Annotated in this window: 38 protein-coding genes; 29 read left to right on the top strand and 9 right to left on the bottom strand. The window is 54.6% G+C overall.

The genetic code is table 11. From position 1 onward, the window contains the following. From MPRO_RS26190 to MPRO_RS14950, 13 genes are all read left to right on the top strand, one after another. The coding region (locus MPRO_RS26190) for a hypothetical protein (protein ID WP_216821313.1) at positions 1-186 on the top strand (186 nt) is incomplete at its 5' end. Positions 187-220: 34 nt separating this feature from the next. Beyond that, positions 221-1,114 carry a LysR family transcriptional regulator gene (locus MPRO_RS14895; RefSeq protein WP_067294242.1) on the top strand — a complete coding sequence of 298 codons (894 nt, stop codon included), beginning with the start codon at positions 221-223 and terminating at the stop codon, positions 1,112-1,114. 259 nt (positions 1,115-1,373) lie between these two features. After that, positions 1,374-2,819, top strand: a complete 1,446-nt coding sequence (locus MPRO_RS14900; protein ID WP_082708827.1) for a sulfatase family protein — start codon at positions 1,374-1,376, stop codon at positions 2,817-2,819. A gap of 137 nt (positions 2,820-2,956) precedes the next feature. Beyond that, entirely contained in the window at positions 2,957-4,288 is a 1,332-nt protein-coding gene (locus MPRO_RS14905; protein ID WP_067294244.1) for an ABC transporter substrate-binding protein, read from the top strand. Between the two features lie 149 nt (positions 4,289-4,437). Then, positions 4,438-5,394, top strand: a complete 957-nt coding sequence (locus tag MPRO_RS14910) for a carbohydrate ABC transporter permease (protein WP_102136316.1) — start codon at positions 4,438-4,440, stop codon at positions 5,392-5,394. Beyond that, entirely contained in the window at positions 5,391-6,227 is an 837-nt protein-coding gene (locus MPRO_RS14915; RefSeq protein WP_082708829.1) for a carbohydrate ABC transporter permease, read from the top strand. Before MPRO_RS14910 ends, MPRO_RS14915 begins: the two co-directional genes overlap by 4 nt. Before the next feature lie 18 nt (positions 6,228-6,245). Next, positions 6,246-7,355, top strand: coding sequence for an ABC transporter ATP-binding protein (locus tag MPRO_RS14920; RefSeq protein ID WP_067294246.1), 1,110 nt, complete (start codon positions 6,246-6,248; stop codon positions 7,353-7,355). Positions 7,356-7,426: 71 nt separating this feature from the next. After that, positions 7,427-8,719: an anaerobic sulfatase maturase gene (locus MPRO_RS14925; protein WP_158651834.1), complete on the top strand. Its 1,293-nt coding sequence runs from the start codon at positions 7,427-7,429 to the stop codon at positions 8,717-8,719. A gap of 860 nt (positions 8,720-9,579) precedes the next feature. Continuing rightward, positions 9,580-10,485: a carbohydrate ABC transporter permease gene (locus MPRO_RS14930; RefSeq protein ID WP_082708839.1), complete on the top strand. Its 906-nt coding sequence runs from the start codon at positions 9,580-9,582 to the stop codon at positions 10,483-10,485. A 35-nt stretch (positions 10,486-10,520) separates the two neighbouring features. Beyond that, positions 10,521-11,774: an ABC transporter substrate-binding protein gene (locus MPRO_RS14935; protein WP_067294253.1), complete on the top strand. Its 1,254-nt coding sequence runs from the start codon at positions 10,521-10,523 to the stop codon at positions 11,772-11,774. A gap of 76 nt (positions 11,775-11,850) precedes the next feature. Next, positions 11,851-12,753: a carbohydrate ABC transporter permease gene (locus MPRO_RS14940; RefSeq protein ID WP_158651835.1), complete on the top strand. Its 903-nt coding sequence runs from the start codon at positions 11,851-11,853 to the stop codon at positions 12,751-12,753. A 17-nt stretch (positions 12,754-12,770) separates the two neighbouring features. Next, positions 12,771-13,868 carry an ABC transporter ATP-binding protein gene (locus tag MPRO_RS14945; RefSeq protein ID WP_067294258.1) on the top strand — a complete coding sequence of 366 codons (1,098 nt, stop codon included), beginning with the start codon at positions 12,771-12,773 and terminating at the stop codon, positions 13,866-13,868. Between the two features lie 53 nt (positions 13,869-13,921). Continuing rightward, positions 13,922-15,457, top strand: a complete 1,536-nt coding sequence (locus MPRO_RS14950; RefSeq protein ID WP_067294261.1) for a sulfatase family protein — start codon at positions 13,922-13,924, stop codon at positions 15,455-15,457. A gap of 221 nt (positions 15,458-15,678) precedes the next feature. On the opposite strand, the gene MPRO_RS14955 is transcribed toward MPRO_RS14950, so the two are convergent. Next, the gene (locus tag MPRO_RS14955; RefSeq protein WP_067294264.1) at positions 15,679-16,593 is read right to left on the bottom strand and encodes a GntR family transcriptional regulator; all 915 of its coding nucleotides are present in this window, start codon (positions 16,591-16,593) and stop codon (positions 15,679-15,681) included. A gap of 544 nt (positions 16,594-17,137) precedes the next feature. Here MPRO_RS14955 and MPRO_RS14965 point away from each other — a divergent pair. The 11 genes from MPRO_RS14965 (at position 17,138) to MPRO_RS15020 (ending at position 29,165) form a co-directional block, all read left to right on the top strand. Continuing rightward, positions 17,138-18,154 (top strand): zinc-binding alcohol dehydrogenase family protein, encoded by a 1,017-nt coding sequence (locus tag MPRO_RS14965; protein WP_369406736.1) that lies wholly within the window; start codon positions 17,138-17,140, stop codon positions 18,152-18,154. Then, a complete protein-coding gene (locus MPRO_RS14970; protein WP_082708835.1) occupies positions 18,154-19,344 on the top strand; it encodes a mannitol dehydrogenase family protein in 1,191 nt (396 codons plus the stop codon). Before MPRO_RS14965 ends, MPRO_RS14970 begins: the two co-directional genes overlap by 1 nt. Then, the gene (locus MPRO_RS14975) at positions 19,341-20,987 is read left to right on the top strand and encodes a UxaA family hydrolase (protein ID WP_067294270.1); all 1,647 of its coding nucleotides are present in this window, start codon (positions 19,341-19,343) and stop codon (positions 20,985-20,987) included. Before MPRO_RS14970 ends, MPRO_RS14975 begins: the two co-directional genes overlap by 4 nt. A gap of 56 nt (positions 20,988-21,043) precedes the next feature. Beyond that, positions 21,044-21,385 carry an L-rhamnose mutarotase gene (locus MPRO_RS14980; RefSeq protein WP_067294273.1) on the top strand — a complete coding sequence of 114 codons (342 nt, stop codon included), beginning with the start codon at positions 21,044-21,046 and terminating at the stop codon, positions 21,383-21,385. A gap of 12 nt (positions 21,386-21,397) precedes the next feature. Next, entirely contained in the window at positions 21,398-22,225 is an 828-nt protein-coding gene (locus MPRO_RS14985; RefSeq protein ID WP_067294276.1) for an amidohydrolase family protein, read from the top strand. Positions 22,226-22,257: 32 nt separating this feature from the next. Then, a complete protein-coding gene (locus tag MPRO_RS14990) occupies positions 22,258-23,208 on the top strand; it encodes an aldo/keto reductase (RefSeq protein ID WP_067294279.1) in 951 nt (316 codons plus the stop codon). Next, a complete protein-coding gene (locus MPRO_RS14995; RefSeq protein WP_067294283.1) occupies positions 23,205-24,278 on the top strand; it encodes a sugar kinase in 1,074 nt (357 codons plus the stop codon). Before MPRO_RS14990 ends, MPRO_RS14995 begins: the two co-directional genes overlap by 4 nt. Positions 24,279-25,145: 867 nt before the next feature. Further along, positions 25,146-26,144, top strand: a complete 999-nt coding sequence (locus tag MPRO_RS15000) for an ABC transporter substrate-binding protein (protein ID WP_067294286.1) — start codon at positions 25,146-25,148, stop codon at positions 26,142-26,144. 80 nt (positions 26,145-26,224) lie between these two features. After that, complete coding sequence (locus MPRO_RS15005; protein ID WP_067294289.1) at positions 26,225-27,124, top strand: ABC transporter permease; 900 nt, start codon at positions 26,225-26,227, stop codon at positions 27,122-27,124. Then, positions 27,117-28,295: a quaternary amine ABC transporter ATP-binding protein gene (locus MPRO_RS15010; protein WP_067294292.1), complete on the top strand. Its 1,179-nt coding sequence runs from the start codon at positions 27,117-27,119 to the stop codon at positions 28,293-28,295. Before MPRO_RS15005 ends, MPRO_RS15010 begins: the two co-directional genes overlap by 8 nt. Before the next feature lie 375 nt (positions 28,296-28,670). Beyond that, positions 28,671-29,165 carry a heme-degrading domain-containing protein gene (locus tag MPRO_RS15020; RefSeq protein ID WP_067294297.1) on the top strand — a complete coding sequence of 165 codons (495 nt, stop codon included), beginning with the start codon at positions 28,671-28,673 and terminating at the stop codon, positions 29,163-29,165. Positions 29,166-29,310: 145 nt separating this feature from the next. Here MPRO_RS15020 and MPRO_RS15025 read toward each other — a convergent pair whose 3' ends face one another. Together MPRO_RS15025 and MPRO_RS15030 are read right to left on the bottom strand one after the other, a co-directional pair. Then, a complete protein-coding gene (locus MPRO_RS15025; protein ID WP_067294300.1) occupies positions 29,311-29,697 on the bottom strand; it encodes an ester cyclase in 387 nt (128 codons plus the stop codon). Positions 29,698-29,854: 157 nt separating this feature from the next. Beyond that, positions 29,855-31,003, bottom strand: a complete 1,149-nt coding sequence (locus MPRO_RS15030; protein ID WP_245635108.1) for a mechanosensitive ion channel family protein — start codon at positions 31,001-31,003, stop codon at positions 29,855-29,857. A 354-nt stretch (positions 31,004-31,357) separates the two neighbouring features. On the opposite strand from MPRO_RS15030, the gene katG reads away from it, so the two are divergent. Then, a complete protein-coding gene (gene katG, locus MPRO_RS15035; RefSeq protein ID WP_067294303.1) occupies positions 31,358-33,589 on the top strand; it encodes a catalase/peroxidase HPI in 2,232 nt (743 codons plus the stop codon). A gap of 184 nt (positions 33,590-33,773) precedes the next feature. Next, positions 33,774-34,127: a DUF1428 domain-containing protein gene (locus MPRO_RS15040; protein ID WP_067294306.1), complete on the top strand. Its 354-nt coding sequence runs from the start codon at positions 33,774-33,776 to the stop codon at positions 34,125-34,127. A gap of 901 nt (positions 34,128-35,028) precedes the next feature. On the opposite strand, the gene MPRO_RS15045 is transcribed toward MPRO_RS15040, so the two are convergent. Then, positions 35,029-36,624, bottom strand: coding sequence for an isocitrate lyase (locus MPRO_RS15045; RefSeq protein WP_067294310.1), 1,596 nt, complete (start codon positions 36,622-36,624; stop codon positions 35,029-35,031). A 178-nt stretch (positions 36,625-36,802) separates the two neighbouring features. Here MPRO_RS15045 and MPRO_RS15050 point away from each other — a divergent pair, with 178 nt between their 5' ends. Continuing rightward, on the top strand, positions 36,803-37,744 hold the full coding sequence (locus MPRO_RS15050) for a LysR family transcriptional regulator (protein ID WP_067294314.1): 942 nt from the start codon (positions 36,803-36,805) through the stop codon (positions 37,742-37,744). Positions 37,745-37,806: 62 nt separating this feature from the next. Next, positions 37,807-39,420 (top strand): MFS transporter, encoded by a 1,614-nt coding sequence (locus MPRO_RS15055; protein ID WP_245635109.1) that lies wholly within the window; start codon positions 37,807-37,809, stop codon positions 39,418-39,420. A 49-nt stretch (positions 39,421-39,469) separates the two neighbouring features. On the opposite strand, the gene MPRO_RS15060 is transcribed toward MPRO_RS15055, so the two are convergent. The 4 genes from MPRO_RS15060 to MPRO_RS15075 form a co-directional block, all read right to left on the bottom strand. Beyond that, entirely contained in the window at positions 39,470-40,291 is an 822-nt protein-coding gene (locus tag MPRO_RS15060) for an SDR family NAD(P)-dependent oxidoreductase (RefSeq protein WP_067294322.1), read from the bottom strand. Positions 40,292-40,296: 5 nt separating this feature from the next. Next, positions 40,297-41,274, bottom strand: a complete 978-nt coding sequence (locus MPRO_RS15065; RefSeq protein WP_067294325.1) for an LLM class oxidoreductase — start codon at positions 41,272-41,274, stop codon at positions 40,297-40,299. A 59-nt stretch (positions 41,275-41,333) separates the two neighbouring features. After that, positions 41,334-41,648, bottom strand: a complete 315-nt coding sequence (locus tag MPRO_RS15070) for a DUF1330 domain-containing protein (protein WP_067294328.1) — start codon at positions 41,646-41,648, stop codon at positions 41,334-41,336. Positions 41,649-41,711: 63 nt separating this feature from the next. After that, positions 41,712-42,062: a putative quinol monooxygenase gene (locus tag MPRO_RS15075; RefSeq protein WP_067294332.1), complete on the bottom strand. Its 351-nt coding sequence runs from the start codon at positions 42,060-42,062 to the stop codon at positions 41,712-41,714. Between the two features lie 166 nt (positions 42,063-42,228). On the opposite strand from MPRO_RS15075, the gene MPRO_RS15080 reads away from it, so the two are divergent. Further along, entirely contained in the window at positions 42,229-43,134 is a 906-nt protein-coding gene (locus MPRO_RS15080) for a LysR family transcriptional regulator (protein ID WP_067294335.1), read from the top strand. 130 nt (positions 43,135-43,264) lie between these two features. Here MPRO_RS15080 and tpx read toward each other — a convergent pair whose 3' ends face one another. Further along, on the bottom strand, positions 43,265-43,756 hold the full coding sequence (gene tpx, locus MPRO_RS15085; protein WP_067294338.1) for a thiol peroxidase: 492 nt from the start codon (positions 43,754-43,756) through the stop codon (positions 43,265-43,267). Between the last annotated feature and the right edge of the window lie 191 nt (positions 43,757-43,947).

Raw genomic sequence — 43,947 nt, forward strand, 5'->3', positions numbered from 1 at the left:
TCGGACAGCCTCCTAGTGCATGAAGAGGGTATTACGGCACTGAGTTACGGCGACGACAGGCGATTCGAATTGAGCCCAGAGATGGCGGGGCTGCCTGCGGCTGGGCAGGTGCTTAAGCCATCCAGACAGTTCCACGGGGTTGCCCAAGCTGCAGATGCGGCTGGCAGGGCCTGGCAACTGTGGTAACTTCTGTGGCTACACAGGTCTTTCGAGTACGCCCATGGACAAGTTTCTGCATCACTTTCATATGGTTGCGACCTACAAGAACCTCACCGCTGCCAGTGATGCGCTGCATATCAGTCAGCCGGCCCTGAGCAAAAGCATCAAGAAGCTGGAGGATTATTTTGATGTGAAGCTGTTCGAGCGCCAGCACCGGGGCATGGAGCTGACAGCATACGGCAAGGCCCTGCTGCACCGGGTCGAGCGTATGGACATGGAGTTTCGCTATGCGCGTGACGAGATCAGTTCCCTCAAGACAGGCACCTGCAAGATGCTGCGTATTGGCGCAGGCGCGATCTGGGGCTTGTCGTATATGCCGGATATCATGAATCGGTTGTATCAGGCGTTTCCCGGTATCGAGCTGGTGCTGCAATCCGGCGCCATTCAGGAGCTGCTGCCAAAGCTGCTCAATGGCGAGCTGGATATTGCCCTGGGCGGGCCTGAGTCCGGTGGCAGCGTGCCGGATGAGCTGGTGCATATTCCACTGGTGACGGTGGACTTTGTCGTGATCGCCAGGCCTTCCCATCCGCTGGCCAGTGTGGGCTGCGCCGATGCCCGGGCACTCAACAGCTATCGCTGGGTGGTGTTCCAACAGGCGCAGGAGAATATCCTGCAGCTCAATGGTTATTTTGCGCGTAATCAGCAGCCCGCTGCCTCCATTTGCCTGCAGTCGAGTTTCTGGTCTTCAGCGCTGAGCCTGCTGCACCTGGATGATTACCTGATGGGTATTCCGCGACAACTTTACTGGATGGCCGAAAAAGAAGGCCTGGTGATAGTGCCGATGAATGAATCGATCTGGCAATTCTCCACCGGTATCTGGTATCACCCCAGTGCTGCCAGCCTGCCGGCAATTGCCAAGACCATCGATTTTATCCGTGCCGCGAGCAAGGCATAGGCCCGGCTTTATCCTTGTAAAGCAGCGGCAGCAGCTGCCGGCTGGATCTCGCGCCGAGATGTCAGCCGGCGCATTCCTATCCGTAAAATAGACCTCCCCCGTCTTTCCAATAACCTGTAGATATGGGAAGGGCGCGCTTTTCATTTCACACCCGATCCTGAATGGCTAACTATGTCTCAACAGGCAGCGGCCACCGCAAGAGCGTACAGCTATTTCAATACTGGCTTTTGCGGCCGAAATTTACAGCAAGGGAGCTGATATGAAACAGCCGAATATCGTGTTCTTTTTCACCGACGACCAGCGCTTTGACACCATCAATGCGCTGGGGAACAAGGATATCGTCACCCCGAACATGGATCGGCTGGTTCGCGAAGGGGTTTCCTTTACCCAGGCGCATATTCCCGGCGGAACCGTAGGCGCTGTGTGCATGCCCAGCAGAGCCATGCTGCATACCAGCAAGACCCTGTTCCATTTGCAGGATGATGGCAGCAGGGTGCCAGCAGAACACAAACTGATTGGCGAGTATCTGCAGGAGGCCGGTTACAACTGCTTTGGTACCGGCAAATGGCACAATGGCCATGAATCCTATGCCCGCAGTTTTAACTGCGGCGGTGAAATCTATTTTGGTGGCATGTGGGATCACTGGAATATTCCGGCCTATGACTATGATCCCAGCGGCCAGTATGAAAAGGTCGGCCAGTGGACGGAAAACCCTTTTTATAATCGTGAAACCACTGAGGTCAGGGCCAATCACCTGACGCTGGGCAAACACTCATCGGAGTTGTTTGCGGACGTGACCGTCGATTTTATCCAGCAGTATTCCGATGCCAAGCCGTTTTTTGCCTACGTGGCCTTTATGGCGCCCCATGATCCCAGAACCATGCCGGATAAATACCTGAGTCTTTATGACCCGGCGAGCCTGACGCTGGAGGATAACCAGTATCCGCAGCATCCGTTTGATTACGGGGTCAGCAATATCCGGGATGAGGTTCTGGCCCCCTATCCCAGAACAGAGGAGGACAACCGCGTACAGCTGGCCGAGTACTACGGCATGATCAGCCACCTTGATCATGAGATCGGGCGCATTCTGCAGGCCCTGGAAGAAAAGGGTGAATATGAGAATACGATTTTCGTGTTCGCCGGCGATAACGGCTTGGCGGTGGGGCGTCATGGTCTCTATGGCAAGCAGAGCAACTATGAACACAGCGTGCGCGTGCCACTGATTTTTTCAGGCCCCGGTATTCCCAGGGGACAAACAAGCGACAGCTACTGTTACCTGCTGGATATTTACCCCACGCTTATGGATCTTTTGGGCATGGAGAAACCCGGTTCACTCGAAGGGCGCAGTCTGTATCCCGATATCAGGGGCGAACCCCGGGAGAGTCGCGACGGCCTCTACCTGGTGTATGGCGACCTGGTGCGTGGCGTCAAATGCGACGGCTACAAGCTGATCGAATACAACACGCCGGACAAAAAGGGCAGGACGCAGCTATTCAACTTGCTGGATGACCCGCAGGAAATCCACGACCTGTCCGGGCAGGCGCAGTACCAGCAAAAAGTCGCCGGGTTGCGGCAAAAAATGCTGCTGTTGCGTGACGAGTGGGGCGATCTGGATCATGCCGCGGGTCACTCGTTCTGGCAGGCATTCGCAAACCGCAATGTGCATGAACGCAGCTTGTGTGAGGTTGAGGGGCCAGGGCGTTAGAGCCTTGGGGCAGCCTTGGTCGCGGGAGAGTAAAAGGTACGCGGCACTGGGTCTGTTTTAAGCAGATCGGGCTCCAGACATAACAGAAATATCAGGTTCAGTTTCCGACCAAATCTAAAACAAGAAGGATAAATCACATGAAGTCGAGCACGAAAATCAGAAAGCTGTCTTCTCTGGCGCTCGCCGCCGGTGTTGCAGTCTTGCTAAGCGCTGCCGTTCAGGCGGCGAATCAGCCACCCATTAACATGGTGATCAACCAGTCGCCTTGGTTCGAGGGATTCAGTAAAACCGTCGAGCTGTACGAGCAGGAGACGGGCAACGAGGTCAATCTGGATGTAACGCCCTATGTGGGCGTGCTGGAGAAGATTCGCAACTCTGTAAGGGCGCCCGAGGGTAATTATGATGTGGTGGCAATTACCTCGCACTGGCTGGCGTCCACCTATGCCGATGGGGTGCTGACTCCCATTAACGATATCGACCCTGATTACAGGCTGGACAGCGGTATTCTTGATTACGATGACACCACCTACTGGAACAGTGGAAGCAGTACTTTCGACTCCAGTGGTCAGCTGATGTCCATACCGATCAACGGCAATGTGCAGGTTTTGTACTACCGCGCCGACCTCTATGAAGAGCTCGGACTCAAGGTGCCGCAAACCTGGGATGAGCTGCTGGCTAATGCCAAGGCGCTGCAGAAGCCGCCGCGTCAGTACGGCATGGCTCTGGTGGGGGAGCGCTCAGCGATTGGCTACTATGCAGCGCCCTTTATCTTCAACCACGGCGGTTCCATTTTCAAAGATCCCAAGGTCGGGGACTTCAGCGTCACGCTAAATAGTCCGCAGTCGCTTGAAGGGTTGGAAGCCTTGATAAAGCTGGCTGAAGAGGGCAGCTATCCCAATGCAGGCGCGGTGTCCCAGGGCAAGCTGATTCAGTTGCTAACTACCGGCAAGGCGGCTCAGGGTATCGGTGTTATTGCGGCCTGGAGCAGCATGGATGACCCGGACAAGTCCCTGGTGGTGGGCAAGATTGCCGTCGCGCCCCTGCCCAAATCGCCGACAGGGCGTGAAGGTACCGGCGCAGGACACTGGGTCGCGGGTATCCCGGCCAATGTGCCGGATGCCAACAAGCGGGCGGCACTGGCGTTTCTTGACTGGCTGACGCAGTACAAAAATCAGCTGGTTTATACCGAAAATGGTGCCGTACCGGTGCGCAATGACCTGGGCGATTCGGAACTGGCCAAGCTGCCACAGTTTCGCTTTATTGCACCCCTGATGAAAGCGTCCGAGAGCGCGTTCATCATCACGCCGCTCAAAGAAGGGCCCGAAGTGCACGAAGTACTCAATCTGCGCCTGAATCAGGCGGTGATCGGCGAGCTGAGCGCCCGTGAAGCCCTTAATACCGCGGCCCGCGAGATTCACGAGATCGTTAGCCGTGCCGGCCATAAAACAGCTGAGCTGGCGCCTCTCTAACTTTAAGTGACGGGCTGGTGTGTGCCGCTGTCGGAGTTGTTTGAGGAGCATCAGGTTTGGCCAGTGGTCTGCATCTTTGCAGGAATAGCCCCCACTGGCCTCTGCTCACCGGGTGCTGCTCTTTTTTACACGGGGATAGGACATTTCGCATGTTCAAGAAAATGACGACCCAGCCGGTGCCTGACACCACCGGTCAACTTAAAACACTGCTACGCAGTCTGCGCCGCTATGCCGAATCAGACGGTTGCTGGTACTCCATCTCCCTGGGGCCGCTGGCACTGATTCTGTTGCTGCTGACCATTCTGCCGATTATCTGGCTGGGATGGATGGCGCTGCACGATATTAACTGGCAGGACGGCGTTTCCCACTGGGAATATGTAGGCCTGAATAATGTGGTGCTGTTTTTCGATAACCACTTTTACTGGCCCGGCCTGCTGAACACATTCATTTTCTCGATCAGTGCCGTGTCGGTGCAGATGGTGCTGGGCTTTTTGATGGCCCTGGTGGTGAGTCGCAGCGATCGCAAGTCGCGGCTGTTTCTCACTGTCGTTTTCCTGCTGCCCATTGTACTGCCCCCCATCGTGATCGGGGCTATCTGGAAACTGATGCTCAGCTATGACTTTGGTGTCATCAATGATTTTCTGGGACTGCTGGGTATCGCGCCTGTGGATTGGCTCGGCAATGCCGATATTGCGCTTATGTCGGTTATCGCGGTGGATATCTGGCACTGGACGCCCTTTGTCTTTCTGCTGATGCTGGCAGGTCTCGAGTCCCTGCCGCAGGAAGTGTACGAGGCATCCAGCCTGGACGTGCGCAACGCCTGGCAGGAGTTCTGGTATATCACCCTGCCGCTGATGCAAGGCACCATCCTGATTACTCTGCTGTTTCGCATGGTGCTCTCGTTCAAGGTATTCGATGAAATCTACCTGCTCACCGGCGGCGGGCCTGGCACGGCCACGGAGGTGGTCAGCTTCAGCATCTACCGTACCTTCTTTACCGAAGACAGGGCGGGCCTGGGGGCTGTGATGTCGATCTTTACCTTGCTGGTGGTCGCGGCGCTGGCGGTGTTTGCACAGTTGCTGTTGAAGCGGAGGAAGCAGTCATGAGTCATACCCGGTCCAATCACGGCTTTTACCGCGTTACACAGCTGTTTGTCTGGTGCTATGCCCTGATCATTCTGTTTCCGTTTCTGTGGATCGCCATGGCGGCCTTCAAGCGCCAGATTGATATTCTCACCAGCAGTTTCTTCTTTACTCCGGTGCTGTCCAACTTCGAGGAGCTGATCTTTTCTAAACAGTCGAGTTTTTTCCACGACCTGCTGAACAGCGGCATTATCGCCATCAGCAGCACCGCGATAGTGGTGTTGATCAGCGCCATGGCGAGTTTCACGCTGCTGCGCATGTATGTGCCGCGCTGGCTGAGTGTCGGGCTTTTTGCCTGGGCCATGCTGTTCCACATGTTGCCGCCCATTACCTTTGTCAGTGCCTGGTTCACCATCTTCAGTGAGCTGAATCTGATTAATACTTACTCCGGCATGATACTGGCGCACGTGACCATCAATCTGCCGATGGGGCTTTGGCTGATGTCGAATTTCCTCAAAGAGGTGCCAAGGGACCTCTATGAGGCGGCCGCGATTGATGGTTGCAGCAATGCGGCGACCTTCTTTCGCATCGTCCTGCCGCTGATACGTACCGGCATGATCGCAACGGCGGCGCTGATCTTTATCTTTAGCTGGAGCGATTTCACCATCGCCCTGAACCTGACCGCCAAGGCAACTCAAACCGTGCCCGTATCCATTGCCACCTTTGCCCAAGAGTTTGAGATCAAGTACGGCCAGATGGCCGCCGGCTCCCTGCTGTCGACGTTGCCCGCGTTGCTGCTGATCGTTTTCGGCCAGCGCTATATCGTCAAGGGCTTGCTGTCCGGCTCAGTAAAATAATTATCTGGAGATTTCCCTATGTCATCGGTCACGCTGTCGAATATCAAAAAGAGTTATGGCGACGTTAGTGTTATTCAGGGCATCGATCTGGCCATTAATAATGGCGAGTTTATCGTTCTGGTCGGCCCCTCGGGCTGTGGTAAGTCAACCTTGCTGCGAATGATTGCAGGGCTTGAGAGCATCAGTGGCGGTACCCTGTCGATAGGCGGCGATCCCATGAACGATGTCCATGCACGGGACCGGGATATCGCCATGGTGTTTCAAAGCTATGCGCTCTATCCCCATATGAGTGTGCGGGATAACATCGCCTTCGCCCTGAAGATGCGCGGTGTTGACCCTGCGAGGATTGAACGGGAGGTGGCAAACGCCGCCGAGATTCTAAGCCTTGGGCATCTGCTGGATCGCCTGCCGCGGGAACTCTCCGGCGGGCAGCGACAGCGCGTAGCCATGGGGCGGGCCATAGTGCGTCATCCCAAGGTGTTCCTGTTCGATGAGCCCCTGTCCAACCTGGATGCAAAACTACGGGTGCAGATGCGGGTCGAAATCCGTGAGCTGCACCAGCGCCTGCAGGCCACCTCGGTTTTCGTGACCCACGACCAGGTAGAGGCCATGACCATGGCGGACCGCATTGTGCTGCTCAATGATGGTGTAATTCAGCAGTTCGGTACGCCACTGGAGCTTTACGACTACCCGTGCAACCGCTTTGTCGCCGCCTTTATTGGCTCGCCGGGGATGAACTTTGTCGATGGTACCATCGAGCATGAAGAGGGTATCGCGGCACTGAGTTACGGCGACGGCAGGCGAATCGAACTGAACCCCGAGATGGCGAGGCTGCCTGCGGCCGGGCAGGCGGTCACGCTGGGCTTTCGCCCCGAGCACCTGCAGCCCTGCGCCAAGGGCCAGGGCTTTGAAACGCTGATTACGTCGATCGAAACCACGGGATTTGAAAACTACCTCTACTGCGAAGCCCAGGGTGTGCGCATGTGTGCGCTACAGTTCGAGCGTCTTGATTGCCGGGTGGGTGACAGCATTCACCTGAGGCCTGCTGCGGACAAGCTGCACTTCTTTGACCAGGTGACAGGTCTGCGGCTGGAAAGCGAAGCACCGCTCATGCGTACCGCGTCCTGACGCGAAGACCGCGCCAGCCCTGTTGTACTGCGTGCGCAGGGCCTGGCGTGTACGCCAGGGAAGCACCCTAAGTGCGCAGCCAGACGTCACACAAGAGTACCGATGCCATGCATAACGTACGGGCAGAACATCCGTTTCATCTTCTTATCAAGCCTATAGGTCCGCTGTGTAATCTGGACTGCGAATACTGTTTCTACCTCGAAAAAGAGCAGATGTTTGGCGACAAGCATTCCTTTCGCATGACGCAGGCCACCCTGGAAAGGCTGACGCAACAGTATATTGAGGCTCAGCCGGCCGGTGCACAGGAGGTCAACTTTGCCTGGCAGGGCGGTGAGCCGACCCTGATGGGGGTGGCCTTCTTTCAGCAGGCGATTGATCTGCAGCGCAGGTTTGGGCGCGAGGGCATGCGCATTACCAATTCGATTCAAACCAACGGCACCCTGCTGAACGATGAATGGGGGGCTTTTCTGAAGGAAAATGATTTCCTGGTGGGTATCAGTATCGATGGGCCAGAGGACCTGCACGACCATTACCGCAAGACAAAGAAAGGCGAGGGCAGCTTCCAGCAGGTGCTGGCGGGGCTTGGCATTTTGCAGAAATTTGGCATCGACTATAACGTGCTCTGCGTGATTAATCGGGTGAATGCCGAGCATCCATTAGAGGTGTACGGAGCATTGAAAGCGCTGGGAGCAGAGCATATTCAGTTTATTCCCATCGTGGAGTATTCTGCTGACCCTGCACCGCGCCTCATTCCCCAGACAATCCCTGAACAAGCTGTCCCGGTTAGCCTGACTTTCCAAATTGACGCTGCCGATATCCCAAAGGTGCCCGGTGCCGCCGGGGTCTCCGATCGCAGTGTGCTGCCTGCGCAGTTTGGCGATTTTCTGCTGGCGATCTTCAATGAGTGGCGCCAGGCCGATATTGGCCGGGTTTTTGTGCAGCAGTTTGAAAACCTGCTGGCGACGCTGATGGGGCGCGGCCCTGGTATCTGCGTACATGCGCCGGTCTGTGGCAGGAGCCTGGTGCTGGAACACGACGGCGGGCTTTATAGCTGCGATCATTTTGTGGACCCCCAATACTCTCTGGGAAACATCAGTCAGCACGCGCTTGCAGACATGGTCGAAAGCCCGCAACAGCGCAAGTTTGGTACCGACAAGTTCACGACTCTGAATAGCGAGTGCAAATCCTGCCCCTATCTCAAGCTCTGTTACGGCGGCTGCCCGGCCCATCGCCTTCCCCGTGTCAGCCCGAAGGGTGACACGAGTGCCGACGCAAGTGCGCAAACGCACAACTATCTGTGTGAGGGCTATAAACGCTTTTTTGGCCAGGCATCCCGACCGCTAATCAGCCTCATTGCCCGCTAGATGTTTGCGAGCACTGTCACGTGCCGCAGTGACACGGTACAGAAGCTATCCTCTTGCCCCCCCTCTAAATTTATACAGCATCCTTGTTGTATACAAATTTTTGTGTTGTTTATGAATAAAATACATTCCCGTGTAATCCCCTAAGCTTGAGTTCTTGGGCGCATCACAGGCCTGGTGGTTGCAGCTCGCTACAGGATAGTGGGGGTTTTTTCAGCATGTTTTGCAAGATAATTCCACAATATAATATTATTTTTACTTATATTTCATATAGTTAAAGTTTTATCGCTATATTGTCCCGCACGACTCTTCTGAAAGGTCGCCTACACCTGTACCGCTAAGCATCGGTGCAGGCAGGTCATGTCATTACTGCGAAATGCGTTAGTTCTTCGGACAAAAATAACACTCGACTTTGGGTTGTATCTATAGCTGAAATATTATTAAGTTGTTGATTTTAAATAATATTAAGTAATGTTTTGTATTGTTCAGGCTTGCTTCCTGTTCTGCGAGAACGAGCTGTACCCTCCAACCACTTAAAAGCAATCCGAGCCATGTGAGAGCTCACATGTTGACATTTATTAATAAAAGACATATTTTGTGTGAAATCGTTATGCGCATGTTGTGAGAGTAGCGCGGCACTCGGAGGTAACAGGTTGTGCATGAGTTGTTAGGAAACGCAGTCGAAATAAGCTGGTCATTATGTTGAAACCCTCAATAGATGAGCGAGGTCGTGCAGGATTGATGGCCGAGTACTGCCGGTGAGGGGCGCTAAAAGTTATTGCGGCAGCGTTTTTATGGCCATTAATGACTATTTTTAGGGCTTGTATGAAAGAATATACAATAATAATTGTAGGGTGTTGATGATGAGCGCAAATCAAGTAGTAGCAGGTGACGTCACCTCTATAAAGAAGAGTACTGGAAGGTCTATCATTTCTCTTTCTACAAGGGAAAGGATTAATAGAGCATTTATCTACCTGGGTTTGATTATATCTTCAGCTGTTGTTGGCTTTCCAGTTTACTGGATGATATCTGTTTCCTTACGGCCAAATCATGAAACCTTCGCGCTACCACCAAAACTTATACCTGACAATATTAGTTTTGATGCCTATTTCAAGGTTTTTCGTGATGATGCATTTATAACTTATTTCGTTAACAGCTATATGCTGGGAATAATCGTAACGATTTTGTCGGTTATTCTAGGCACACTTGTCGCTTACAGCTTTACCAGGTATCGTTTTTTTGGTGATGGTATTGCTAAAACCTTTGTAATAACAACTCAAATGGTCCCTGCGATAACGTTACTTATTCCTTATTTTGGGGTAATAGTGCTACTAGGGCTCTATGATACGACGGCAGGCCTTATACTGACGTATCTTTCTTTTTCTTTACCGTACTGTATCGTGATGATGACAGGGTATTTGAAAACAATACCTAAAGATTTTGATGAGGCTGCAATAATAGATGGCTGCTCAAGAATTAAAGTTTTATATAAAATAATAATGCCTCTTGCTCTTCCTGGTATGGCTTCTACTGCAATATATACATTTTTGCTTTCGTGGAATGAGTTTTTGTTCGCCTTGGCTCTGACACGAAGTGAAGATATGCGAACGCTTCCAGTAGGCATATCGATGTTCATTGGTGAGCATAGTTTGAAGTGGGATGAAATGATGGCCTTATCTGCGCTTGGGAGTATTCCAGTAATTATAATGTTTATTGTACTTCAGCGATACTTTGTATCCGGTTTGTCCACGGGGGGAGTAAAAGGGTAATTTTTAACCAAAATTAACATATGGTAGGTGAAGTAATGAAAAGAATCATAAAAACTAAAAGCATCTTTCTATCTACTGTTTTAGCAGTGGCGTCTATATACATGAGTCCACTCAAGGCTGCAGAAGAGATTGAGTGGTTACAGTGGTATGCGAGTGAAAGTGGAAAAGAGTATTACGAGGCGCTGGTAGATGACTTCGAATCAAGAAACCCAGATATTAAAGTGAAGCTTGTAACAGTACCTTTTGGAAAAATGCGGGAGAGTCTTATAGCTGATCACTCGGTAGGGATTGGATCAGATGTAATTGCGGTCAATATGCCATGGACCCGCGAACTACTGGACATTGGGGTGCTTGAGCCACTGGATAATTATATTGAAAACGATAAGAAAATTTCTCTACAGGATTTAGTACAAGCTCCATTGGGTAAAATTGATGGAAAAAGGTGGATGGTTCCGGTTAGCGCATTTCCATTCGTGCTTTTCTATAATAAAGATCTTATGGAAAAAGCAGGTGTTACTGAAGTGCCGAAAACGTGGGATGACCTAATGGCCTCTTCAAAGAAAATAAATGACCCAGAAAATGGCGTTTATGGTATTGGTTTAGCCTATTCTACACAGCCACCTAGCAATGGTCCTATAATATCAATGTTACCTTTGCTTTACACCGCCGGGGGCAGAATTACAAAGGAGGGGAAACCTAACTTTGATAATCCGGAAGTGATTGAGACGCTTAAATACATTAAAAGCTTAAACGATGAGGGTGTTGTTGCACCTGGTTATGCATCGAAAACTGATGGCGTAAATATGGAAGAGTTCTCAGCCGGCAGACTTGGTTTTGTCATCGATCCTGCTGTGCATATTTCTACTTTCTCTAAAAATGAAAGGCTAAATTTTGGTGTTGCGCCCGTTCCTGCTGCCGAAAAAAGTGCTTACCGTGTACATGGCTGGGAGTTGGCTATTTCGTCCAAAAGCAAGCATAAGGATGAAGCCTGGAAATTTATTTCTTACTTGCTGAGTCCGGAAGTGAATGCTGAATTTGCCATGAAAACAGGATCTTTTCCTGGAAACTTGAATTCCTTAGAGTTGTTTGAAGTTGAAGATGAGCGTCAAACAGCGGTTTTTGATATTCTAAAAAATAGTGAGGCTGTTGAAGAGTTACGAGAATCCCCGAAAGCAGTTTCCAGCTGGCAGATTATGACAGAGGAAATACAGGCGATGTTGGGTGGGCAGCAATCAGCTGAGGATACAGCGAAAAACTCTCAAGCTCGCTGGAAGGCTATTTCCGAATAGCAATAGTTATCATATTGTAGGGGTGAGGCTGGCTAGGCCTCACTTAAAATACTATAAAAACTATAGGTGACTCTCTGTGAAATGGCTTGACTCATGTGGTTTTGTAAAATCAGGCCGGTTGACTCCGTACTTCTTTATGGCACCTGCCTTATTGATTTTAGGGTCTTTGATGATATTCCCGATTTTACAGGTAATTGAATATAGCTTCTATGATAACGTTATTGTAACGAGTGACTCTACTTTTGTAGGTTTTGATAATTACAAAGAACTTGCGTTTGATCCTATTTTTTGGACTAGTATATTTAATACCATAATTTTTACTGTCGGTTCAGTAGTAGGTCATTTAGTCGTTGGTATATTCTTGGCTCTTCTTATTAATAGCCCTATTCATCCTGTTCCAAGGGCAATATTCAGAACGCTTCTGGTTTTACCATGGCTTTTTACTGCGGTTGTGGTTGCGCTTAATTGGCAGCTATTGTTGCACCCATTCGGGATAATAAATTACGCTTTAAAAGATTTCGGAATAATTGATAGCCATGTTGATTGGCTGGGTGACGAAAGTGTTGCGATGGCTACACTACTTGTCATTAGCATATGGCGTGGCTATCCGTTCTTGATGATTAGCTTTTTGAGTGGTCTTCAAAGTATTGACAAATCAATGTACGAGGCTGCAAAGATTGATGGGGCAGGATGGTTTAGAATCTTCTTCTCAATAACAATCCCTCAGCTTAAACCTATCATTTATGGTGTTGCGTTACTTGATTTGATATGGACATTTCAACTATTCCCGCTCGTTTGGTTGACGACAGGTGGTGGGCCTGGCAGAGCAACAGAAGTTCTTTCAACCTATACGTACCGCTTTGCCTTTGTAGATTTTGAATTTTCTAAAGCTTCAACCGTCGCTGTCATATTGCTAACTTTTACCGCAGTTTTGACGATATTATATTTGCGTAAAGGTAAAGGTAAAAGTGAAATTTAAAATAAGAGGAAGTAGTAATGTCTGGAATTGCGCTAAGTAATCTTAAAAAGTCCTATGGTGATACAGATATATTGCATGGGATTGACTTAGAGATAAAAAATGGTGAGTTTGCGGTATTCGTGGGGCCATCAGGGTGCGGCAAGTCGACGACGCTTAGAATGATCGCCGGTTTGGAGACCGTTACGAGTGGAGAGATTTTTATCGGCGATCAATTGGTTAACGATGTACAGCCAAAAAATCGCGGTATAGCAATGGTTTTTCAAAGTTATGCTCTTTATCCTCATATGTCTGTGTATGACAATATGGCGTTTTCTTTGAAACTTCGAAAAATGCCTCCTGGAGAGGTTCAGAAGCGTGTTAGATCTGCAGCGGATACTCTTGAGCTGACCAAGATGCTCGATAGAAAGCCCAGTGCATTATCGGGTGGTCAGCGTCAGAGGGTTGCAATGGGGCGAGCGATTGTTCGGGATCCTGAAGTGTTTTTATTTGATGAGCCTTTGTCCAACCTGGACGCGACGCTTCGAACACAAATGCGTGCAGAGATTAAGGAACTTCATCAGAGGCTAAAGTCAACGATTGTCTATGTGACGCATGACCAGGTTGAAGCAATGACGCTTGCTGACCGAATCGTCATTATGCGGGGAGGAAAAATAGAGCAATCTGGCACTCCAGAGGATGTATTTCATAATCCAGCTAGTATGTTTGTTGCATCGTTTATGGGTAGCCCGCCAATGAATCTGGCTGAGTCAACGGTTTATGATAATGGTGCGGAGAAGGGTGTTAATATAAATGGCACGGTTTCTATCATAAGCTCTGAAGACTCTCCGTTGAGCTCGAAAGCTGGCGATAGAGTGGTGTTTGGTATTCGGCCTGAAGATATTGTCCCTGACTTCGAATCTGATATAAATAATAAAAATTGGACCGCAAGTGTTAAAGTTGATCTAATCGAGCTTTTGGGCTCGACTAAATTATTTCACTTTCATATAGGTACGAATAAATTTATAGGGAAGGCGGGTGGTAGATCAAATATTGAACCGGGACAGGTGATTTCAGTTGTTATGGACATGCGGCATGCTCGATACTTTGATCCAGAAACTGAACTTATCATTCGTTAATAAGAGTCTTGGTCGTCTACCTGACCTTGTTAAAACTTTGAACGGTGAATTTTATGAGAGATAGTAGACCAAACATACTTTTTATTATGTCAGATGATCATGGAGCAAATGCAATTAGTTTGTACGGATCAAGGCTGTCCACTGTTTTTAAAACGCCTAACCTGGATCGTATAGGCCTGGATGGCGCAATATTTAAGAATTGTTACTGCACTAATTCAATTTGTACACCAAGTCGTGCCAGTATACTGACTGGCCAATATCCGCATGTTACAGGTGTAAGGACATTACAGGATCGGTTAGACGAGAGCATAAATACCTTCCCTAAAATCCTGAAGAAAAGTGGCTATAATACAGCTGTTATCGGTAAGTGGCACTTACATAGTAGACCACAAGGGTTTGATCATTTTGATATTTTGCCTGAGCAAGGAGAGTATTTTAACCCTTACTTTGTTAATAAGAATACAGACTGGGTTCAAGTGGAGAATTATTTGAGTCAACAGGCGGATTGGTCAAAGGTCGGAAATTATGGAGATATTGGTGATCAGCACGAAGGGTATGTCACTGATATTATTACTGATAAATGTTTGAAGTGGCTTGGAGAGCGAGATCAGGCCAAGCCTTTTTTGTTAATGTGTCACCATAAAGCGCCGCATGATAATTTTGAGTATCATCCACGTGATGAGCATTTACTGGACGGAGTCGATATCCCTGAGCCGGATAGCTTGTGGGAGGATAAAGGGCATCGATCAGAGGGCTCTAGAAACTACGGTTCTTCGTTGTCAGAAAGAAACCCTATTCGAAATGCGGTACAAACGATGAGTCAGCCTGACTATCCTACTGGACCCATTGATTTAACGGGGCTGGATGAGGCTGGCCGGACAAAGGCGGTATATCAGAAGTATTTGAAGGATTATTTACGTACAGTCAAAGCCGTTGATGACAATGTAGGGCGGGTTTTAGATTTATTGGAGAGCGAGGGAACTTTAGATAATACCTTGGTTATTTATACATCAGACCAAGGGATGTTTTTGGGCGAACATGACTACATTGATAAAAGATGGAGTTTTGAAGAGTCCCTCCAAATGCCCATGATGATGAGATACCCAGAGAAAATTCCCTCCGGAACAGTCGTCGACCTGGTGGTTAGTAACGTCGATTTTGCACCAACAATTTTGGATTTTTTGGGCATTCCTCAACCTGAAAGTATGCAGGGGCTTAGCTTCAAACCGATAGCTCAAGGGGTTGAGATGAATGAATGGTCAGATGAGGTTTATTTTCGATACTGGATGCATCTAGCTCATCATGATACTCCAGCACACTATGGAGTGCGTACAGCTGAATATAAATTGACATTTTTTTACGGTCTACCACTGGATGCTAAAGGAGCAATGAAAAAGAAGACACCATCGACATGGGAGTTATATGATTTGCGTCGAGATCCATTTGAGGTTAATAATGTTTACTCTAACCCGGAGTACAAAGATATTGTCGCTAGCCTTAAAGAACGACTTCGCCTGCTGAAAGAGAAAGTCGGTGACGCTGATAGTGATTATCAAGAGTTGTGTGATCTGTTAGTCGAGACGGAATAGGGCGGCATAAAACGTAGAGTATTATTAATGCTCTACGTTTTATGTAATTATATTGTATTTTAAGTGGTTTTTTTGTTTTTTTGGATTGATTTAAAATATAGAAGGTTCGTTGGCTTGATTCGGATTGAAAGTATACCTTTCGGTTGGTAGTCAGGCGAGTTTAACGTTGAGCCTGGCTTTAAGTATATTTCTGTAATAATAAACCCGAAAAATTATGTTGGTTAACTTGATTTTTCATGAATCAAGTGGGTGCTGCGCTTAAGCGAAGTTTTAGCCGTGTTTAAGTGGCGCTCCATGCTAAGTGTGGCTTTCGTCAAGTCCTTCATCAGCATGTGGCTGATAATATCTATGTGTTCATCAACTGCAACGCTGTTGCGTTCCTTTTCATCACTCTTGTCCCACTGATAGTGGTAATGGAACACAAAACTGATGATGTCGTAGAACTGGCGGATGAACTGGTTTTGGTGCGATTCCCACAGTAGAAGGTGAAAGCGCTGGTCAAGTTGTGAAAAGGCGCTGTAGTTACGCTCGATATCCGTTTTCAGTTCTCGGTGTTGTTGCAACAGCGTTTCCAGCGAGTTCCAGGCGGGGTGTTCAGATGGCAGGCGCATAAAGCGTGAGAGAGCATGCATTTCAAACATGTGGCGCACTTCATATAGCTGATCGACAAAATCCTCATCGAATTCCTTCATGCGCCACTGGGAGCGGGGCGCCTTGTCGATCAGGCCAAAGCGGGAGAACTTGATTAGAAACTCCCGCACCGACACGGTGTTGCACTGGGTTTGCCGGGCCAGTTCCAGCTCAGAGAAGTGATCACCTGGCAGGATCTTTCCGCTGAGTATTAGATCCACGAAGTGCTTCTCGATGATTTCTTCTTTGCTGCTTTCCTGCTGTTCGATCTTGAAGTAATCGCTTGATTGGGGCGAACGCAAGATGATCTTTTGGGGGCCATCCCGGCGCAGGATGCCGGCTTCTTCCATTTTTTCCAGGGCTTTTCGGATGGTGGAGCGGCTGACATTCAGCTGACGTGTCAAGGCAGAGTCGTTAGGTAGATTTTCGCCCTTGACCTGCAGCGTTGTGCAGAGATCCAGCAGTTGGTTAATGGTGTTTAGAAACAGGTGATTCTGTCGGCTCATGGGCTCACTGCCTGTATTTTACGCTTGAATAATCTGTTTGGAATTCTATCAGCTCCAGCCGGTTGGGTACAGATTTGCTTGGCTTTATCTGTGATTACTAATAATTATAAACACTTTCTATGCCGAGTTTTACGCTGGTTGTTGAATTAAATAGGTGTTTTTTATTAATAATAATTGATCGAATGGTGGTTTTCTGTTTACATGTATCTGTGGTCGTATGGCTGTTGCAGGAGGAGGTTGATTATGAGCGCTTTGCTGATATCCAGGAGTCTGTACTGCAAGTGCAGTGAGGCCCTGCATTGCCATGGGTGTGCTGCTTTCGCCGCTATCGCCAACAGTGTCAACCTTGAAGGGTATAAATCCGCTCAGGACCGTGGTTGCGATAAGAGGGTGCTGTGGATAGCGAACCTGCACATACAACGTAAATCCGGTTTCTAAGGCGCCGGACTCTCTTAGGCTTGACTGTTCTCGTTCCGGTGGGATGTTCCGTGGTTTTAGGCTTCGGGGGCGGGCGGCCTTAATCTTTTGAAGGAATATTTTCCCCATGATGAAAGCGGTGGTGTGTCTGGAGCCGGGCCTGATGGAGGCCCGTACGGTAGAGAAGCCCGTGCCCGGCAAGGGCGAGGTGTTGATTCGGGTAAAGCGTGTGGGGGTCTGCGGTACGGACATTCACGCTTTTTCGGGCAGTCAGCCTTATTTTCAGTATCCGCGGGTGCTCGGGCATGAGCTGGCTGGCGTGATCGAAGCGGTGGGCGAGGACGCAGACTTTCCGCTGGGCGTTGAGGCCTATGTGATTCCCTACCTCGAATGTGGCAATTGCGTGGCCTGTCGCCAGGGCAAGACCAACTGCTGTACCCGGATGCAGGTCATGGGGGTGCATCTGGATGGTGGCATGTGCGAGTACCTGGTGGTGCCCGCCGATCATGTTATCAAGGCGCCGGGGCTGGAGCTGGACCAGCTGGCGCTGGTGGAATGCCTGGCCATTGGTGCCCATGCGGTGCGCCGCGCCGATGTGCAGCCAGGCTCTACCGTGCTGGTGGTGGGCGCAGGCCCCATTGGCATGGGTATCATGCAGTTTGCCAAGGCGCGCGGTGCCCGTGTGCTGGTGATAGATACCAACGCCGAGCGCCTTGGTTTTTGCAAGGACAGCCTGGGTGTTGATGCGGTGATTGAGGCCGGTGACGGCGCCAGGGCACAGCTGGAATCCCTCACCGACGGCGATTATCCCCACACCGTGTTTGATGCCACCGGCAATCCCAAAGCCATGATGGCGGGTTTTGACTGGATTGCCCACGGTGGCAGCTATGTGCTGGTCAGTGTGGTCAAGGCGGACATCACCTTTTCCGACCCTGAGTTTCACAAGCGAGAACTGAGCCTGCTGGGCAGCCGCAATGCGACTCGGGAGGATTTCGAACGGGTCGTGAGCTGCCTGCTGGATGGTTCGGTGCAGGCGTCTGCAATGATTACGCACCGAGGTCATCTGTCGCAGCTGGCCGAACTTTTCCCGCTTTGGGTACAGCCCTCCAGTGGCGTGATTAAAGCGGTTGTGGAGGTGGGCTGATGGTCTCGAACTCTGAGGCGCGCTCCCAGGCACCAGGCTCCCAGGTGCACGGCGAGTCGAAGGCTGGGCCGCTGATTATGCAGTTTGGCACCAGCCGCTTTCTGCAGGCCCATGTGGACTATTTTGTCGGCCAGTCCCTGGCGGCCGGGCGCTCGTCGGCCCGGTTGGCGGTGGTGCAGACCTCTGCCAGTACTTCAGGTAAGGCGCGGGTGGCCGCCATGAACCGCCTGGCCAGTTATCCGGTGCGTATTCAGGGCGTGCAGCGTGGCGAGCTGGTGGACTTCGAGGAGCAGGTCAGCGCTATCGACTGTGCCCTGGTGGCCAATGATGACTGGGTGCAGGTGGTGCAGCTGTTCTGTCACCGTGTTACGCACCTGGTATCCAACACTGCGGACACCGGTTATGAGCTGCACGGCGATGACAGGCCTACGGATACGCTGCCGCAAAGCTTTCCGGCCAAATTGCTGGTGCTGCTCTATGCGCGTTACCAGACGACGGGGCAGGGGCTGACGCTGATGCCCTGTGAGCTGCTCGCCAATAATGGCACTGTGCTAAAGACCATCGTGCTGGAGCTGGCGCTGCGCTGGAATCTGCCCGAGGTATTCAGGCACTGGCTGGAAAGCCAGTGCCTGTGGATCAACTCCCTGGTGGATCGCATCGTCTCGGCGCCCATTGAGCCGCTGGGCGCGGTGGCTGAACCCTACGCGCTTTGGGCGATTGAGAACCAGGTCGGGCTGGAGTTGCCCTGTGAGCATGCAGCAATTCGCGTGGTGCCGGATCTGGCGCCGCTGGAATGGCTCAAGCTGGGTGTTCTGAACCTGTCCCACAGCTATCTGGTGGAGCTGTGGCAGCAGGCGCCCTCGGGTATCACGACTGTGTATCAGGCCATGAAGGACCCGCAGCTTGTAGGCGAGCTGAACGCGCTGCTGCAGTATGAGGTGGTGCCAATCCTGCGGGCCATGGCGCTGGGTGAGGACATTGATGCCTATGTACAGAGCGTGCGCGATCGCTTTATGAACCCCTACCTGGAGCATCGTCTGGCCGACATTGCCCAGAACCACAGCACCAAGATTGAACGTCGCCTGTTGCCGATCTGGCAGCAGGGACAGGCCTTGAGGCCGGATCTGGCGTGCCCGCGGCTTGAGGGCTGCCTGCGCCACCATCAACTGTTAGCGGAGACTGTGGCATGACACTCACCCGACGCACGCTCAAGGTGCACCCGGCGGACGACCTGATCGTAGCCTTGACCGACTTGCCTGCCGGTGAGCCGATCAGCCTTGATGGCAGCATTTTGCTACTGCGCGAGGCCATCCGCGCCAAGCACAAATTTACTGCTCGGGATTTTGCCCAGGGCGAGCGGCTGACCATGTACGGTGTCACCGTGGGTACGGCGGTGGCGCCTATCGCCGCAGGTTCGTTGGTAAACGTGGAGAACCTGCACCACAGCAGCAGCACCTATGGCGAGGGCAATGGCGATTATCAGTGGCAGGCGCCGGATGTGGAGGCCTGGAAATCCCGCACCTTTGATGGCTTTGTACGCGCCGATGGTCAGGTGGGTACGGCCAATTACTGGCTGGTGGTGCCGCTGGTGTTCTGCCAGAACCGCAACATCGAAACTCTGCGTGACGCGCTGCAGGATGCTCTGGGGTACAGCAGCGAAAGCCACTATCGCCAGCTGGCCTGGGACCTGGCCTCCGAGTACCGCCAGCCCGGCGCTTGGGCACCGGTGATTGAACGCAGCGAAACCTTTGCCGTGAATTCGCGGCCGTTTCCCCAGGTGGATGGCGTCAAGTTCATTACCCATACGGCGGGCTGCGGTGGTACGCGCGAAGACGCGCTGACCCTGTGCCGACTGCTGGCAGGCTACATTCATCACCCCAATGTGGCCGGTGCCACTGTGCTGAGCCTGGGCTGCCAGAATGCCCAGGTCAGCCTGCTGCAGGAGGAACTGGCCAAACTGGATCCGGCCGGGCGCACGCCGGTGCAGTATTTCGAGCAGCAGGAGTACGGGTCGGAAAACACCATGATGCAGGCGGCGATCCGCCAGACATTCGAAGGCCTTGCCGTGGCCAATCGATGCCAGCGCGAGCCTGTGCCCCTGTCGGGTTTGACAATCGGGGTGGAGTGCGGCGGATCCGATGGTTTCTCGGGCCTGTCGGCCAATCCGCTGATCGGCCAGGTGGCGGACCGCATCGTCGCCCTGGGCGGGCGGGCGATTCTGGGGGAGTTTCCGGAGCTGTGCGGCGTTGAACAGGACATTCTTGACCGTTGCACGGACGACGATCTGCGCCAGCGTTTCAAGGGGCTGATGCAATCCTACGAGCGTCACGCGCAGGCGGTGGGGGCGAGCTTTGACATGAACCCGTCGCCCGGAAATATTCGGGATGGTTTGATTACCGATGCGATGAAATCGGCCGGGGCTGCCCGCAAGGGCGGCACTGCACCGGTGGCAGATGTGCTGGATTACCCGCAGGTGGCCACCAAGCCCGGGCTGAATCTGCTCTGTACGCCGGGTAATGATGTGGAGTCCACCACGGCGCTGGCCGGTGCCGGCGCCAACCTGATTCTGTTCTCCACTGGCATGGGCACCCCCACCGGCAATCCGGTGGTACCTGTGCTCAAGGTGTCGAGCAACAGCGAGACGGCAAGGCGCATGGCGGACATTATCGATTTTGATGCCGGCGCCATTATTTCCGGCCAGGAAGACATGGCGGTACTGGCCGAGCAGCTGCTGCAGCTGTGCAGCGACACCGGCTCCGGAAAATACATCAGCAAGGCCCAGCGCCTCGGTCAGGACGACTTCATCCCCTGGAAGCGCGGCGTCTCGCTGTAGGGATCAGCGGTAGGGGGATTGGTGATTAGTAACAGCCATAAGCGGGGACAAAGACGATGAAGCAGTATGCACTGACGCTGGACCTTAAAGACGACCCGGCGCTGATCGAGGCTTACAAGCAGCATCATCAACAGGTGTGGCCGCAGGTGATTGCCAGCCTGAAACAGGTGGGTGTGCTGGACATGCAAATCTATTGCCATGGCAACCGGCTCTTTATGCTCAGCACCACGGTGGATGACTATGAGCCGCAGCGCGCCTACGAGGCCTATCTGCAGCTCGATCCGGCCTGCCGGGAATGGGAAGCCCTGATGGATCAGTTTCAGCAGCGACTGCCGGGCGCCTTGCCCGATGAAAAATGGCTGCCGATGGAATGCTGTTTTGACATGCAAAAGTGCTGAAGGAGAGCGCCTGTGAGAATTGATGCGCATCAGCATTTCTGGCGCTACAGCGCGGCGGATTACGGCTGGATTGATGGCGCAATGGACGTGCTGAAGCGGGACTACCTGCCAGATGATCTGGCGGCTGTGCTGCAACGCCAGCGCCTTGATGGCAGCATCGCCGTGCAGGCCCGCCAGTGCGAGGATGAAACGCGCTGGCTGCTGCAGCTGGCGCGCGACAAGCCCCGGATTCTGGCGGTCATCGGCTGGATTGATCTGCAGGCCGAGGATCTGGATACCAGGCTCGCAGCCGTTGCGGGTGAGGCGCAGCTCAAGGGGTTTCGCCATGTATTGCAGGATGAAGCCGAGCCCGGTTTCATGTTGCGACCCGCCTTCGTGCGCGGCCTTCAGCGTCTGGCTCAGCTGGATTATTGCTACGAGCTGCTGATCAAGCCACAGCAGTTGCCCGAGGCCTGTAGCTTGCTGCAACAGCTGCCGCCCATGCGTCTGGTGCTGGATCATGTTGCCAAGCCGGATATCCGCGGCGGTGATCTGGCAGCCTGGCGTGCCGGCATCGCCGAGCTCGGGTCCCATCCGCACCTGTATTGCAAGGTCTCGGGGCTGGTCACTGAAGCTCACTGGAACGGCTGGAGTGCGGTGGACTTTGAGCCCTGTCTTGAGCATGTGTTTGACTGCTTCGGGCCACAGCGGCTGATGTTTGGCTCCGACTGGCCCGTTTGCCTGCTGGCAGCGCCCTACGCCGGCGTACAGGCGCTGCTGGCCGACTTCGTACGCCGGCACTACCCGGAGCATGAGGCGGCGGTCTTTGGTGACAACGCCCGGCGCTTTTACGGGCTTTAACAAATTTTGCTACCAATAAAAGGGTTTGGCGCATGCAATACCGCACACTGGGAAAAACCGGCCTTGAGATATCAACTCTGGGCTACGGCGCCTCGCCGCTGGGCGGGGTCTTTCGCGATGTGGATGCCTCAATCGGCATTCGCACCGTGCATACCGCGCTGGATGCGGGCATCAATCTGATCGACTGTTCCCCCTATTACGGTCTCACCCGGGCGGAAACGGTGCTGGGCAAGGCACTCAAGGGGATCGAGCGCGAACGGTACTTTATCTCGACCAAGGCCGGGCGCTATGGCGCGCAACCCAGCGACTTCGATATGTCGGCAAAGCGTATCCGCCAGAGCCTGGATGAGAGCCTGGTGCGGCTCGGCGTCGATGAAGTGGATATTTTCCTGCTGCATGATATTGAATTCGTCGATCTGGATATAGTGCTGCACGAGGCGCTGCCATGCCTTGAGCGGCTCAAGGCAGAGGGTCGAATACGCGCCTTCGGTGTGACCGGCTATCCGCTGCGCAGCTTTGCCCAGGTTATCGAAGGGTTCGATATCGACTGCATTCTGACCTACTGCCGCTATGCCCTGCACGACAGGTCACTGGAGCGCCTGATGCCGCAGCTGGAGGCCCGCAATATCGGCATTATCAATGGCTCGCCCACCTGCATGGGACTGCTGACCGAACGCGGCGCGCCGGACTGGCACCCGGCGGATGCGGCGCTGCGCGAATGTGCCCGCCGGGCGACGGAGCTGTGCCGGGAGCGGGGTGTCGATATCACCCGCATCGCGCTGCAATTCGCCGTGCAACACCCGCTGATTGCATCCACCCTGGTGGGCACCGCCAACCCCGACAACCTGCTGAAGAACCTGCAATGGATTGATGAACCGCTGGATCAGGCATTGGCGACGGAACTCAGTGCGCTCTTTGCGGCTCAGCCGGGCGCTGTCTGGCCCTCGGGCCTGCCACAGAACAGTGACGAGGTGGCGGCATGACAGAGCCCCGCATACTGCAGGTCCCGCCCGAAGATGCACAGAGCTATGATTGCCTCGCCCTGGGGGAGGTGATGCTGCGGCTGGACCCGGGCGAGGGCCGTATTCGCCGCGCGAATGCCTTCAATGTCTGGGAAGGGGGCGGTGAATATAATGTTGTGCAGGGCCTGAGCCAGTGTTTCAACCGGCGCACGGCGATTGTCAGTGCGCTGGTGGACAACGAAGTGGGCCGCCTGATCGAGGGGCTTATCCGGCGCTCCGGCGTGGACAGTCGCTGGATTCACTGGCAACCCCACGATGGCCTGGGGCAGGCCGCGCGCAATGGCCTCTATTTCATGGAGCGTGGTTTTGGCGAGCGCGGCGCGGCGGCGGTGATGGATCGTGGCCACACGGCGATCGCCCAGCTACAGGCCTCGGATATCGACTGGAGCGCGCTGTTTTCCACCGCCAGGCCCCGCTGGTTCCATGTCGGCGGTGTAATGGCAGGGCTGAGTGAATTGAGTCATGCCGTGGTGGCGGCCGCCATGCAGGCGGCCAGGGCACAGGGCGCCGTGGTCTCCTATGACCTCAATTACCGCGCCTCCCTGTGGCAGTCCCGCGGTGGCCGGGCTGCAGCCAAAGCCGCCAACGCAGAGCTGATTCAGTATGCCGATGTGCTCTTTGGCGTCGAGAGCCTGCCGCGACCGGTTGATAGCCTGGATGAAGCCGTATTTGGCGATGCGCTGCAGCAGATGCAGCAGCAGTTTCCCCATCTCAGGCAGGTGGTCAGTACCATGCGGGTGGTGAAGGATGCCTCCCACAATGACTGGAGCGGTATCTGCCTGTCGGGCGGTCAGTTGTATAGCGCAAGGCCGAGGCTTGGCCTGTCGATACTCGATCGGGTTGGGGGCGGGGATGCCTTTGCCGGCGGCTATATTCACGCCATGCTGGCCGGCATGGAGATCCCCCAGGCGCTGGACATCGCCACGGCCCATGGTGCCCTGGTGATGACCACGCCGGGTGACAACTCGATGCTTGCCAAAGCTGATGTGCTGGCGTGCGCCCAGGGAGATGATGCCGCTGCAAGGCGCTGAATTCCCGGTTGTTGTTCAGTGCCAGGGGCCTGCTATTCTTCTGTCCTTTACGGTATTCCCTGTTATCTGCCTGCCTCAGCCACTTTGTCCGACGCTTAAGCGTCGGTGCTCTAGCAGCCTGTCGGACTTACCACTGATCTACTGCGGAAAAGCCTCTCTCTTTAACAAAGAGGGGTCATTTTTGTTTACTCTTTTAGAACCACTATGCACAAGCTACATCCCTGTAGCTTGCCCTGCGGGCAGCTAACGCTGTGCAAATCGGCTATCCTGCCGATTTGTCGCCTCAAAAGAGTTCAAAAACTGCCTCATTCTATCGTAGGGAGTGATTGAACGCGCAAGCCCCGAAGGGGTGAAGCACATGGATGTGCTGAACAAAACGGACTTTCCCTCGCTACGACCGGCCAAGTCCGACAGGCTCTAGCCGCACCGCTGCGTGCTTTTTACCCTGCTGAATTATTCAAATATGCCCGCTGTATTTCCTTAGAGGTGTGCCACACTCACTGAGCAGGTTTGTGTACGGCTGCGGCTTTTACACAGGCTGGATATGATCCAGCAGATTCTGTAACAGTCATTTATTCTGGGGTGTAGCGGCTCGGCATTGTTGCCACCGCTGGAGCTTCAGGGTGCCTGAACGGCTGTGTTTATTCTGTTTTAAAATGATATAGTGTCTCTTCGCGAAGACATTCAGGATATTTTTCCCTGTGTGTTTTTTTGCTGGTAAGTTACTGTAAATGTTTGAATTTTATTTGTTTTACAAGTTTATAACAAAAAAAATGTTAAGCGTATTGTTGCTGATTTTGGACTAATCTGGGTGTTATATTCAGGCCTTTCAGTGATGAGTGCTAATTGATGAAACCGGAGTCCGCCATGAAGAAGTCTCTCGCAGCAGTCGCACTTATGCTGGCTGCATCTACCGGCTATGCCGCCGAAGATTGCGGCAAAGTCACGATCGCAGACATGAACTGGAGCTCGGCGACACTGATCGCCAATATCGACCGTTTTATACTTGAACATGGTTTTGGCTGCGCAGCAGAACTGGTGCCCGGTGATACCATGCCCACCACCACCTCCATGATGGAAAAGAAAGAACCGGATATAGCTCCGGAGCTCTGGACCAACTCTTTCCAGGCCGCTTTGGATACCGCCGTGGCTGACGGTCAGCTACAGGTGGCAGGCAAGGTACTGTCCGAGGGTGGCGAAGAGGCACTCTGGGTACCCAAATACATGGTCGACAAGGATCCGAGTCTGGCGACTATTGAGGGCATTAAGGCCAATGCCAAGCTGTTTACGCACCCTGAAGATCCGGATCGTTCGGCGCTGATTGGCTGCCCGGCGGGCTGGGGTTGTCAGCTGGTAGTGAATAACCTGTACCGTGCCCTCAAGCTGGAAGACGCAGGGTTTGAGCTGATTGATCCGGGCTCGGCGGCAGGGCTGGATGGCTCCATTGCCCGTGCCTATGAGCGCGAGCAGGCCTGGCTGGGCTACTACTGGGCGCCAACGGCTATTCTTGGCAAGTACGACATGGTGAAGGTTGATTTTGGCAGCGGTATAGACAAGGAGCATTTCCTTAGCTGCACCACCAAGGAAGACTGTCTTGAACCCAAGGTGACCATGTGGCCCGAGTCGCCGGTGTACAGTTACACCACGTCTGATTTCGCCAAAAGCCACCCCAAAGAGTTTGAATACCTGGCCACCCGCTCATTCACTAACAGCGATCTGAACAAGCTGCTGGCATGGATGGAAGACAATCAGGCCGATGGTGAAATCGCCATGGAGCATTTCCTGATGGAAAACGAAAGCAGCTGGTCCACCTGGCTGGAGCCTGAAGTCGCCGCCAGGGTTAAGGATGCGCTCGGCAAGCTGTAATTACCTGAGCAACCGTAGACACCGCAGGCGCAGGGAGGCTGCCTGCGGTTTCGCCTGATCCACAGCACAGGATACCCTTTATGGCCGGTGAATCTTGGCTAACAGAATTTCCCAAAATGAGTCGCGAAGGCCTGCTGGCTATTCGCAAGTCCCTCGACGCCACCTATCGTGACTTTTCCCGCGAATATGGCGAAAGTATCGAAACCATCTTCGATCCGTTGCTAACCTTTCTTATCTGGTTTGAAAAACTCCTGCTGAATACTCCCTGGCCGCTGATTATTATCGCGATCACGGCATTGGCGTATTTTGCATCCCGCTCCTGGAAGCTTTCACTGGGCGTTATAGTGTCCTTTCTGCTGATCGGTTATTTCGGCATGTGGGAAGACACCATGCGCACCCTCAGTATCATTACTGTCTGTACCATGCTATCGATTGCGTTAGGCATTCCGGTGGGCATTATGATGGCGCGTTCCGATCGGGTGCAATCCACGGTTACGCCCATGCTGGATATCATGCAGACCATGCCGGCCTTTGTTTACCTTATACCGGTGGTCATGCTGCTGGGAATCGGTCGCATTCCGGGTGTAATCGCGGTAGTGATCTATGCCATACCGCCAGTCATCCGACTCACCAACCTGGGGATCCGGCTGGTGGATCGTGAAGTGCTGGAGGCTGCAACATCCTACGGTGCCAGCCCCACGCAGCGGCTGATGGGTGTGCAGTTGCCCCTGGCCATGCCCACCATCATGGCGGGTATTAACCAGACGATCATGATGTCTCTGGCCATGGTGGTAATAGCCTCCATGATCGGCGTCAAGGGCCTGGGGCAGCCAGTACTCAAGTCCATCACCAACCAGTACTTTACCCTCGGTCTGTTTAACGGCTTGGCGATTGTGGCGCTTGCCATCATTTTCGACCGTGTTTCCCAAGCCTACGCAAAGCGCACGCAGAAGCACATGGAAGGTACTGATCATGGCTGAACCTCTGGTTAGAATTAAAAACCTGTTCAAGGTGTTCGGTGATAACCCGGAGTCTGTGATCCCAATGGTGGAAGCTGGTCAGAGCAAGGATGAGATCCTTGCGGCCACTGGTCATACCCTGGGGCTGCAGAACATCAATCTGGATATAAACAAGGGCGAGATCTTTGTCATCATGGGGCTCTCAGGCTCAGGCAAATCGACCCTTATTCGACATTTCAATCGTCTGATCGACCCCACTCAGGGGCATATCTTTGTCGATGGCGTGGATGTAATGAAGTTCTCCGCCCGGGAGCTGCAGGACTTCAGGCGCCACAAAATGTCCATGGTGTTCCAGCGTTTTGGTCTGCTGCCGCATCACAGTGTGCTGGAAAATGTTGGTTATGGCCTCAGCATTCAGGGTCTTTCCAAAGACAAGGTGAAGGAAAAGGCCATGCACTGGCTCGATGCAGTGGGCCTTGGTGGCTACGAAGATCAGTATCCGTCGCAGCTCTCCGGTGGCCAGCAGCAGCGTGTGGGCCTAGCCCGGGCGCTTTGTACCGATGCCGAAATATTGCTGATGGACGAGGCATTCTCGGCGCTGGACCCGCTGATCCGCCGCGAAATGCAGGATCAGCTGATCAGCCTGCAGCACAAACTGCACAAGACCATCATCTTCATAACCCATGATCTGGATGAAGCGCTGCGCCTGGGAGACAAGATAGCTATCCTGCGCGACGGCAAGCTGATTCAGGTGGGTAACCCGGAGGATATATTGCTGCACCCGGCAGACGACTACGTTGAGGCCTTCGTGCACGACGTTAACCGTACCAAGGTGCTTACAGCCGCCCATGTGGTGAACAAGACTCTGCTGACCCTGACCGGGCGTACGTCGCCGCAGCAGGCACTGGAGAAGATCCGCGAACGCCACGCTGATTATGCCTGTGTGCTGGATGGCAAGAGCCTTAAAGGCATCATTACTCTGGGGGAAGCCGAACGGGCCCTGAGCGAAGGCGCGGGGTATATCGCCGATTACGTCAGCAATGTGAACTGCGTACCCGATAGCGCAGAACTTGAAGCCCTGCTGCCGCGCCTGCTGGTTGGCAAGGATGACCAGCCAATAGGCGTAACCAATGAGGAAGGCGAGTTTACCGGAATGGTAAGCCGGCGCCGGATGGCGGAGTTTGTGTCTTAAAAGCAGGGGCAAGATAAAAGGGGCTAGGGGCTCTAGGGGCTAGGGGCTAGGGGCTAGGGGCTAGGGGCAGGATAAAAGCTGAGACAGGCGCACAAGCCAGTACCTGAGCCTGAATACAACGCCGACAGGGTGGTGCAAACGCCATGCTGTCGGCGTTTTTGGTTCGGGGCTCAAGGCTCTATTTTTAGTGCAATCCAATGGCGTACACTGCTGGGCGAGGGGCGAGGGGCGAGGGGCGAGGGGCGAGGGGCGAGGGGCGAGGGAAAGAGCAAGAGCAAGAGCAAGAGCAAGAGCAAGAGCGGTGGAAAGCGCTGCGCAGCTCCACCTTATTCCGCAGACATAACAGCTATAGCAAACACAAAAAAAGAGGTGAAGGTGACTAATTTGATCAGTGCGCTGGAGCAGCAGGAACAGGCTCTGGTATTGGGCGGTTTTGATGAAGATACCGCCTTTGCAGTGGGTAATGCACTGCGGGAACAGGCGGCGGCGAGCAAGGCACCGGTGGTGATTGATATCCGCACAGCCAATCGTCGGCTGTACTTCGCGGCTCTGCCAGGTTCCGCGCCGGACAACGACGAGTGGGCGCGTCGCAAGGGCAACATGGCGCTGCGCAAGCAGTGCTCATCCCTGCTGTGCGGTGAGCGCCTGAAGGCCTCAGGCCAGAGCGTGGGGCCGGACATGGGGCTGGATCCGCTGGACTATGCCGCCCACGGCGGCAGCTTCCCGGTTCGGGTTCGTGGCGCGGGGGTTGTTGCCGTTATCACCGTATCGGGCCTGCCTTCCCGCGATGATCACGAACTGATCGTCGGTGTTCTGGCCCAGTATCTGGATGTACAGAACATCAGTCTGGATACGCTGCTGGGGGCTTAGCCAGTGCACGGGCAGCTATCACTGTCCGGAACATGCAGAACGACGCGCATCGCGGGAGTCCTGCGATCATTTATGAACTGATGTTCGTATTAATGGGCCGGGTGGCAATCGAGTTTTGGCGCGGGCCACAGCGTGCATGCTTGTCCTAAAGCTGAGCTTCGATCGCCGCTTTGTCGATAATCGACGAAACTTGCCAAATTTTATTTTCGTGAAACGTATAAAATACGTTCTCGCTAAAGGACACTTTCTTGCCGTTGACCGGCAGACCCAGGAATATACCCTGTGGCGTACAGTCGAATTGAAGTTGGCTGGCGATACAAGGTGGATCGCTAATTAGCAGCTCAATAGTGAAATAGAGATCCGGAATTCCCTGGAAGTCTTTTTGCAGCATATCGCGATAACCTGATAGTCCGATTCGCTGGCCATTACGGCTCACTTCATCATGAACGAACTGTGTCAGCTGCGACCAATCCTGATTGTTCAGGCAGGCTATGTAGTCCCGGTAGATGCTTGCAAGGTCTGTTTTATTCATGGGAAATTATCCTGCACTGAACAGTGAAAGTAGCACAGGGAAAACCATTCACCCAAAAATAATAAACTGACCCCTATCGGCGTCGACTAGAGCGGAGGCACAACCGCATGTGGCAGCCAGAATAACTCCGGCCCCCGTCACGATTCCCCATTACTCTTTATTCAGTGTGCGGCTTTTCCGGCCACTGCTTGATATAAACATCCTGCTTGGCGTAGGGAATTTCCACGCCGTGCTCCGCGAACAGTTTGTAGATCGCCACATTGAGGTCATGGGAGATACGGCCCCGGTCCTGGGGATGCCGGATCCAGCACATCAGGTTGAAATCCAGGCTCGAGGCGCCAAAGCCGCGCAGCCGTACTCGCGGCTCCGGCGAGGTGCAGACTTCTGGGTGCTCCATACCGGCCTGCATCAGCAGTTCGCCCACCTGGTCAACATCGGAACCATAGGCCACGCCGATCACAATGCGAATGCGCACGTTCAGCGGCCCGCCGCTTTCATTGATGATTTTTGCGTTGGCGATGACGCCGTTGGGGATGGTGATTTCCACATCGTCCCGGGTCAGCAGTCGCGTGCTGCGCAGGCCGATGGCGCAGACCTTGCCGCGCTCGCCGGTATCCAGGTTGATGTAGTCGCCGATCTTGTAAGGGGCGTCGGCAACAATGAAAAAGCCGGAAAAAAGGTTCGCCAGGGTGTCCTTGGCGGCAAAACCCACGGCGATACCGACGATACCGGCTGACGCAAGCCAGCCCACCGGGTTGATGCCCCAGATCATTAGCAGTATGTAGCTGCCGATCATGATGATAACCAGCTTGCTCGTGAGGTCGAACAGTGGCACGGTTTTGCTATCGACCAGCTTGAAGCGGTTTTCCCCGCTCAGGGCTTCGAGCAACAGGGTGGATATGCGAAACGCCGCCGTCATCCAGCTGATGGTGATCAGCGAAAACAGCAGATTGACGATGCCATCACCCAGCGGCATGTTGACGACGCTGACAGCCAGCGACAAGCCAAAAAAGAAGACGGTCACAAACACGGGTTTGCGCAAATACTGCAGTGCGGTGTTGTCCACCGGTGACCTGTCCAAACCGATGATGCGACCGACGACATTCGTCAGCAGGGAGCGAAAGCTCACCCCCAGTACATAAAAGATCAGAGCGATCAGCAGCGACCCCAGTATGGGATTTTGCGAAACCAGTTCCCAGGCCGGCAGAGCCGAATCCGGCAGGAAGTTCGTTATTTCCCGCAACAGCTCACTGAGTGATATTTCAGGCGCACTCGCTTGGGTTTCTGCTGCAACGTCGTCTGGCATGCTGTGGTCTCTGTCTGGCGAAAATAGGAATTTTTATACAAAGATTTTTTACCGATTCGCTCCGCCGCCCATCTGCCGACGCCGCTGTGGATTCTTTTGACTGGATTCTACAACAGTCCTGCTGCCATAAGGAGCTAACCTGAGTGGTGAGGACCATAATGAATAGCTGGGGAAACCGGGCTGTCCGCCAGGTTAAAAAGCACGAATCCCAATGCTGCAAGTTGGGCCATGCAGAAAGACTATCGGATTGATCAGGATAAGCAATTTCAACCAATCGCACGGAGTTGGTATACCTTGTTAACACGCAGTGGCGATGAGTCAGTATCACAAACGCCGCGGCAACAGGAGATAGACATGAGCGCAAGTAATAACGATACCGGTGCTGCAGGCAAGTGCCCGGTCATGCACGGATCTCGCACCAGCCTGGGAGACAAGGGCACGGCAAACCTCCACTGGTGGCCGAACCAGCTGAATCTCAGAATTCTCCATCAGAACACGTCTGAAATGAGCCCGATGGACGAGGACTTTAACTACGCCCAGGCATTCAAATCACTCGATCTGGCGGCGGTGAAAACGGATCTGCATGCACTGATGACCGACTCGCAGGACTGGTGGCCAGCCGACTATGGGCACTACGGACCTTTCTTTATCCGCATGGCGTGGCACAGCGCGGGGACCTACCGTATCGGTGATGGCCGTGGTGGGGCTGGCGCCGGCGCGCAGCGTTTCGCACCGCTTAACAGCTGGCCGGACAACGGCAACCTCGACAAGGCGCGTCGGCTGCTCTGGCCGATCAAACAGAAGTACGGCAACAGCCTTTCCTGGGCCGACCTGATCATTCTGACGGGTAACGTGGCGCTGGAGTCCATGGGGTTCAAGACCTTCGGTTTTGGTGGCGGCCGTGCCGACATCTGGGAGCCGGAAGAAGATATCTATTGGGGGGCTGAGGACACATGGCTGGCCACGAGTGACAAGCCCAACAGTCGTTACTCCGGTGAACGCGAGCTGGAAAATCCGCTCGCCGCTGTTCAGATGGGCCTGATCTACGTAAACCCCGAAGGCCCGGACGGCAACCCGGATCCGCTCGCGTCCGCCCGCGATATACGTGAGACCTTTGCCCGGATGGCCATGAACGACTACGAGACCGTTGCGCTGACGGCCGGTGGTCACACCTTCGGCAAAACCCACGGTGCGGGCGATCCGGAGGTCCACGTGGGCGCCGAGCCAGAGGCCGCCCCCATGGAGGAAATGGGCCTGGGCTGGAAAAATAGCCTGGGCACAGGCAAGGGCGAATACACCATCACCAGTGGGCTGGAGGGCGCCTGGACCTCGACCCCGACCCTCTGGGACATGAGCTACTTTGACACACTGTTCGGCTACGAGTGGGAACTGACCCGCAGCCCGGCGGGCGCTCAGCAGTGGACGCCCAAAGAGGAAGCCGCAAAAGACACAGTTCCGGATGCCCACAATCCTAACAGGCGTCATGCGCCTATGATGTCGACCGCGGACATGGCCATGCGGGAGGATCCGGAGTACCGCAAGATCTCCCAGCACTTCCATGCGAATCCGGACGAGTTCGCGGATGCCTTTGCACGGGCCTGGTACAAACTGACGCACCGCGATATGGGCCCTATCGGGCGTTACCTTGGCCCGGAAGTACCGGCAGAAGTGTTGATCTGGCAAGACCCGGTTCCGGCGCCAGAGCATGAACTGATCAACCCGCAGGACATCGCTGGGCTGAAGGGCAAGATTCTTGCCTCAGGTCTGTCCGTCTCAGAGCTGGTTGCAACCGCCTGGGCGTCGGCGTCCACCTTCCGTGGCTCGGACAAGCGGGGCGGTGCCAACGGTGCGCGCATTCGTCTGGCGCCGCAGAAGGACTGGGAAGTGAACCAGCCTGCACAGCTGGCGAAAGTGCTCCAGACCCTTGAGGGGGTCCAGAAAGCCTTCAATACCCAGTCTGGCAACAGGCGGGTGTCGATGGCGGACCTGATAGTTCTGGGGGGCTGCGCCGCCATAGAGAAGGCCGCGAAAGACGCAGGTCATGGTATCGAGGTTCCGTTTAGCCCGGGCCGTACCGACGCCACGCAGGATCAAACCGATGTGGACTCCTTTGAGCCGCTTAAGCCAGATGCCGACGGTTTTCGTAACTATCGTCGGACCAAATTCACCGTATCGGATGAGGCGATGCTGGTGGACAAGGCGCAGCTGTTGCAACTGAGCGCACCTGAAATGGCCGTGCTCGTGGGGGGGATGCGAGTGCTGGATGCCAACTATGGCAAGGCTCAGGAGGGTGTGTTTACCAAGCGTACCGAGACGCTGAGCAATGACTTCTTCGTCAACCTGCTTGATATGAGTACCGAGTGGATGCCCGCCTCTGGTGATGACGACGTGTTCAAGGGACGTGACCGCAAGACGGGCAATGTGAAGTGGACGGCGACGCGGGTTGATCTCGTCTTCGGCTCCAATTCCCAGTTGCGGGCTCTGGCCGAAGTCTATGCACAAGACGACGCGCAAGAACGGTTTGTGCGTGATTTCGTCGCTGCCTGGACCAAGGTGATGAACGCGGATCGTTTCGATCTGGCTTGATCCGGGGGGCAGCCGCCCAAGTCAGGCCGCACACACGCATGGATACGTGTGCGGCCAGGCCAGCAACTCTTTATTCAAAAAGACCGGGCGCAGGTACGAGGACGTGCGGGATTTTCTTTCCATGCAAAGAGGTCCGAGTAAGGAGGTCCGGCTAAGAATATAAGGCTAACGTCAGGAGCCAGTTATGAACTACATCGACGGTTACGTGGTCGCAGTGCCACGGGAAAACAAGGAAAAATACATAGAGCTCGCCCGCAATGTCGCAGCGGTATTCAAAAAGCATGGCGCGCTGAATCTTGTCGAATGCTGGGGTGATGATGTGCCTGATGGCAAGGTGACCTCATTCCCGATGGCGGTGCAGTGCAAGGAGGACGAGGTCGTGGTGTTCTCCTGGATTACATGGCCCTCAAAATCTGTCAGGGACAAAGGCATGGAAAATGCGATGGCGGATCCGCTGTTTGCAAAACAGGGCGAGCCCATGCCATTTGACGGCAAGCGCATGATCTTCGGCGGTTTTCAAATGGTAGTAAACGAATAAGCATCGCTGTCTTGCGCCAGGCCAGCAGGATAAACCCTGCTCCTCGGCTTTGGTATCCTGCGTCACTCTGCCTCCTACATCCATGTAGTCGTGCACATGAGAGCCAGGGATGGCTTGAATGCAGTTTTTGCAGGAGCAAAAAACTGCCCCTGTGCTCGCAGGATGACCGCCAGGGATGGTGGGAATATCGTTATTGCAGGAGCAAATAACGATGAAGTACATCCATGTACACACCGCTCCAGCGCATCCATGCGCACGCGGTATACGTACGTCCTGTACATAAACCCTGCTCCTCGGCTTTGGCATCCTGCGTCGCTCTACCTCCTACATCCCTGTAGTCGTGCACATGAGAGCCAGGGATGGCTTGAATGCAGTTTTTGCAGGAGCAAAAAACTGCCCCTGTGCTCGCAGGATGACCACCAGGGATGGTGGGAATATCGTTATTGCAGGAGCAAATAACGATGAAGTTACATCCATGTACACACCGCTCCAGCGCATCCATGCGCACGCGGTATACGTACGTCCTGTACATAAACCCTGCTCCTGCACGTCCCTGTGCTCGCAGGATAAGTACATCCATGTACAAAAAAGGGGGCGAACCTGCGTTCGCCCGCTGGGTCATGTGCACTGGATAAGTGCTGATGAAACTTGTTTGCATCAGGCCAGTGGCCTTTAGCGGATTGCGCGCAGTCGTTGCAACTGCGCGCAATACCAGGCCCCAATCACATTACTGTGACTGGGGCTTTTGGGTCTTAGCCGAACTGGTTCATGCCAATGTGTGTAGCTCTTTACCAGCTTGGTTAGAGCGTGTAATTAATGACTGCGCGGTGCGTACAGACTGCAGCTAGAACAAAGCCCCGATCACATTACTGTGGCCGGGGCTTGTGGGTCTTAGCCGAACTTAGCCGAACTGGTTCATGGTGTTGTCTTTACCACCGGCCTTGAGCGCGGCTTCACCGGCGAAGTATTCCTTGTGGTTGTCACCGATGTCGGAGCCGGCCATGTTCTGGTGCTTGACGCAGGCGATGCCCTGACGCAGTTCCTGACGCTGAACACCCTTGACGTAAGCCAGCATGCCCTCGGCACCGAAGTAGCCCTTGGCCAGGTTGTCGGTAGACAGCGCGGCTGTGTGGTAAGTCGGCAGTGTGATCAGGTGATGGAAGATACCGGCTTCAGCCGCGGCGTCGCTCTGGAAGGTACGGATCTTCTCGTCGGCAACCTGTGCCAGTTCGGTTTCGTCGTAATCAACGCTCATCAGGTTGGCGCGGTCGTAGGCGCTCATGTCCTGGCCGGCTTCAGCCATGGTATCGAATACCTGCTGGCGGAAGTTCAGCGTCCAGTTGAAGGACGGGCTGTTGTTGTACACCAGCTTGGCGTTAGGCACGACTTCGCGGATACGGTTAACCATGGCTGCGATCTGGCCAACGTGGGGCTTCTCGGTTTCGATCCACAGCAGGTCGGCGCCGTTCTGCAAGGAGGTGATGCAGTCCAGTACGCAGCGGTCTTCGCCGGTGCCTTTCTTGAACTGGAACAGGTTGCTCGGCAGACGCTTGGGACGCAGCAGCTTGCCGTCGCGGTTCAGTACTACATCGCCATTTTTCATGTCGGCAGTAGAGACTTCTTCGCAATCCAGGAAAGCGTTGTACTGGTCACCCAGGTCGCCTGGCTCATTGGTCACGGCAATCTGTTTGGTCAGGCCGGCACCCAGGGAGTCGGTGCGGGCAACGATAACACCGTCGTCGATACCCAGCTCAAGGAAGGCGTAGCGAACGGCGTTGATCTTGGCCAGGAAGTCGGCGTGAGGTACGGTGACCTTGCCATCCTGGTGACCGCACTGCTTCTCGTCGGAAACCTGGTTTTCCAGCTGGATGCAGCAGGCGCCGGCTTCGATCATTTTCTTGGCCAGCAGGTAGGTCGCTTCCGGGTTACCGAATCCGGCGTCAATGTCGGCGATGATCGGCACTATGTGCGTTTCGTGGTTGTCGATCTTGGCCTGTATTTCGCCTTGCAGGGCGTTGTCACCAGCAGCGCGGGCATCGTCCAGTGCAACGAACAGCTGATCCAGTTCGCGGGAGTCAGCCTGGCGCAGGAAGGTGTAGAGCTCTTCGATCAGGGCTGCAACAGAGGTTTTCTCGTGCATGGACTGGTCAGGCAGAGGTCCGAATTCGGAGCGCAGTGCAGCAACCATCCAGCCAGACAGGTAAAGGTAGCGCTTGCTGGTGGTGCCGTGGTGTTTCTTGATCGCAATCATTTTTTGCTGGCCGATAAAGCCGTGCCAGCAACCCAGAGATTGAGTGTAAGAGGCGGTGTCGGCATCGTAGTCAGCCATGTCCTGACGCATGATGGCGGCGGTGTACTTGGCAATGTCCAGACCGGTCTTGAAGCGATTCTGCGCTTTCATGCGGGCAGCGGATTCAGGGTTGATGGCATTCCATGCGGTGCCCTGAGCAGCACGAAGGTTGGCGATAGCGTCGATGTCTTTGTTGTAGTCTGACATTGTAGATCCCTCGGAGTCCTGACAGCCCGGTTGCAAGGCTGTATGTGTTTGCTTTCGAAATCAATAGTATGCGGATTGATTTTATAATTGAAATAAATGGGTTCTATTTGTAACATTCACCCAATGAATGTTTGTCTGAAACACCCATAGTTACTGACTTTGCGCGGGTTAATCTACCATGAACCTTGAACGACTCGACCTTAATCTGCTTGTTTACTTCGATGTTTTGCTGCGCGAGCGCAACGTCACCCGGGCCGCCAGCCTGCTGGGTATCACCCAGCCGGCCATGAGCAACGGTTTGCGACGCCTGCGCGATACCTTGAACGATCCGCTGCTTGTGCGTACCAGCGAGGGCATGCTGCCAACCGAGCGGGCACTGGCGCTGCAGCCCATGATACGCCAGGCGCTGGCCACCATAGAGCTGGCGGTCGAGCCCAGTGTGCAGTTCGACGCTGCCAGCAGCGACCGGGTGTTTCGCATTATGACCAGCGATTATGGCGAATCGACCTTGATTCCGTTACTGCTTGAGCGTTTAAGTCAGGAAGCCCCCGGCGTGGTGCTGGATATACTGACTCCCAGTGACATGAGTTTTCTGGATGTTGAGCAGGGCCATGTGGATCTGGTGATTAATCGCTTCGACAGCATGCCCCAGGCTTTTCATCAGGTGACTCTGTGGCGCGACAGCTTTTCCTGCCTTTTCAGCGCCGACAATCCGATTGCCGCCGACTTTAATTTGCAGACCTACCTTGAGGCCAGCCATGTCTGGGTCAGCAAAACCGGCATGGGGGCAAGCCTTGGCATTACCCCGCAGGATACCAAGCGCCTGGGCTGGGTTGATGAAGCCCTGAAGCGTATCGGTCATCAGCGCCATATTTCCGTCTTTACCCGCCATTACCAGTCGGCAGTGCATATGGCACAGCAGAAGAACCTGGTGGTGACCATTCCGGCGCGTGCTGCACTCTCCAAACGCAGGGATGCGCGCCTGATCATGCGCCCACCGCCGTTCGATATTCCGATGTTCGAGTTGAAGATGGCCTGGAGTCCGCTGCTGCAGCACAACAGTGCCCACGAATGGATACGCCGGCTGGTGGTGGATGTCGCCCAGGGCAGCAGCGCCTGATATTTTGGCGGTGGATAACGTATTACCCCAGATGGGGAGTCTGTTCAGGGAGGTCCGCAGTGGTGTCTGCTAACAGCAAGGATATAACAGTCGATACGGGTTCGGCCTGGGCGCCCCTGCGTCATCCGGTGTATCGCATGCTCTGGTGCGCCTGGCTCACGGCCAATCTGTGCATGTGGATGAACGATGTGGCTGCTGCCTGGCTGATGCTTTCCTTAAGCGACAAGCCTGTGATGGTGGCGCTGGTGCAGGCGGCGGCCACCCTGCCGGTGTTTCTGCTCGGCGCGCCCAGTGGGGCTCTGGCCGATATTCTGGATCGGCGGCGTTACTTTATTGCCACCCAGCTCTGGGTGGCCGGTGTCGCGGCGGTACTCTGTGTTGTGGCATTGCTGGGCATGTTGACGCCCACGCTGTTGCTGTTGCTGACCTTTGCCAATGGTATTGGCCTGGCCATGCGCTGGCCGGTGTTTTCCGCCTTGTTGCCGGAACTGGTACCACGGGAGGAGCTGGGCCGGGCCATGGCACTGAACGGTGTCTCGATGAACGGGGCGCGGGTTATAGGGCCCATGATCGCCGGTGCCGTGATTGCCTGGGGTGGCACTGCCTGGGTGTTTCTGATCAATGCCGTGCTGTCGGTGCTGGTGGCACTGGCGCTGTTGCGCTGGCACCGGGAGCGCAAGGTTAGCGCCTTGCCGGCTGAGCGGTTTTTTGGCGCCATGCGGGTGGGTTTTCAGTATGTACGCCAGTCACCGGAGATGCATGCAGTGCTGCTGCGTGCATCGACCTTCTTTATGTTCTCCATCGCCTCCATTGCGCTTTTGCCGATAGTGGCAAAGCAACTGCCGGGCGGCGATGCCGGAACCTATACGCTGCTGCTGGCGACCATTGGTGTGGGCGCAATACTGGCGGCTTTTCTGTTGCCACGGCTGCGACAGCGTATCGGGCGCAGTGAAATGGTGAATTACGGCACCCTGGCCAATGCCCTTGCCACTTTGATGCTGGCCTATGCCCCCACTATCTGGGTCGCCATGGCGGCGTTGCTGCTGGCCGGTTCCTCCTGGCTGGCCACAGCTAACTCCCTGTCGGTGAGCGTGCAGCTGGTACTGCCCGACTGGGTGCGGGCCCGGGGCATGTCGGTGTATCAGATGGCGATGATGGGCGGCACTGCACTGGGGGCTGCTCTCTGGGGGCAGGTGGCAACCCTTGCCGATACACGCGTCAGCCTGGTGGCGGCGGCGCTTTGTGCCATGCTGGCGCTGGTGGTGTTGGCGCGGGTGCGGATTGAAACTGAGGGAACCCAGGATCTGACCCCACTGCAATTCTGGAACGAACCCGAGCTGGCCGTGCCGCTCTTGCCCCGTCAGGGGCCTATCATGACGCAGCTGGAATACCAGATTGAGGTGGCCCGGGTCGATGAATTCATGCAGCTGATGCAGGAAAGCCGACGCATGCGATTGCGCAACGGGGCTTTGTCGTGGGAGCTGTTCCAGGATGCCGCAGATCTGGGGCACTTTATCGAGTATTTCGTGGATGGCTCCTGGGTGGAGCATCTGCGACAACACGAACGGGTGACGGCCCACGATCAGGCACTCTGGGAACAAAAACTGAGCTTTCACCAGGGGGACCAAGCCCCCAAAATCTCACACTATGTGGCTCGGCGGGTAAAGCGCGCCTGAAGTGAGAGGGCAGGACTGCGTTAGGTGCCCAGCCCTGCAAAGCGGCACATCAGCCTTGGGCCTGCCCCAGAATAGTGGCCAGCAGCTTTTCGATAACACGCACAAGCTCGGCGGATTTCTCTGCATTCAATGCGTCTGGGTGGGGTGATGCGAAGCTTTTGGAGTCATTGTCGAAGTACTGGCCTGAAGCCTCTTCGAACTCATCGGACAGGGACGCGCGAATCAGTATGTCCGCGCCGATGCGAATATCGTTACCGGCTATGCCGAATCCTTCTTTTACCATCTTGCTGGCCAGCAATGATCCCGGGTTGACCGCGATGATGGCCGGACCCTCGGCCTTGAGCGCCAGCGCCAGGTGGCGGGACCAGATGGTTAGTGCCAGTTTGCTCTGGGAGTAGGCGGCCATCTCGGCCAAGGGGCGGCGCCCGGCCAGGGCCTCCAGATCCACCGGTGATTGCGCAGCCGATGACAGGTTTATCACGCGCCCCGACGTTTTGATGAGCGGCAGCAGTCTTTGCGTCAGCAGATAGGGGGCCAGGGTATTGACGGCAAAGCGAATATCCAGCTTATCCGCGGTGGTTGTTTCTGGCGCGCGCAGGATACCGGCGTTGTTGATTAGAACATCCAGTGTTTCGTGCTTTGCAGCTATGGCTTTTGCGAGTGCCTCGACCTCCGCCATGGTCGAAAAATCGGCCAGATAACCGTCTATCTGAGCATTGTCGGTTAGCGCCGAAAGCGTTTGTAGGGTTGTTTCCAGTTTGGCCTGATTGCGCCCGTGCACAAGCACATGGTGGCCCTGAGAGACGAGCATCTTCGCGGTCTCCAGGCCTATGCCATCGGTCGAGCCGGTGACGAGAATGGTTTTCTGCATAGGGTTTATCTCCCTTGGTTCGAAAATTCGGGCAGGATCTCATCCGCCAGGCGTTGCAGGGTTGTGTCAGTATCCGCCTGATTGAAGCGCAGGTTCAGGGCAACATGGTTAACGCCGATCGCTTCCAGCGATGTCAGATACTCCCGCAGGTAGTTGATGCCCGACCGGAACCCCAAATGGATAGGCTGGGGAGGTTCCTGCGGATCCGTGGCCAAGTCTATATAGAGCGATTGTATGGCAGGTTTCGCTGGGCCGCCTGCGGCCTTAACGCGTTCACGCCAGTCGCCAATAATTTTGGCCTGAGTATCAATAGCACGGGGATAGGTGATCCAGCCATGGCCGTTACGCGCTATCCAGTCGGGATCTTGCTGGCTGGAACCGGTAATCAGCAAGGGGACCCGGCCGCCTACGGGCTTTGGCAGCAGGTCCATGCCGCCATAGGGGCTGCCAAAGGCGTTCTCGAATTCAGCCTTGTCTTCCCAGCTGCGCCTGATGTAGTCGAAGCTCTCGCGAAAGCGGGCTCCGCGCTCGGCGAAGGGAAGCCTGAACGCCGGATATTCTTCCGGGCGATCACCGGAGGCGACTCCCAGAATCAGGCGTCCATCCGAGAGGACGTCGACGCTCGCTGCGGCTTTGGCGACATGAGCCGGGTGGCGCAGCGGCAACACCAGGCTGGCGACTCCCAGGGCAATACGCTCGGTGCGCCCGGTCAGCAGGCCCAGATAGATGAAGGGGTCAAAAATCTGACCTGCATCGCCGAATGATGGCACATTGAAGGGCACGTCCCTCAACCAGAGGGCGGCAAACCCCAGGGTTTCGGCTAGTTGCACCCGCTCCAGGTGGCTCTGCATAGTAGGTACAGGCCCCGAGGCATAGTTTTCCAGTGGCACTACGAGCCCCAGGCTCAGCCGGCCCGGCTGAAAGGTGCTGTTATAGCCCCGATTTATATGCGGGAAGCTGCTGTACTGGGTTTCTTGTGGCATTTACTGTGTCTCCGAAAATCTGAAGGCGGGAGGCGCAGGGTGCGCCTCCGTCATGGGCCTCAGGCCAGATCGTCTTTGCCTTCAACAAGGTAGTGGTTGCTGATGGAGCCCGCTGTGCGTGCCTTGAGATGAGGCACGTACTCAGGGTCATTCATAAAGCTCACGGCAGCTTCCTTCGAAGGCCAGGCGATAAGGATGCGCAGCGCAGGGCTTTCGCTTTTCCCTTCACTATCCCCCTCCAGGCGCTCGTGGCTGGCGGTGCGGGCGAGGTATTTGCCACCATAGTGAGCGACCAGCCGGTTGGCAGGGCCTATATAATCCGGAACCCATTCATCTGTGGTTGGCGTTACATCCAGAACCGAGTAGTAGGTCATAATCTTGATCTCCTGTGAGGAATAAGGGCGAGTGCCGGTGCAGACTGCCCCGGCGCTCTGGGCTTAGCGGGCGAAGCCACCAAAAGGTTTCAGCATCTTGGGCGCGAGTGCCGCGTGACGTACGCGCAGTTCTTCCGGCAGGTCACCCAGGTGCACCATGCGAGTGCCCGGAGCGGCGGCGAGCCAGCGGTCGGCAAACTTGTCCCAGTTGTCGATATGGATATGCGCGGACTCAACGGTGGCAAAACGTTCGTACACCAGTACATCGCCATCATCGGATACAAAGTACTGGTAGTTCAGGGTGCCACCTTCCTTGCGGGTTGCAGCAACGATCTCCTGCATAACGGCTTGGAACTCATCATGCTTGCCTTCGATAATTTTTGCTTCGACGATCCAGCCAATATTTTCAAACATGCTCTGCTCCGGTGTTTTTGACGCGGCTCCAGTTGAGCCGGCCGAGTGTGTTGGTTGAAGTGTTTGTTGATGTGTCGTTTGATGAAGTGAATCATAAATACTTTATTTGAAATTGATAATGGGGCAGTATTTGTAATCAGTTTTTAGAAATTATTGATAGTCACCTATGAATATTGAGCATCTCAAACTTTTTCTTCGGGTCGCCTCTACCCACAACATCAGTCAGGCGGGGCAGGAACTGGGGCTTTCCCCGGCGGTTGCCAGTGCGCATATCAGCAAACTGGAGGAGGGGCTTGGCGTGCGTCTGGTGCACCGAACCACTCGCAAGGTGTCGCTGACCGAAGAAGGCGAGGCCTTTGTGCCCCATGCCGAAGATGTTCTGGCCAGTGTCGGGGCCGCACAGGCATCGGTCGGCTCGGGCAAGGATTCCCCGGCAGGCGTATTGAGAATCGCAGCGCCGGCGTCTTTTGGCCGTATGCATCTGATACCCGCCATGAAGGGCTTTTTGGCGCGCTATCCCGATCTGGGTGTTGATTTTCGCTTTTCGGACGCAGTGGTGGATCTGGTTGAAGGCGGGTTCGACATCGCCATACGCAACTCCAGCCTGAAGGACTCATCGCTGGTTGCGCGCAAGCTGGCGCCGGACAATCGCATTTTGTGCGCCTCCCCGGAGTACCTCGACAGGTTCGGTGAGCCCGCCTCGCCGCAGGATCTGCGCAATCACCAATGTATTAATTTGAGCGGGCTGGAAAACTGGGTGTTTGATTTGGCCGCGGGCCATCTGAGTATCAAGACAAAAGGCAGTATCAGGGCGGATAACGGAGAATCCGTGCGCGATGCCTGTGTTGCCGGTTTGGGTATTGCGCGCAGCTCAACCTGGTGCATTTATGAGCATTTTCAGCGCGGCGAACTGGTGCAGATACTGTCCGACTATCCGCTGGTGGCTGATACCGCACTCTGGGCGGTTTACCCAAGTTCACGCTTGCTGGCCGGCAAGGTCCGGGCCTTTATCGACTATTTTGCCGACTACTATGGCAGCCCGCCTTATTGGGACCGGCAGACTGGAATTTAGCAGAGGAGTGAGTTTGTTATCGATGTGGCGGGGTTACGCAGATATCGGGCCGCCGCATTCGAGGGCAGCCCAATAGGGACTCACCTGTAAATCTGTTGATCAGATTGACAGGTGTTTTTTTTAAACCGGCTTAGAGCGCTTTCAGGGCTGCGTCGTAGTCCGGTTCGTCAGCGATTTCAGCCACCTGTTCTGCGTGCAGAACCTTGCCGTTTTCATCAATTACAACCACGGAGCGGGCCAGAATGCCGCTCAGTGGGCCTGTGGTGATGGTCTGGCCATAGGCTGCGCCAAAATCGGAGCGAAAGCTGGAGCCGGTAGCAACCTTGTCGATACCTTCAGCGCCACAGAAACGTGCAGCAGCGAAAGGCAGGTCGGCGGAGACGCAAAGAACATTGATGCCGTTGTCGGCTGCGCGCTTGTTGAAGACACGGACAGAGGTGGCGCAGGTCGGGGTATCTACCGACGGGAAAATATTGAGTACCAGCTTGCTGCCGCGATAGTCGGCCAGCGTGGCTTCGCTGAGATCGGTTTTCACTAGGGTAAAGTCCGGCGCCTGGCTGCCGACAGCCGGCAGGTTGCCGCTGGTTTCAACCGGATTGCCTTTCAGGGTAATGGTGGCCATGTGATACGTCCTGTGTTTTGCGTGAGGGTTCTAAAAACCTACTGAGGATACCACCTGTAGCGGGAATTAGAACAGCCGCCACGGCGATAGCTGTGGCGGCTGACTAGGAGGCTGTCCGACAATACTCAACCTACTGCGAGCCACATGAGTTTGGCTGTTTTTTGTGCTGTTTTGCGTTAAATAGAACCACT

It is taken from the genome of Marinobacterium profundum (genome assembly GCF_001528745.1).
GTDB lineage: Bacteria > Pseudomonadota > Gammaproteobacteria > Pseudomonadales > Balneatricaceae > Marinobacterium_A > Marinobacterium_A profundum.

Excerpts from the sequence above, each read along its gene's own strand:
- MPRO_RS14895 (WP_067294242.1), top strand. The coding sequence starts at position 221 with ATGGACAAGTTTCTGCATCACTTTCATATGGTTGCGACCTACAAGAAC.
- MPRO_RS14900 (WP_082708827.1), top strand. The coding sequence starts at position 1,374 with ATGAAACAGCCGAATATCGTGTTCTTTTTCACCGACGACCAGCGCTTT.
- MPRO_RS14905 (WP_067294244.1), top strand. The coding sequence starts at position 2,957 with ATGAAGTCGAGCACGAAAATCAGAAAGCTGTCTTCTCTGGCGCTCGCC.
- MPRO_RS14910 (WP_102136316.1), top strand. The coding sequence starts at position 4,438 with ATGTTCAAGAAAATGACGACCCAGCCGGTGCCTGACACCACCGGTCAA.
- MPRO_RS14915 (WP_082708829.1), top strand. The coding sequence starts at position 5,391 with ATGAGTCATACCCGGTCCAATCACGGCTTTTACCGCGTTACACAGCTG.
- MPRO_RS14920 (WP_067294246.1), top strand. The coding sequence starts at position 6,246 with ATGTCATCGGTCACGCTGTCGAATATCAAAAAGAGTTATGGCGACGTT.
- MPRO_RS14930 (WP_082708839.1), top strand. The coding sequence starts at position 9,580 with ATGAGCGCAAATCAAGTAGTAGCAGGTGACGTCACCTCTATAAAGAAG.
- MPRO_RS14935 (WP_067294253.1), top strand. The coding sequence starts at position 10,521 with ATGAAAAGAATCATAAAAACTAAAAGCATCTTTCTATCTACTGTTTTA.
- MPRO_RS14945 (WP_067294258.1), top strand. The coding sequence starts at position 12,771 with ATGTCTGGAATTGCGCTAAGTAATCTTAAAAAGTCCTATGGTGATACA.
- MPRO_RS14950 (WP_067294261.1), top strand. The coding sequence starts at position 13,922 with ATGAGAGATAGTAGACCAAACATACTTTTTATTATGTCAGATGATCAT.
- MPRO_RS14955 (WP_067294264.1), bottom strand. The coding sequence starts at position 16,593 with ATGAGCCGACAGAATCACCTGTTTCTAAACACCATTAACCAACTGCTG.
- MPRO_RS14965 (WP_369406736.1), top strand. The coding sequence starts at position 17,138 with ATGATGAAAGCGGTGGTGTGTCTGGAGCCGGGCCTGATGGAGGCCCGT.
- MPRO_RS14970 (WP_082708835.1), top strand. The coding sequence starts at position 18,154 with ATGGTCTCGAACTCTGAGGCGCGCTCCCAGGCACCAGGCTCCCAGGTG.
- MPRO_RS14975 (WP_067294270.1), top strand. The coding sequence starts at position 19,341 with ATGACACTCACCCGACGCACGCTCAAGGTGCACCCGGCGGACGACCTG.
- MPRO_RS14980 (WP_067294273.1), top strand. The coding sequence starts at position 21,044 with ATGAAGCAGTATGCACTGACGCTGGACCTTAAAGACGACCCGGCGCTG.
- MPRO_RS14990 (WP_067294279.1), top strand. The coding sequence starts at position 22,258 with ATGCAATACCGCACACTGGGAAAAACCGGCCTTGAGATATCAACTCTG.
- MPRO_RS14995 (WP_067294283.1), top strand. The coding sequence starts at position 23,205 with ATGACAGAGCCCCGCATACTGCAGGTCCCGCCCGAAGATGCACAGAGC.
- MPRO_RS15000 (WP_067294286.1), top strand. The coding sequence starts at position 25,146 with ATGAAGAAGTCTCTCGCAGCAGTCGCACTTATGCTGGCTGCATCTACC.
- MPRO_RS15005 (WP_067294289.1), top strand. The coding sequence starts at position 26,225 with ATGGCCGGTGAATCTTGGCTAACAGAATTTCCCAAAATGAGTCGCGAA.
- MPRO_RS15010 (WP_067294292.1), top strand. The coding sequence starts at position 27,117 with ATGGCTGAACCTCTGGTTAGAATTAAAAACCTGTTCAAGGTGTTCGGT.
- MPRO_RS15025 (WP_067294300.1), bottom strand. The coding sequence starts at position 29,697 with ATGAATAAAACAGACCTTGCAAGCATCTACCGGGACTACATAGCCTGC.
- MPRO_RS15030 (WP_245635108.1), bottom strand. The coding sequence starts at position 31,003 with ATGCCAGACGACGTTGCAGCAGAAACCCAAGCGAGTGCGCCTGAAATA.
- katG (WP_067294303.1), top strand. The coding sequence starts at position 31,358 with ATGAGCGCAAGTAATAACGATACCGGTGCTGCAGGCAAGTGCCCGGTC.
- MPRO_RS15040 (WP_067294306.1), top strand. The coding sequence starts at position 33,774 with ATGAACTACATCGACGGTTACGTGGTCGCAGTGCCACGGGAAAACAAG.
- MPRO_RS15045 (WP_067294310.1), bottom strand. The coding sequence starts at position 36,624 with ATGTCAGACTACAACAAAGACATCGACGCTATCGCCAACCTTCGTGCT.
- MPRO_RS15050 (WP_067294314.1), top strand. The coding sequence starts at position 36,803 with ATGAACCTTGAACGACTCGACCTTAATCTGCTTGTTTACTTCGATGTT.
- MPRO_RS15060 (WP_067294322.1), bottom strand. The coding sequence starts at position 40,291 with ATGCAGAAAACCATTCTCGTCACCGGCTCGACCGATGGCATAGGCCTG.
- MPRO_RS15065 (WP_067294325.1), bottom strand. The coding sequence starts at position 41,274 with ATGCCACAAGAAACCCAGTACAGCAGCTTCCCGCATATAAATCGGGGC.
- MPRO_RS15070 (WP_067294328.1), bottom strand. The coding sequence starts at position 41,648 with ATGACCTACTACTCGGTTCTGGATGTAACGCCAACCACAGATGAATGG.
- MPRO_RS15075 (WP_067294332.1), bottom strand. The coding sequence starts at position 42,062 with ATGTTTGAAAATATTGGCTGGATCGTCGAAGCAAAAATTATCGAAGGC.
- MPRO_RS15080 (WP_067294335.1), top strand. The coding sequence starts at position 42,229 with ATGAATATTGAGCATCTCAAACTTTTTCTTCGGGTCGCCTCTACCCAC.
- tpx (WP_067294338.1), bottom strand. The coding sequence starts at position 43,756 with ATGGCCACCATTACCCTGAAAGGCAATCCGGTTGAAACCAGCGGCAAC.